Annotated in this window: 52 protein-coding genes and 1 pseudogene (2 of these 53 cut by a window edge); 28 read left to right on the top strand and 25 right to left on the bottom strand. The window is 62.3% G+C overall.

What is annotated here, in order from left to right:
* The 3 genes from pfkB to AHA_RS11850 all read left to right on the top strand — a co-directional run.
* Nucleotides 1-887, top strand: partial view of a 1-phosphofructokinase gene (gene pfkB / locus AHA_RS11860; RefSeq protein ID WP_011706189.1) — the 3' portion only. The gene continues 103 nt to the left of window position 1, outside the view; only the last 887 of its 990 coding nucleotides appear in the window; the start codon falls outside the window, past its left edge; it ends in the stop codon at nt 885-887.
* Nucleotides 884-2,608 carry a PTS fructose transporter subunit IIBC gene (fruA, locus tag AHA_RS11855; protein WP_011706188.1) on the top strand — a complete coding sequence of 575 codons (1,725 nt, stop codon included), beginning with the start codon at nt 884-886 and terminating at the stop codon, nt 2,606-2,608. Before pfkB ends, fruA begins: the two co-directional genes overlap by 4 nt.
* 188 nt (nt 2,609-2,796) lie before the next feature.
* Nucleotides 2,797-3,366 carry a glucose-6-phosphate isomerase gene (locus tag AHA_RS11850; protein WP_011706187.1) on the top strand — a complete coding sequence of 190 codons (570 nt, stop codon included), beginning with the start codon at nt 2,797-2,799 and terminating at the stop codon, nt 3,364-3,366.
* 21 nt (nt 3,367-3,387) lie between these two features.
* Here the strand turns inward: AHA_RS11850 and AHA_RS11845 are convergent, their stop codons facing one another.
* Nucleotides 3,388-4,395: a LacI family DNA-binding transcriptional regulator gene (locus AHA_RS11845; protein ID WP_016350646.1), complete on the bottom strand. Its 1,008-nt coding sequence runs from the start codon at nt 4,393-4,395 to the stop codon at nt 3,388-3,390.
* Between the two features lie 212 nt (nt 4,396-4,607).
* Here AHA_RS11845 and AHA_RS11840 point away from each other — a divergent pair, with 212 nt between their 5' ends.
* From AHA_RS11840 to AHA_RS11815, 6 genes are all read left to right on the top strand, one after another.
* Nucleotides 4,608-6,374 carry a class I mannose-6-phosphate isomerase gene (locus AHA_RS11840; protein ID WP_011706185.1) on the top strand — a complete coding sequence of 589 codons (1,767 nt, stop codon included), beginning with the start codon at nt 4,608-4,610 and terminating at the stop codon, nt 6,372-6,374.
* A 5-nt stretch (nt 6,375-6,379) separates the two neighbouring features.
* The gene (locus AHA_RS11835; protein ID WP_011706184.1) at nt 6,380-6,811 is read left to right on the top strand and encodes a PTS sugar transporter subunit IIA; all 432 of its coding nucleotides are present in this window, start codon (nt 6,380-6,382) and stop codon (nt 6,809-6,811) included.
* Between the two features lie 9 nt (nt 6,812-6,820).
* A complete protein-coding gene (locus AHA_RS11830; RefSeq protein ID WP_011706183.1) occupies nt 6,821-7,315 on the top strand; it encodes a PTS system mannose/fructose/N-acetylgalactosamine-transporter subunit IIB in 495 nt (164 codons plus the stop codon).
* A 12-nt stretch (nt 7,316-7,327) separates the two neighbouring features.
* On the top strand, nt 7,328-8,131 hold the full coding sequence (locus AHA_RS11825) for a PTS mannose/fructose/sorbose/N-acetylgalactosamine transporter subunit IIC (protein WP_011706182.1): 804 nt from the start codon (nt 7,328-7,330) through the stop codon (nt 8,129-8,131).
* The gene (locus AHA_RS11820) at nt 8,131-8,979 is read left to right on the top strand and encodes a PTS system mannose/fructose/sorbose family transporter subunit IID (protein WP_011706181.1); all 849 of its coding nucleotides are present in this window, start codon (nt 8,131-8,133) and stop codon (nt 8,977-8,979) included. Before AHA_RS11825 ends, AHA_RS11820 begins: the two co-directional genes overlap by 1 nt.
* An 85-nt stretch (nt 8,980-9,064) precedes the next feature.
* Nucleotides 9,065-10,222, top strand: coding sequence for an AGE family epimerase/isomerase (locus AHA_RS11815; protein WP_011706180.1), 1,158 nt, complete (start codon nt 9,065-9,067; stop codon nt 10,220-10,222).
* 24 nt (nt 10,223-10,246) lie between these two features.
* Here the strand turns inward: AHA_RS11815 and AHA_RS11810 are convergent, their stop codons facing one another.
* On the bottom strand, nt 10,247-10,498 hold the full coding sequence (locus tag AHA_RS11810; RefSeq protein ID WP_011706179.1) for a DUF1289 domain-containing protein: 252 nt from the start codon (nt 10,496-10,498) through the stop codon (nt 10,247-10,249).
* Between the two features lie 150 nt (nt 10,499-10,648).
* Between AHA_RS11810 and mltA the strand changes: the two genes are divergently transcribed.
* Nucleotides 10,649-11,800 carry a murein transglycosylase A gene (gene mltA, locus AHA_RS11805; protein WP_011706178.1) on the top strand — a complete coding sequence of 384 codons (1,152 nt, stop codon included), beginning with the start codon at nt 10,649-10,651 and terminating at the stop codon, nt 11,798-11,800.
* 118 nt (nt 11,801-11,918) lie between these two features.
* Here the strand turns inward: mltA and yfaE are convergent, their stop codons facing one another.
* From yfaE to ubiG, 5 genes are all read right to left on the bottom strand, one after another.
* Nucleotides 11,919-12,239 (bottom strand): class I ribonucleotide reductase maintenance protein YfaE, encoded by a 321-nt coding sequence (gene yfaE, locus AHA_RS11800; protein ID WP_029300960.1) that lies wholly within the window; start codon nt 12,237-12,239, stop codon nt 11,919-11,921.
* The gene (nrdB, locus tag AHA_RS11795; RefSeq protein WP_011706176.1) at nt 12,236-13,369 is read right to left on the bottom strand and encodes a class Ia ribonucleoside-diphosphate reductase subunit beta; all 1,134 of its coding nucleotides are present in this window, start codon (nt 13,367-13,369) and stop codon (nt 12,236-12,238) included. Before nrdB ends, yfaE begins: the two co-directional genes overlap by 4 nt.
* 66 nt (nt 13,370-13,435) lie before the next feature.
* Nucleotides 13,436-15,703, bottom strand: coding sequence for a class 1a ribonucleoside-diphosphate reductase subunit alpha (gene nrdA, locus AHA_RS11790; protein ID WP_016350655.1), 2,268 nt, complete (start codon nt 15,701-15,703; stop codon nt 13,436-13,438).
* Between the two features lie 578 nt (nt 15,704-16,281).
* Entirely contained in the window at nt 16,282-16,968 is a 687-nt protein-coding gene (locus tag AHA_RS11785) for an HAD family hydrolase (protein ID WP_011706174.1), read from the bottom strand.
* Complete coding sequence (ubiG, locus tag AHA_RS11780) at nt 16,968-17,684, bottom strand: bifunctional 2-polyprenyl-6-hydroxyphenol methylase/3-demethylubiquinol 3-O-methyltransferase UbiG (protein ID WP_164927653.1); 717 nt, start codon at nt 17,682-17,684, stop codon at nt 16,968-16,970. The genes AHA_RS11785 and ubiG overlap by 1 nt, the downstream gene beginning before the upstream one ends.
* Before the next feature lie 201 nt (nt 17,685-17,885).
* Here ubiG and gyrA point away from each other — a divergent pair, with 201 nt between their 5' ends.
* Both gyrA and AHA_RS21710 read left to right on the top strand, forming a co-directional pair.
* The gene (gene gyrA, locus AHA_RS11775; RefSeq protein WP_011706172.1) at nt 17,886-20,633 is read left to right on the top strand and encodes a DNA topoisomerase (ATP-hydrolyzing) subunit A; all 2,748 of its coding nucleotides are present in this window, start codon (nt 17,886-17,888) and stop codon (nt 20,631-20,633) included.
* Nucleotides 20,634-20,939: 306 nt separating this feature from the next.
* Nucleotides 20,940-21,110, top strand: coding sequence for a hypothetical protein (locus AHA_RS21710; RefSeq protein ID WP_162901943.1), 171 nt, complete (start codon nt 20,940-20,942; stop codon nt 21,108-21,110).
* A 30-nt stretch (nt 21,111-21,140) separates the two neighbouring features.
* On the opposite strand, the gene AHA_RS11770 is transcribed toward AHA_RS21710, so the two are convergent.
* A complete protein-coding gene (locus AHA_RS11770; RefSeq protein WP_011706171.1) occupies nt 21,141-22,199 on the bottom strand; it encodes a PA0069 family radical SAM protein in 1,059 nt (352 codons plus the stop codon).
* A gap of 174 nt (nt 22,200-22,373) precedes the next feature.
* Between AHA_RS11770 and AHA_RS11765 the strand changes: the two genes are divergently transcribed.
* The 14 genes and pseudogenes from AHA_RS11765 (at nt 22,374) to AHA_RS11700 (ending at nt 39,282) form a co-directional block, all read left to right on the top strand.
* Entirely contained in the window at nt 22,374-22,961 is a 588-nt protein-coding gene (locus AHA_RS11765) for a tetratricopeptide repeat protein (protein WP_026080375.1), read from the top strand.
* Nucleotides 22,962-23,197: 236 nt separating this feature from the next.
* Nucleotides 23,198-25,126, top strand: a complete 1,929-nt coding sequence (gene thrS / locus AHA_RS11760; protein ID WP_011706169.1) for a threonine--tRNA ligase — start codon at nt 23,198-23,200, stop codon at nt 25,124-25,126.
* A gap of 3 nt (nt 25,127-25,129) precedes the next feature.
* Nucleotides 25,130-25,678 carry a translation initiation factor IF-3 gene (infC, locus tag AHA_RS11755; protein WP_026080374.1) on the top strand — a complete coding sequence of 183 codons (549 nt, stop codon included), beginning with the start codon at nt 25,130-25,132 and terminating at the stop codon, nt 25,676-25,678.
* A gap of 86 nt (nt 25,679-25,764) precedes the next feature.
* Nucleotides 25,765-25,962 carry a 50S ribosomal protein L35 gene (gene rpmI / locus AHA_RS11750; RefSeq protein ID WP_005300673.1) on the top strand — a complete coding sequence of 66 codons (198 nt, stop codon included), beginning with the start codon at nt 25,765-25,767 and terminating at the stop codon, nt 25,960-25,962.
* Nucleotides 25,963-25,977: 15 nt separating this feature from the next.
* Nucleotides 25,978-26,334, top strand: a complete 357-nt coding sequence (rplT, locus tag AHA_RS11745) for a 50S ribosomal protein L20 (RefSeq protein ID WP_005300683.1) — start codon at nt 25,978-25,980, stop codon at nt 26,332-26,334.
* A 316-nt stretch (nt 26,335-26,650) separates the two neighbouring features.
* Nucleotides 26,651-27,634 (top strand): phenylalanine--tRNA ligase subunit alpha, encoded by a 984-nt coding sequence (pheS, locus tag AHA_RS11740; RefSeq protein WP_011706167.1) that lies wholly within the window; start codon nt 26,651-26,653, stop codon nt 27,632-27,634.
* Nucleotides 27,635-27,646: 12 nt separating this feature from the next.
* Nucleotides 27,647-30,043: a phenylalanine--tRNA ligase subunit beta gene (pheT, locus tag AHA_RS11735; protein WP_011706166.1), complete on the top strand. Its 2,397-nt coding sequence runs from the start codon at nt 27,647-27,649 to the stop codon at nt 30,041-30,043.
* Nucleotides 30,044-30,046: 3 nt separating this feature from the next.
* A complete protein-coding gene (gene ihfA / locus AHA_RS11730; protein WP_005300715.1) occupies nt 30,047-30,343 on the top strand; it encodes an integration host factor subunit alpha in 297 nt (98 codons plus the stop codon).
* A gap of 54 nt (nt 30,344-30,397) precedes the next feature.
* Nucleotides 30,398-34,357, top strand: a complete 3,960-nt coding sequence (locus tag AHA_RS11725; RefSeq protein ID WP_164927795.1) for an ATP-binding protein — start codon at nt 30,398-30,400, stop codon at nt 34,355-34,357.
* Nucleotide 34,358: 1 nt separating this feature from the next.
* Nucleotides 34,359-35,606, top strand: coding sequence for a response regulator (locus AHA_RS11720; protein ID WP_011706164.1), 1,248 nt, complete (start codon nt 34,359-34,361; stop codon nt 35,604-35,606).
* Nucleotides 35,607-35,609: 3 nt separating this feature from the next.
* The gene (locus tag AHA_RS11715; protein WP_011706163.1) at nt 35,610-36,209 is read left to right on the top strand and encodes a GNAT family N-acetyltransferase; all 600 of its coding nucleotides are present in this window, start codon (nt 35,610-35,612) and stop codon (nt 36,207-36,209) included.
* 69 nt (nt 36,210-36,278) lie between these two features.
* A pseudogene (gene cobB / locus AHA_RS11710) lies at nt 36,279-37,067 on the top strand (Sir2 family NAD+-dependent deacetylase); the annotation flags it as partial.
* A gap of 89 nt (nt 37,068-37,156) precedes the next feature.
* On the top strand, nt 37,157-37,633 hold the full coding sequence (locus AHA_RS11705; RefSeq protein ID WP_011706161.1) for a hypothetical protein: 477 nt from the start codon (nt 37,157-37,159) through the stop codon (nt 37,631-37,633).
* A complete protein-coding gene (locus AHA_RS11700) occupies nt 37,633-39,282 on the top strand; it encodes a GGDEF domain-containing protein (protein ID WP_164927652.1) in 1,650 nt (549 codons plus the stop codon). The genes AHA_RS11705 and AHA_RS11700 overlap by 1 nt, the downstream gene beginning before the upstream one ends.
* 95 nt (nt 39,283-39,377) lie before the next feature.
* Here AHA_RS11700 and AHA_RS11695 read toward each other — a convergent pair whose 3' ends face one another.
* From AHA_RS11695 to AHA_RS11665, 7 genes are all read right to left on the bottom strand, one after another.
* Nucleotides 39,378-40,382, bottom strand: coding sequence for a substrate-binding domain-containing protein (locus AHA_RS11695; RefSeq protein WP_011706159.1), 1,005 nt, complete (start codon nt 40,380-40,382; stop codon nt 39,378-39,380).
* Complete coding sequence (gene rbsK / locus AHA_RS11690; RefSeq protein WP_011706158.1) at nt 40,382-41,314, bottom strand: ribokinase; 933 nt, start codon at nt 41,312-41,314, stop codon at nt 40,382-40,384. The genes AHA_RS11695 and rbsK overlap by 1 nt, the downstream gene beginning before the upstream one ends.
* Nucleotides 41,315-41,421: 107 nt before the next feature.
* The gene (gene rbsB, locus AHA_RS11685) at nt 41,422-42,297 is read right to left on the bottom strand and encodes a ribose ABC transporter substrate-binding protein RbsB (RefSeq protein WP_010634030.1); all 876 of its coding nucleotides are present in this window, start codon (nt 42,295-42,297) and stop codon (nt 41,422-41,424) included.
* 21 nt (nt 42,298-42,318) lie between these two features.
* Nucleotides 42,319-43,284, bottom strand: a complete 966-nt coding sequence (rbsC, locus tag AHA_RS11680; RefSeq protein ID WP_011706157.1) for a ribose ABC transporter permease — start codon at nt 43,282-43,284, stop codon at nt 42,319-42,321.
* Nucleotides 43,281-44,813, bottom strand: a complete 1,533-nt coding sequence (rbsA, locus tag AHA_RS11675; RefSeq protein WP_164927651.1) for a ribose ABC transporter ATP-binding protein RbsA — start codon at nt 44,811-44,813, stop codon at nt 43,281-43,283. Before rbsA ends, rbsC begins: the two co-directional genes overlap by 4 nt.
* A gap of 18 nt (nt 44,814-44,831) precedes the next feature.
* Nucleotides 44,832-45,251, bottom strand: a complete 420-nt coding sequence (gene rbsD / locus AHA_RS11670; RefSeq protein ID WP_011706155.1) for a D-ribose pyranase — start codon at nt 45,249-45,251, stop codon at nt 44,832-44,834.
* Between the two features lie 205 nt (nt 45,252-45,456).
* Entirely contained in the window at nt 45,457-46,074 is a 618-nt protein-coding gene (locus AHA_RS11665; protein ID WP_011706154.1) for a glutathione S-transferase family protein, read from the bottom strand.
* A 268-nt stretch (nt 46,075-46,342) separates the two neighbouring features.
* On the opposite strand from AHA_RS11665, the gene AHA_RS11660 reads away from it, so the two are divergent.
* Nucleotides 46,343-47,080, top strand: a complete 738-nt coding sequence (locus tag AHA_RS11660; protein ID WP_029303065.1) for a DUF2189 domain-containing protein — start codon at nt 46,343-46,345, stop codon at nt 47,078-47,080.
* Nucleotides 47,081-47,151: 71 nt separating this feature from the next.
* Nucleotides 47,152-47,829, top strand: a complete 678-nt coding sequence (locus AHA_RS11655) for a DUF2987 domain-containing protein (protein ID WP_011706152.1) — start codon at nt 47,152-47,154, stop codon at nt 47,827-47,829.
* A gap of 84 nt (nt 47,830-47,913) precedes the next feature.
* Here the strand turns inward: AHA_RS11655 and ttcA are convergent, their stop codons facing one another.
* The 10 genes from ttcA to ccoO form a co-directional block, all read right to left on the bottom strand.
* Nucleotides 47,914-48,822, bottom strand: a complete 909-nt coding sequence (ttcA, locus tag AHA_RS11650) for a tRNA 2-thiocytidine(32) synthetase TtcA (protein ID WP_011706151.1) — start codon at nt 48,820-48,822, stop codon at nt 47,914-47,916.
* Between the two features lie 67 nt (nt 48,823-48,889).
* The gene (gene uspE / locus AHA_RS11645) at nt 48,890-49,834 is read right to left on the bottom strand and encodes a universal stress protein UspE (protein WP_005300766.1); all 945 of its coding nucleotides are present in this window, start codon (nt 49,832-49,834) and stop codon (nt 48,890-48,892) included.
* A gap of 134 nt (nt 49,835-49,968) precedes the next feature.
* A complete protein-coding gene (locus tag AHA_RS11640) occupies nt 49,969-50,724 on the bottom strand; it encodes an FNR family transcription factor (RefSeq protein WP_005300768.1) in 756 nt (251 codons plus the stop codon).
* A gap of 68 nt (nt 50,725-50,792) precedes the next feature.
* Complete coding sequence (locus AHA_RS11635) at nt 50,793-51,479, bottom strand: sulfite exporter TauE/SafE family protein (RefSeq protein WP_011706150.1); 687 nt, start codon at nt 51,477-51,479, stop codon at nt 50,793-50,795.
* The gene (gene ccoS / locus AHA_RS11630) at nt 51,463-51,654 is read right to left on the bottom strand and encodes a cbb3-type cytochrome oxidase assembly protein CcoS (protein ID WP_005300771.1); all 192 of its coding nucleotides are present in this window, start codon (nt 51,652-51,654) and stop codon (nt 51,463-51,465) included. The genes AHA_RS11635 and ccoS overlap by 17 nt, the downstream gene beginning before the upstream one ends.
* Before the next feature lie 128 nt (nt 51,655-51,782).
* Complete coding sequence (locus AHA_RS11625; protein ID WP_011706149.1) at nt 51,783-54,182, bottom strand: heavy metal translocating P-type ATPase; 2,400 nt, start codon at nt 54,180-54,182, stop codon at nt 51,783-51,785.
* A 92-nt stretch (nt 54,183-54,274) separates the two neighbouring features.
* Nucleotides 54,275-54,763, bottom strand: coding sequence for a FixH family protein (locus tag AHA_RS11620; RefSeq protein WP_011706148.1), 489 nt, complete (start codon nt 54,761-54,763; stop codon nt 54,275-54,277).
* Between the two features lie 118 nt (nt 54,764-54,881).
* The gene (gene ccoP / locus AHA_RS11615; RefSeq protein WP_011706147.1) at nt 54,882-55,871 is read right to left on the bottom strand and encodes a cytochrome-c oxidase, cbb3-type subunit III; all 990 of its coding nucleotides are present in this window, start codon (nt 55,869-55,871) and stop codon (nt 54,882-54,884) included.
* Complete coding sequence (locus AHA_RS11610; protein WP_005300779.1) at nt 55,871-56,050, bottom strand: CcoQ/FixQ family Cbb3-type cytochrome c oxidase assembly chaperone; 180 nt, start codon at nt 56,048-56,050, stop codon at nt 55,871-55,873. The genes ccoP and AHA_RS11610 overlap by 1 nt, the downstream gene beginning before the upstream one ends.
* A gap of 12 nt (nt 56,051-56,062) precedes the next feature.
* Nucleotides 56,063-56,517, bottom strand: the 3' portion of a protein-coding gene (gene ccoO, locus AHA_RS11605) for a cytochrome-c oxidase, cbb3-type subunit II (RefSeq protein ID WP_005300783.1). Its footprint extends 160 nt past the window's final position; only the last 455 of its 615 coding nucleotides appear in the window; its start codon lies off the right edge, out of view; its stop codon occupies nt 56,063-56,065.

The following is a 56,517-nucleotide window of genomic DNA, read 5'->3' as shown; positions in this document are numbered from 1 at the left end:
GTGCGGCGGGCAAGGGGATCAACGTCGCCATGGTGCTCAAGGACTTGGGCCGCGAGGTGGGCGTCACCGGCTGGCTTGGCGCCGATAACCAGCAGAGCTTCGTCTCCCTGTTCGAGGAGCGTGCTCTGGCCGATCACTTCGTGCGCGTGGCGGGCAGCACCCGCATCAACGTCAAGATCTCCGAGCAATCCGGCCGGGTCACCGATCTCAACCTGCCGGGGCTCACCATCCACCAAGGGGAAGTGAGTGCCATCGAGCAGGCCATAGACCAACTGGCAGCGCGCGCCGACTGGTTCGTGCTGGCGGGCAGCCTGCCCAAAGGGGTGGCCCCCGATTACTGCGCCCATCTGATCCGCCTGCTCAAGGCCAGAGGCAAGCAGGTGATCTTCGATTGCAGCGGCGCGGCCTTAAGCGAAGGGATCAAGGCGGCGCCGACCCTGGTCAAACCCAATCTGGAAGAGCTGAGCCAGTGGGCGGGCCGCCCCATCAAGACTTTGAGTGAGCAGGCCGAGTGTGCCCGCGCGCTGCAGGCCAGCGGGATCCCCAACGTGGTGATCTCCAACGGCGCCGATGGCCTCATCTGGTTTGCACCGGATGCCGTCTGGCAGGCGATTCCGCCGCGCATGCAGGTGGTCAGCACGGTGGGTGCCGGCGATTCCCTGGTGGCCGGTCTCGCCCATGGTCTCAGCCTTGGCTGGACGCCGGAGCAGACCCTGCGGCTGGCTACCGCCGTCTCGGCACTGGCGGTCAGCCAGGTGGCGGTCGGCTTTAGCGATATCAGTGTGCTCAACCCCTTGCTTGAACAGGTGCGCGTACAGCGTCTGGATGCGCTGGCACCGGTTCAATGCCATACCCCCTCAATGGAAAACTCAGGAGATGCCCAATGAAAGCAATCTTGGTTACGGCTTGCCCGGCGGGCATTGCCACCAGCTTTCTCGCTGCAAAACGGATAGAACAGCAGGCCAAACTGGCTGGCTGGGAGCTTACCCTCGACGTCGGCTCCAGCGTGCAGCCTCGCCAGGTCCCGAGCAAGGAGCAGATTGCCGCCGCCGACCTGGTGCTGGTTGTTGCCAGCGCTCCGGTGGATCTCGCCGCCTATGACGGCAAGCGGGTCTATCAGGGCAGCATGGATCTCGCCCTGCAGGATCCGGCCGCCTTGCTGGAAGCCGCCGCCAGCGGCGCCAGCGTCTATCGCCATCAAGCCGCTCCCGCCGCAGCTAAACCCGCCGCAGCTGGCAAGCGTATTGTGGCGGTGACAGCGTGCCCGACCGGGGTGGCCCACACCTTCATGTCGGCAGAAGCGCTGGAGACCATGGCCAAACAGCTGGGTCATCAGATCCGCGTCGAGACCCAGGGTTCGGTCGGTGCCCAGAATGCCCTGACTGCCGAGGAGATTGCAGCCGCCGATCTGGTGTTCCTCGCCACCGATATCGAGGTGGACATGGCCCGTTTCGACGGCAAGCCGGTCTATCGCACCAGCACGGGGGCGGCGCTCAAGAAAACCCGTGCCGAGCTCGACAAGGCGTGGAGCGAGGCGAAAACCTATCGCCACAGCGGCGCCAGCCAGCCCAAGAAAGAAGAGAAGGCAGGCCCCTACAAGCATCTGTTGACCGGTGTCTCCTTCATGCTGCCGATGGTGGTGGCGGGTGGCCTTATCATCGCGCTCTCGTTCGTGTTCGGGATCGAGGCATTCAAGGTGGAAGGCACTCTGGCCGCGGCTCTGATGAAGATCGGTGGCGGCTCCGCCTTCGCCCTGATGATCCCGGTGCTGGCCGGCTACATTGCCTACTCCATCGCTGACCGCCCGGGCCTCGCCCCCGGCATGATCGGCGGCATGCTGGCAAGCTCGCTGGGCGCCGGTTTCCTTGGCGGTATCGTGGCCGGTTTCCTGGCCGGTTACAGCGCCAAATACCTGAGTGACAAGGTGCGCCTGCCGGTGACCCTGGAAGCGCTCAAGCCGATCCTGATCATTCCGCTGTTTGCCAGCCTGTTTACCGGCCTGGTGATGATCTACGTCGTGGGTGGCCCGGTGGCCGGCATCATGAATGCCATGACCACCTTCCTCAACAACATGGGCTCCGCCAACGCCGTGCTGCTGGGTGTGATCATCGGCGCCATGATGTGCTTCGACATGGGTGGCCCGGTCAACAAGGCGGCTTACGCTTTCGGGGTCGGCCTGCTGGCCTCCAAAACCTACGCCCCCATGGCTGCCGTGATGGCCGCCGGCATGGTGCCGGCACTGGGGATGGGGATCGCCACCTTCCTGGCCCGCACCAAGTTCATCAAGGCGGAGCAGGAAGCAGGTAAAGCCTCCTTCGTGCTGGGTCTGTGCTTCATCTCCGAGGGGGCCATTCCGTTTGCCGCCAAGGATCCGATGCGGGTCATCCCGGCCTGTATGGTGGGTGGTGCTCTGACCGGTGCGCTCTCCATGCTGTTTGGTTGCGAGCTGATGGCGCCCCACGGCGGTCTGTTCGTGCTGTTCATCCCGCACGCCATCAGCAACGTCATGATGTATATCGTGGCGATTGCGGCAGGCTCGCTGCTGACCGGTGTCTCCTACGCCATGCTCAAGCGCGGTGAAGAGCAGGCCAAACTGGCCACGGCATAATCCGCTAACCAGCGATACGCCATACAAGAGAGCGGCCTTTGGGCCGCTTTTTTATTGCCCACATTTATTGTTCAAGAAAGTGACGAGGGTAGGGCAACCTGGCTTGTGGTTAATGGATTAACCCTCTAGCGTGGGACACCGAAGGGCGCCGACGCGCCTGTCGATAACCCGATCCCCAGGAGCAGATGATGATCCCCATGATCCCCCCCATTCTTGACTTTGCGACCGGTAGACTCGCTGGCGCCGAGCTGGTGGAAAAGAGCACCACCCTGGCCGACCTGCAGGGCCTCTTTGTTGACCCGCATGCCGAGGCGGCGCTCCCGTCAGAGACACGGCTCTATCGGGTTGCCATGTTGCCTGGCCATGGCGGCGAGGGGGATCTCAACATGGGGGTCACCTATCTGGAGGCGGGCCGGGTTGGCCAGGAGTTCTTCATGACCCGCGGTCATCTCCATGCTCGCGCCGAGCAGGCGGAATACTACTTCGGGTTGTGCGGGCAGGGGGTGTTGCTGCTGCAGGATATGGCCGGTGTCTGCCGGCTGGAGCGGGTCTTTGCCGGCAGCGTGCACCATATCCCAGGCCATGTGGCCCATCGACTCATCAATACCGGCGAGACGCAGCTCTCGGCGCTGGCGGTCTGGCCCGCCGTCGCCGGCCACGATTACGGTGCGCTGGGAGCGCGCGGCTTTGACCTGCGGGTGCTGGCCGGGGAGGATGGCACGCCCCGCATTGTCACTTCTGCTGGGCAAGCCACTTGAAACCGCGCGTGCGGCGGCCCGCTAGGGGCTGCCGCAGGATTGGCGCACCACCAGGGTGGGGGGCAGTATGATGCTCTTGGCGGGTTCGTCGTTGCCGGCCATCCGCTCAAGCAGCAGCTCGCCGGCTTTTCGGCCGATCTCCCGCGACGCCACCGAGACGGTGGTGAGGGGCGGGTCCACCAGCGCCGTCTCCGGCAGATCGTCAAAGCCCACCAGTGCAAAGTCCTGACCGATGACCCGCCCCAACTTGCGCAGCGCCAGAATGGCGCCGAGTGCCACCACGTCCTGATAGCAGACCGCCGCCGTCACCTCGGGATGTTGTTCCAGCAGCGCCGTGATGGCGCGGGTGCCTTCCACCCGGCTGGCGCCGCAGCCGATGATCCACTCCGGCCTTGGGGAGATGCCGTGTTCGAGCAACTTGCTCATGTAGCCGCCGAGGCGCTGAGAACGACTGATGGAGGCAGGATTGCCCCCGACAAAGGCGATGTGGCGGTGGCCCAGCTTCAGCAGGTGTTCGGTTGCCAGCTGGCAGCCCAGAAAGTTGTCGGTGCCGACGAAGTCGATCGCCACGTCCGGCACCGGTCGCACGATCAGGATGGTGGGCATGCGGCGGCGTTGCAGGCTCTCGAAGAAGCTGCGGGGAGTGGTCTGGGTGGCGCAGATCACCATGCCGGCGGCGTTGTTGCGCTGCAGCGAGTCGGTGAACTGCTGCTGCCGGGTGGCCGACTCCTCGCTGTTGGCCAGAAACAGCATCAGATCGTGATGCTCCATCTCCCGGCTCAGGCCCGCCGTCATCTCCGCATAGAAGGGGTTGGTGATGTCGTGTAGCAACAGACCAACCTGGTTGCTGCTCTTGTTGCGCAGGTTGGCGGCGGTCTGGTTGTAGACATAGCCGAGCTCGTCGATGGCCCTGAGTACCCGCTGGCGGGTGTGCTCGGAGATGCGCCCCTTGTTGCGCAGGGTCATGGAGACGGTGGCAGTCGACACCCCCAGATGGCGGGCGATGTCGGCAACGGTCACATTGCTCATGGGATGGATCCTGTCAGGGAGTAGGTTTCAAAGGTATATCGATTAACCTTTGCTTGTTAACTTGCCATGATGAAATTGCTGTCATGATCACATATTTCGCCCATGCTGGCGATCAAATACACCATTTTATGAGGTTAATCTTGTTTATCAGGTTGTGGTTAACAGGTTAATCGATTTATCTCTTTCGTAGGTGTCAACGAGAGAGCAAGCCAATGATTCATTCGAGTTACGTCTCCAACTACGACAAATTCCCGGAAGTGGTGGTCACCGGCCATGAGGGCGCCGCCTGCGCCGGCTGGCACGAAATAGCCCGGCGACTGCAGGCCGCGGCAGACGGGCAAGGTGGGGCAAGGGTGGTGCTGGTGATCGACTGCTATCACGGCGTGGATCAGGACGAGCTGCGTAGCCAGCTGCTGGCGAGGCTTGGGCCTCACACGCTCATCGAGGTGGAGCAGGCCCGCCTGCCGGAATCAAAAGTGCTGGCGATGCTGGAACGCTTCATCACCGACGACCGGGTCTTTGGCGTGCTGGCCCCCCACAAGATGGTGGAGTTTTTTGACCCGGCCGCGCTGGCGCGCCTGCAGCGGCAGGTCGCAGAGATAACCCGTGGCCTGGTGGTGGTGATGGGCAGCGGCGCCTCGCTGGTGGCGAGAGGGGATGTGCGGGTCTATGCCGATCTCGCCCGCTGGGAAATCCAGCAGCGACTGCGGCGCAAGGAGCTGGGCAACTGGGGGGCCGGCAATGAGGAGGAGGACATACTGCGCCGCTACAAGCGCGCCTTCTTCATCGAGTGGCGGGTGTTTGACCGCCATAAACTGGCCCAGCTGCCCACCATCGATTTCCTGCTCGACACCAACACCCGAGGCAAGCCGACCCTGGTGACGGGGCAGGCGTTGCTGGCGGGGTTGCATCAGGCGGCGCGCCAGCCGTTTCGGGTGGTGCCCTTCTTCGACCCCGGGGTCTGGGGCGGGCAGTGGATGAAGCAGGTGTGCGATCTGGACCCGGCCCAGCCCAACTATGCCTGGTGCTTTGATTGCGTACCGGAAGAGAACAGCCTCTACCTGCGCATTGGCGAGGTGCGGGTGGAGATCCCGTCGCAAAACCTGGTGCTGTGCCAGCCCAGCGCCCTGCTTGGGGAGCGGGTACACGCCCGCTTTGGCGCCGAGTTCCCGATCCGGTTCGATTTTCTCGACACGGTGGGGGGGCAGCCGCTCAGCCTGCAGGTGCATCCGCTGACCGAATACATCCAGCAGGAGTTCGGCATGCACTACACCCAGGACGAGAGCTACTACCTGCTCGATGCCAAGCCGGGCTCTTGCGTCTATCTCGGTACCCGCACCGGCATCGACCCGCAGGCGATGCTGGCGGATCTGGCCGCCGCCCAGCGCGGCGAGAAGCCCTTCGATGATGAGCGCTTCATCAACCGCTTCCCGGCCCGCCAGCACGATCATTTTTTGATCCCGGCCGGGACCATCCACTGCTCGGGGGAGGGAGCCATGGTGCTCGAGATCAGCGCCACCCCCTACATCTTCACCTTCAAGCTGTGGGACTGGGGCCGGGTCGGGCTCGACGGTATCCCGCGCCCCATCCATCTGGCGCATGGCAGCAAGGTGATCCAGTGGGAGCGCGACACCGACTGGACCCGCGAACATCTGGTCAATCGCATCGAGCCCATTGCCGAGGGGCCGGGCTGGCGCGAGGAGCGCACCGGGCTGCACGAGCGGGAATTCATCGAGACTCGTCGCCACTGGTTCAGCGTGCCGGTGGAGCACGACACCGGTGGTACCGTGCAGGTACTCAATCTGATTGAGGGACGAGAGGCGACGGTGGAGAGTCCCGACCATGCGTTCGCACCGTTTGTGGTGCACTACGCCGAGACCTTCATCGTCCCAGCCTCGGTAGGGCGTTATCGCATCCGCCCGAGCGGCGAGAGTGAAGGGGCGACCATCGCCACCATCAAGGCCTATGTGAGGGGGTAACCAAGATGCTGAGGATCCTTATCGCAACCCATGGTTCACTGGCGCCGGCCCTGCTGGCCAGCGCCAGCATGGTCTACGGCGAGCTGCCCGCGGTGGCGATCGTCTCCCTCACCGAAGAGGGGGGGATCGAGGCCTTTCGCTCCGAGTTTGCACAGACCCTGCGCCGCCATGGCGCGGGGGCTGACGGGGTGCTGGTGCTGTGCGACATGGAGTGCGGCACCCCCTACAACGTGGCGTGCCGCTGCGCGTTTGACCCCGAATGGCCACAGCCGCTGGCGGTGGTGACCGGAGTCAACTTCCCCATGCTGCTGATGAGCGCCGAGCTGCTGGATGCCGTGGATGTGCATGAGGCGGCCCGCCAGTTGCTGGCCCAGGCGCTGGAATCCATGGTGATCGCGGCCCCGGCGGTTGCGCACCAGCAAGATGACAACTTCTAGGAGAGCGAGATGGCGATTTCATTTGTACGCATTGACGATCGGGTGATCCATGGCCAGCTGGTGACGCGCTGGGCCAGAGAGCTGCCCTGCGACGGCATCGTCGCGATTGATGACGAGGTGGCGGCCGATCCGCTGCTCTCCCAGGTGATGATCGGCGCTGTGCCGGACACCAAGGTGTGGTTGTTCGATGTGGCGACGGCCATTGCCAAGCTGCCCAAGGTGATCGCCAGTGACAAGCGCTACTTCGTGATCGGCAAGTCGCCGGTTACCCTGCAGCGGCTCTGCGCCGCCGGCATCTCTCTTGAGAACCACAATGGCAAGATCAACGTCGGGCCCATGAGTGCCCGCGAGCAGACCACCACCATAGGCCCCAACCAGTCGGTGACGGCGCAGGAGATCGCCGCCTTTGACTATCTGGCCGGCCTTGGCCACGAGATTGACTTTCGGCTGGTGCCGGACGCCAGCCACTACAGCTGGGCGGATGCCCAGAAAAAGCTGAAATAGGGAGCAGACATCATGTTTCTGGAAGCAACACTCATCGGGATACTCTGTTATCTCGGTGCCCTCAGCAGCCCCTGGCTGCTGGGATTGACCGGGGGCTGGTACACCATCACCCGCCCGCTGGTCTCGGGCATGCTGGTGGGGGCCATCCTCGGTGATATCCAGACCGGGATCCTCATCGGGGTGGCGGTGCAGGCGGTCTATATCGCCATGGTGACGCCGGGCGGCTCCATGCCGGCGGATCTCAACTTCGTCGCCTTTCCGGCCATTGCGCTGGGCATACTGTCGGGCAAGGAGCCGTCGGTAGCGGTGGCCATTGCCGCCACCATCGGCATCGCCGGCACCATCCTCTTCAACTTCATGATGGTGCTCAACTCCTACTGGAACCACAGGGCCGACGTGGCGCTGGAGCAGGGGGATGAGCAGGGGGTCTATCTCAACAGCGCCATCTTCCCGCAGGCCAGCAACTTCGTGCTGCGCTTCGTGCCCACCTTCATCGCCGTCTATTTTGGCAACCAGTACATCGAAGGCTTCATGAACAGCCTGCCGGAGCTGGTGATCCGCACCATGACGGTGGTGGGCGGCATACTGCCGGCGGTCGGCATCGCCATCCTGCTCAAGCAGATCATCAAGCAGAGCAGCATGCTGATCTACTTCCTGGTGGGCTTTGTCGGCATCGTCTTTCTCAAGCTCAACATGGTGGGGCTGGTGATGATCGGCGCCCTGCTCGCGCTCATCCACTACAACTACAAGCCGGAGCCGCGCCCTGCACCGGCTGCCCGTGCTGCCACCCAGACCGACGATGAGGATGAATTCTGATGGACGCACAGCTGCAAGCGGGCCAGCCGGTGAACAAGGCGCCGGTGGCCCTCACTCTCAAGGATCTGCGTGCCTGCTGGCGCGCCTGGATGATGTACAACCTCTCCTCCATGAGCTTCGAGCGGCTCGAATCCTTCGGCTTCTGCCTTGGCATGATGCCGGCGCTCAAGAAGCTCTATCCCGGCAAGGCGGAGCGGACGGAGGCGATGAAGCGTCATGCCTCCTTCTACAACACCGAGCCTCAGCTTGGCGCCATCATCAACGGATTGGCGGTAGGGCTGGAGGAGAAGCGGGCCAACGGCGAGCGGATCGATGGCGAGACCATCAACACCCTGAAAGTGGGGTTGATGGGGCCCATCGCCGGGATCGGGGATTCCATGATCCCGGGCATGCTGGTGCCCATTCTGCTCAGCATCGGCATGGCGCTGGCTGCCGGTGGCAGCGTGCTGGGGCCGCTCTTTTACATCATCAGCTTCAACGCCATCGTCATCACCGGCTCCTACATGCTGTTCATGAAGGGTTACCGGATGGGAACCGGCTCGGTGGAGGCGCTGGTGAGCTCGGAGTCGGTCAAGCTGCGCGAGGCGCTCTCCCTGCTCGGGATCTTCGTGATGGGCGGGGTGGCGGCCAGTTACGTCAATCTCTCCACCGGGCTCGATTTCGTCACCTCGGACGGGGTCAACATCCAGCTGCAGGCCATGCTGGACGGCATCTTTCCCAAACTGATGCCGCTGCTGGTGGTGCTGGGCACCTGGTATCTGATGGCCAGACGCAACGTCTCGCCGGTCAAGGCCATGCTGGGGCTGCTGGTCGTGGCCTTTGTCGGGGTCGCCGTCGGGCTGTTCTAGGCCGTTCAAGAGTTGAGGTGAGCACAGACAGGGGAGAGCAGGGCTCTCCCTTTTTATGGGCTGGGTTGGCTGAAGAGGTGCTGAGATGCATGACGAGATAAGAGAGGCGGCGCAGCGTTGTCGACGCTGGCTGCTGGAGGAGGCGCTGCCTCACTGGGGGGCAAGCGGCTTTGATTGGGCGCGGGGGCTGTTTGCCGAAGGGCTGGATGGCGCAGGCGCGCCGCTCTGGCAGCCCATTCGTTTTCGGGTGCAGAGTCGCCAGATCTATGTGTTCAGCCACGCCGCCCTGCTCGGCTGGTATGAGGGGGGCGAGCTGGCAGAGCGCTGCGCCAGGTTCGGCATGAGGCACTTTGATGATGGCACCGGCAACCAGCTGTTTTCCCTCAATGCGGATGATTCGCCTGCCGACAGTGCGGTGTGTTGCTACGAATACGCCTTTGCCCTGCTGGCCGAGTGCTGGCTCTACCGTTTGAGCGGCGAGCCGCGCTGGCAGCAGCAGGCCGAGTCGCGCTATCAGGCCATCGAACTGCTCTTTGCCGATCCCCTGTACGGCGGGTTTCACTCTCGCTTTCCGCCAAGCGCGCTGCGCAGTCAAAACCCCCATATGCATCTGTTCGAAGCGCTGCTGGTGGCAGCGGAGAGCTTTGATGAGCCGCGCTGGCAGGGACGCACCCATCGACTTTACCAGCTGTTTCGCCAGCGTTTTCTGGAGCCCGCCTTGCTGCGGGAGTTCTTCGATGAGCGGCTTCTCCCGACCCATCCCGATTCGCACCTGATCGACCCGGGTCATCACTACGAGTGGTGCTGGCTGCTGGCCCGCTATCGGACATTGGCGCAAGGGTGGAAGTGTGGGCCGAGTGAGCGCGAGATAGGTGAGGGGATCGCGATTCTGACCCGCTTTGCCGCCGCTCACGGCCACGGACCGACCGGGCTGGTGCTGGATGAACTCACCGATGACGGGCGGCCTTATCGGGCGACCAGCCGGCTCTGGTGTCAGACCGAGCAGCTCAAGGCGCTGCTGGCAGCCTACGAGCGGCGAGGGGAGGCTGAGATTGCGCACCGGATTGGTGCCGTGGTGGGGCGGATCTTTGACTATTACCTGATGCCGGCGCTGCCGGGTCAGTGGCTAGATCAGGTGGATGTGATGGGGGCGCCGTTGGCCGGCCATGCACCGGCCAGCACCTTCTATCACCTGTTCGTGGCGTTCAGCGAGCTGGTGCGGGTGGCGCAAAGGGAGGGGTAAAAAGGGATAAAAGAAGGGCTGGGTTTAAAAATCCCAGCCAGGTTGCTCTGGCTGCTCGGGTTGGGCTCCCTCCAGCGACTTGCGGCGGGCAGCTTCCACCCGCGCCTTGCGACCCCGGCACAGGCGCATCACCTCTTGCTGCTGGGCATGGCTCATGGTGAGCCAGTTGAAGCGTTCCTCGCGGCTGCGCAGGCACCCCTTGCAGTAGCCCTTGTTGTTCACTTCGCAGACCCCGATGCAGGGGCTCTGCAGCGGGAAGATTTCGAGCTGTTCCATCCATGGCCTCTCACACCCTGTTACCTTGTTATAACCCAGAAGATCCCCTTTGGAGAAATCCGCCGTCCCAGGCCTGAAGGCGTTTGCTTTCCCCCTGCAAATTTGGCATCTTCCCCGCCGAACATAACCCTTGGTGTTATATGAGGACATATGAATAAACACGCTTACTGGCTGACCGCCGCAGTGCTGGGGTTGGCCGGTTGTGCGGGCAACTCTGAACAAGCCCAGGTGCCCAAAAACAAACCCGATGCCAGATGTTTTCTCAACTGCGAGGTGCCGGAAAATCTGGGCAAGCAGTATCTGGACGGTCCCCTGCCTGATGATCTGGTGCGAGTGGAGCGGGTCAACAGCCGACAGCGCGCCGACTACAGCAAGTTCGGCCCCCAGAGCCGGCTGGTGCTGGAGCGCTCCGGCAAGATGACCCGTCGCTACGGCGAGCTTTACCATCAACTCTCCCGCTGGGTGGCCAATGGCGGCGATCCCGCTCAGATCACCCGTTACGGCATCAGCCTGGCCCAGCTGGGCGGCTCGGATCGGATGGGCAACGTGCTGTTCACCGGCTACTACTCGCCGGTGCTGGAGGTGCGTCACCGCCCGGATGCCAAGTACAAGTACCCCATCTATGCCATGCCTAAATGCGGCGGGCGCTGCCCGAGCCGGGCCCAGATCCACCAGGGGGCCCTGGCCAACCGCGGGCTGGAGCTGGGCTACAGCAAATCCCTCATCGACAACTTCCTGATGGACGTGCAGGGCTCGGGCTTCGTTCACTATGGTGACGACGATCGGCTGCAATATCTGGGTTACAGCGGCAAGAACGGTCACGGTTACGTCAGCATTGGCCGGGTACTGATCGATCGTGGCGAAGTGCCCAAGGAGCAGATGTCCATGAAGGCCATCAAGGAGTGGGCCAACCGTCAGCCGGAGGAGAGCGTCAAGGAGCTGGTGGAGCAGAACCCCTCCTATGTCTTCTTCGAGCGTCGCCCCACCAACGACGTGATCGGGGCCGCCGGCATTCCGCTGCTGCCGATGGCGGCGGTGGCCGCCGACAAGACCCTGCTGCCGATGGGCACACCGATCCTGGCGGAAGTGCCGCTGCTGGACAAAGAGGGCAACTGGACCGGCAAGCATCAGCTGCGGCTGTTGATCGCGCTGGATGTGGGTGGTGCGGTGAAGAAGGGCCACCTCGATCTTTACCACGGCATGGGCGAGAAGGCCGGTGTCGCGGCCGGTCACTACAAGCACTTCGGCCGGGTCTGGAAGCTGGGTCTGCACCATGGGCCGACCGCCGCGCCCTGGCTGTAAGGCCCTGTGGGGGCGGGTGGTGCATCAGCCGCCCGCCCACCAGGCATAGAGATGGATGTAAAAAAGCCGCCGGAGCAATCCGGCGGCTTTTTGTTTGCTGACGTGAACCTGAGGGGGCTCAGCGCTTCTTGATGTCCAGCCGGATGGCACCCACCGGTTTGCAGCAGCAGGGCAGGCATTCTCCCTCTGAGACAAAGGCGAGCGGCACGGCGGCATAGTGCACCTTGCCTGCCAGCAGCGGGGTGCGGCAAGCGCCGCAATAGCCGCTGCGGCACTGGAACTCCACGTGATGACCGTGGCGCTCCAGGGTCTCCAGCACGCTCTCGCCGGGATGGGCGTGCAGCACGCCATCCTGGGTATGCACCCGTGGCGAGCCTGCGTCGCTCTGGGCGGGAGCCGCGTGCGGGGCAGGGGTCAGCGTGCCGGTGGCGTCACTCACAGCTCGAAATCACCCAGGTCTTCGGCATTCACTTCGCTGTCGATCTGACCCACCAGGTAGGAGCTCACTTCCACTTCCTGCGGGGCGACCTGTACGTTGTCGGACGACAGCCAGGTGTTGATCCAGGGGATAGGGTTCTGCTTGGCCCCGGCAAAGGCTGGCTGCAGACCCACCGCATTCATGCGCAGGTTGGTGATGTACTCCACGTACTGGCAGAGGATGTCCTTGTTCAGGCCGATCATGGAGCCGTCCTGGAACAGGTACTCGGCCCACTCCTTCTCCTGGATGGCGGCTTCCTTGAACAGCTCGAAGCAGGCCTGCTCGCACTCGGCGGCAATCTCGGCCATCTCGGGGTCGTCCTGGCCGCTGCGCATCAGGTTCAGCATGTGCTGGGTCCCGGTCAGGTGCAGCGCTTCGTCGCGGGCGATCATCTTGATGATCTTGGCATTGCCCTCCATCAGCTCGCGCTCGGCGAAGGCGAAGGAGCAGGCGAAGCTGACGTAGAAGCGGATCGCTTCCAGCGCGTTGACGCTCATCAGGCACAGATAGAGTTTCTTTTTCAGCTCGCGCAAGGTGATGGTCACGTCACGACCGGCCACCCGGTGGGTGCCTTCACCGTGCAGGTTGTAGAGCGCGGTCGCCTCGATCAGATCGTCGTAGAAGTGGCTGATGGAGCCGGCGCGCTTCAGGATCTGCTCGTTGGTGACGATGTCGTCGAACACCTGAGCGGGGGTGTTGACGATGTTGCGGATGATGTGGGTGTAGGAGCGAGAGTGAATGGTCTCCGAGAAGGCCCAGGTCTCGATCCAGGTTTCCAGCTCCGGGATGGAGACCAGCGGCAGCAGCGCCACGTTGGGGCTGCGACCCTGGATGGAATCCAGTAGGGTCTGGTACTTCAGGTTGGAGATGAAGATGTGTTGCTCGTGGGGCGGCAGGGCCTGGAAGTCGATGCGGTCGTGGGAGACGTCCACCTCTTCCGGGCGCCAGAAGAAGGAGAGCTGCTTTTCGATCAGCCGTTCGAACACTTCGTGTTTTTGCTGGTCATAACGGGCCACGTTGACCGATTGGCCGAAAAACATCGGCTCCTTGAGCTGGTCGTTTTGGGTCTGGCAGAACGTTGAATAGGCCATGGTGATTTGAATGTCTTGAATAAGGGGAAACAGGAGGGCGGGAGCTTCATGCTCCCGCCCGGTTCATCAGATCTTGCAGGCGCCGCCGGCACAACCGTCATCTTGCAGATCGGTCTGGGCATCGTCCGCACCATCACGGGTGTTGTGATAGTAGAGGGTCTTGAGGCCGTATTTGTAGGCGGTCAGCAAGTCCTTCAGCAGCTGCTTCATCGGTACCTTGTTGCCTTCGAAACGGGCGGGATCATAGTTGGTGTTGGCGGAGATCGCCTGATCCACAAACTTCTGCATGATACCGACCAGCTGCAGGTAACCATCGACGCTCGGTTGCTTCCAGAGCAGTTCGTATTGATCTTTCAGGCGGTCATATTCGGGCACCACCTGCTTGAGGATGCCGTCCTTGGAGGCCTTGACCGACACCAGGCCGCGCGGCGGCTCGATGCCGTTGGTGGCGTTGGAGATCTGGCTGGAGGTCTCGCTCGGCATCAGGGCGGTCAGGGTGGAGTTGCGCAGACCCACGGTGCGGATCTCTTCGCGCAAGGCTTCCCAGTCCAGGTGCAGCGGCTCGTTGCACAGGTTGTCCAGATCCTTTTTATAGGTATCGATGGGCAGGATCCCCTGGGCATAGGTGGTCTCGTTGAAGGCCGGGCAGGGACCGAACTCGCGGGCCAGCTGCACGGAGGCCTTCAACAGGTAGTACTGGATCGCCTCGAAGGTGCGGTGGGTCAGCGCCAGACCGGAACCGTCGGAGTAGCGGGCACCGTTCTTCGCCAGGTAGTAGGCGTAGTTGATGACGCCGATCCCCAGGGTACGGCGGTTCATGCTGCCCTTCATCGCGGCCTTGAGCGGGTAGTCCTGATAGTCGAGCAGGGCATCCAGAGCGCGCACGGCGAGATCGGCCATCTCTTCCAGATCTTCCAGCTTCTCGATGGCACCCAGGTTGAAGGCAGACAGGGTGCAAAGTGCGATCTCGCCCTCTTCGTCATCCACGTTGTTGAGCGGCTTGGTGGGCAGCGCAATCTCGAGGCAGAGGTTGGACTGGCGTACCGGCGCCACGCTCGGATCGAACGGGCTGTGGGTGTTGCAGTGGTCCACGTTCTGGATGTAGATGCGACCGGTACCGGCGCGCTCCTGCATCATCAGGGAGAAGAGATCGACCGCCTTGAGGGTCTTCTTGCGAATGCTCGGATCCTGCTCGTACTTGACGTAGAGCGCTTCAAACTTGTCCTGATCCGCGAAGAAAGCATCGTACAGGCCAGGTGCATCGGACGGGGAGAACAATGTGATGTCGCCGCCCTTGATGAGGCGCTGATACATCAGCTTGTTGATCTGCACGCCGTAGTCCATGTGACGGACCCGGTTCTCTTCCACGCCGCGGTTGTTCTTCAGTACCAGCAGGCTCTCCACTTCGGTGTGCCACAGCGGGTAGAACAGGGTGGCCGCACCGCCGCGCACGCCGCCCTGGGAGCAGCACTTCACGGCAGTCTGGAAGTATTTGTAGAAGGGGATGCAACCGGTGTGGAAGGCTTCGCCGCCACGGATCGGGCTGCCCAGACCACGGATGCGGCCGGCGTTGATGCCGATGCCGGCGCGCTGGGAGACATAACGCACGATGGCACTGGCGGTAGCATTGATGGAATCCAGGCTGTCGTCGCACTCGATCAGCACGCAGGAGCTGAACTGACGGGTCGGGGTGCGCACGCCGCTCATGATCGGGGTCGGCAGCGAGATCTTGAAGGTCGAGACCGCATCATAGAAGCGCTTGATGTAGTCCAGACGGGTATCTTTCGGATACTTGGAGAAGAGGCAGGCCGCTACCAGGATGTAGAGGAACTGCGGGCTCTCGTAAATTTCGCCGGTGACGCGGTTCTGGACCAGGTACTTGCCTTCCAGCTGCTTGACCGCCGCGTAGGAGAAGTCCATGTCGCGCCAGTGATCCAGGTGCTGGTTCAGCTCCTCGAATTCGGCTTGGCTGTAGTCTTCCAGCAGATGCTTGTCGTACTTGCCCATGTCCACCAGCTTGGCGACGTGCTGATAGAGGTGGGGCGGCTCGAACTGGCCGTAAGCCTTCTTGCGCAGGTGGAAGATGGCCAGGCGGGCGGCCATGTACTGGTAGTCCGGGCTTTGCTCGGAGATCAGGTCAGCAGCGGCCTTGATGACGGTTTCGTGGATATCGGCGGTACGGATGCCGTCATAGAACTGGATGTGGGACTTGAGTTCCACCTGGGAGACCGACACGTTGTCGAGACCCTCGGCAGCCCAGTCGAGCACGCGGTGAATTTTATCCAGATCGATGGGTTCTTTGTGGCCGTTACGCTTCGTCACAAACAAGTTCATTGGCTGATGACCTTTAGTTGATTCCCGAAAAACCATCGCACGGCGTTCGCCTCCAGGCCTGTGAGAGGCGTGGGAAGTGGGGACCTATTGTGCGATGAATCACAAGATATAGTGTTATTTTGATTTCGAGCTACAAGATAGTGAGGTCGGCCCGGCTTTGCAATCTGTGGATAAGGGATTAGCTGTGGATAAATTGTGGGTGTTCCGCTCTGTGTTAGTGGACGCTCACAGCGAGTGGGTTTTCATCCGTCCGATCCGGTAAATGCAAGTCTGATGATCGAACATGGAAAATTTAAATAACTTTTTTTGCTTGCGAAAAGGGGGTGTTTTTACTAGCAAATTCAGCCTGATTATCCCTTGTGCAGCAAGGGTCAAAAGGTGTCCGATCTCGCCGTTTCCCTGCTTGTCAAACCGCCAAAACGGGGGATCGCTGGGGATCCCCCGTGGTCACTGCCAAGGCACTGCTGCGATCAATCAACAGTGCTCATCTGGCCACCCTTTGACGGCAAAGCTGCCTTTGTTATCCATCTCTGTTGTCTGCTTCCTGTACCTGGGGGGCCCGGCACGGGTTGGCAATCTCAGCCCAGCTCGTAGCGCAGCCAGTGGTGCAGGGCCTGCACGGTGTCAAAGTGCAGATCGGCGCCCCACTGGGCCGGATCCTCGTCGTCATTGAGATAACCCCAGCCGGCGACCGCAGTGCGCATGCCGGCGTTGCGGCCGGCCTCGATGTCGCGCACGTGATCTCCCACATATAGGCAGTGGCTCGCCTCGACGCCAAGCTGGTCGCAGGCAAAGTACATGGGGGCTGGGTCGGGCTTGCGCACCGGCAGGGTGTCGGCGCTGACGGTGACGCCGCAACTGGCGAGCGCGGGCAGGGCTGCCAGCAGCGGCTCGGTGAGAAAACCCGGCTTGTTGGTGACGATGCCCCAGGGCAGCTGCTTCTCGTCGAGCCACTCGATGAGATCCACCATCCCTTCATAGGGACGGGTGCCAACGCAGAGGTTGGCGGCGTAGTAGTCGAGCAGGGCGGTGCGAAGGCGGGTGGCGCCCAGCTCTTCCAGCAGTTCGTCGCCAAGGCCGGCCCTGAGCAGCCCGAGCGCCCCGTGGGAGGTGGTCTGACGGATGATGTCGTCAGAGAGGGGGGCAAAGCCTTCGCTTATCAGCACGTGATTGACGGCGGCCCCCAGATCGGGCGCGGTGTCGAGCAGGGTGCCGTCCAGATCGAACAGCACACAGCCAAGGGGCGCAGCAGAGTGAGTCGTCATCAGCCTTGCTCCGGGCGCTCGAACGCCACCATGTAGTTGACGTCGACGTTGCGACCGAGCTTGAAGCTGTTGGAGAGCGGCGCGTAGTGCACCCCGCTCATGTCCCGTACCTGCAGGCCAGCCGCTTCACCCATGCGACACAGTTCGGCGGGGGTGATGAACTTTTTGTGGTCGTGGGTACCCTTGGGCACCATCTTCATCAGGTACTCGGCGCCGAGGATCATCATCAGATAGGCTTTCGGGTTGCGGTTGATGGTGGAGACGAACACCTTGCCGCCCGGGCGCACCAGGGTAGCGATGGCGCGCAGCACGGAGGCGGGATCCGGCACGTGCTCCAGCATCTCCATGCAGGTGACCACGTCGTACTGGCCGGGGGCCTCATCGGCGTGGGCCTCGGCGGTGATCTGGCGATACTCGAGCTCCACGCCCGCCTCGAGGGCATGGAGGCGGGCGACCCCGAGGGGCTCCTTGCCCATGTCGATGCCGGTGACCTTGGCGCCCCGGCGGGCCATGCTCTCGGCGAGAATGCCGCCGCCGCAGCCGATGTCGAGGATGCGCTTGCCGAACAGGCCGCCGCTCTTGTCGGTGATCCAGTCAAGGCGCACCGGGTTTATCTGGTGCAGCGGCTTGAACTCTCCCTCCATGTCCCACCAGCGGGAGGCGATGGCTTCGAATTTGGCAATTTCTGTCAGATCGACATTGGCATCACTGTGCATTTTTTGATGATCCTGTGGCAAGGGCGCGCAGGCTGGGTGGGGCGCGCGCAATCTGTTGTCCTGGCGGGCATTATAACGGACGGACTTTGTCACACCAGCCCGACTTGTTACCGGATTTGTGGCTTAAGGTATTTGGCTCAGTGTGTTACCATGTCGCGCTGTTTAAGCCAAAGAACAACTAATTAGGGATTAAGGCTTTCTATGAGCGATCTGGCCAGAGAGATCACGCCGGTCAACATCGAAGAAGAGCTCAAGAGTTCCTATCTTGATTACGCCATGAGCGTGATCGTAGGACGAGCTCTGCCGGATGTGCGTGATGGCTTGAAACCGGTTCACCGCCGCGTTCTGTATGCAATGAACGAGCTGGGGAACGACTGGAACAAGCCCTATAAAAAATCGGCCCGTGTGGTCGGTGACGTAATCGGTAAATATCACCCGCACGGCGACAGTGCCGTGTATGACACCATCGTTCGCATGGCGCAGGATTTCTCCATGCGTTACATGCTGGTCGATGGTCAGGGCAACTTCGGTTCGGTCGACGGCGACAGCGCCGCCGCCATGCGTTACACCGAAGTGCGGATGGCCCGCATCTCCCACGAGCTGCTGGCCGATCTGGACAAAGAGACCGTGGACTGGGTGCCAAACTATGACGGCACCGAGATGATCCCGGCAGTCATGCCCACCAAGGTTCCCAACCTGCTGGTCAACGGCTCCTCCGGTATTGCGGTGGGCATGGCGACCAACATTCCGCCTCACAACCTCACCGAGATAGTCAACGGCTGTCTGGCGTTGATCGAGAACGGCGACCTCACAATCGACGAGCTGATGACCTACATCACCGGCCCGGATTTCCCCACTGGTGGCATCATCAACGGTCGTTCCGGCATCGTGCAGGCGTACCGTACCGGTCGTGGCTCCGTCTATGTGCGTGCCAAGGCCGAAGTGGAGGTGGACGAGAAGACCAGTCGCGAGACCATCATCGTTCACGAGATCCCCTATCAGGTGAACAAGGCGCGGCTGATCGAGAAGATCGCCGAGCTGGTCAAAGAGAAGAAGATCGAGGGCATCAGTGCCCTGCGCGATGAGTCCGACAAGGACGGCATGCGCATCGTTATCGAGATCAAGCGCGGCGAGTCCGGCGAGATTGTGCTGAACAATCTCTACAAACACACCCAGATGCAGACCACATTCGGCATCAACATGGTGGCGCTCGATAACAACCAGCCCAAGGTGATGAACCTCAAAGAGATCCTGGATGCGTTCCTGCTGCACCGCCGTGAAGTGGTGACCCGCCGGACCGTGTTCGAACTGCGCAAGGCGCGGGATCGGGCTCACATCCTGGAAGGCTTGGCGGTGGCGCTGGCCAACATCGACCCGGTCATCGAGCTCATTCGCCACAGCGCGACCCCGGCCGACGCGAAAGCGGGCCTGGTTGCCCGTGGCTGGGAGCTCGGCAACGTGGCTTCCATGCTGGAGAAAGCCGGTGACGACGCGGCCCGCCCCGAGTGGCTGGAACCCGAGTTCGGCATCCGCGAAGGTCACTACTATCTGACCGAGCAGCAGGCCCAGGCCATCCTTGACCTGCGTCTGCACAAGCTGACCGGCCTCGAGCACGAGAAGATCCTGGAAGAGTACCAATCTCTGCTGGATCTCATCGCCGAGCTGCTGTTCATCCTGGCGAGCCCGGTACGGTTGATGGAAGTGATCCGTGACGAACTGCTGGCCGTGCGCGAGCAGTACGGCGACGAGCGTCGTACCGAGATCAGCATGTCCAGTGCCGAGATCAACATCGAAGATCTGATCACCCCGGAAGACGTGGTCGTGACCTTGTCTCACCAGGGTTACGTGAAGTATCAGCCGCTCTCCGACTACGAGGCCCAGCGCCGCGGTGGTCGTGGCAAGTCGGCCACCCGGATCAAGGAAGAGGACTTTGTGGAGCGTCTGCTGGTGGCCAACACCCACGACACCATTCTGTGCTTCTCCACCCGTGGCAAGGTCTACTGGCTCAAGGTGTATCAGCTGCCGGAGGCGTCCCGTGGCGCCCGCGGTCGTCCGATCATCAACCTGCTGCCGCTGGATGAGGGTGAGCGCATCACCGCCATTCTGCCGGTTAAAGAATATGACGCCGACAAGTATGTGTTCTTCGCCACCGCCAACGGTACCGTGAAGAAGACCAGCCTGTCCGACTTCAGCCGTCCGCTCTCCTCCGGCATCCGCGCCATCAACCTCAAAGAGGGTGATGAGCTGATCGGGGTGGACATCACCGATGGCAGCAACGAGATCATGCTGTTCTCCGATGCGGGCAAGGTTGTTCGCTTCGCGGAAGGCAGCGGTCGCGCTGATGCCGATGCCACTGACGAAGTCGACACCGACGACGACGCCGGCAACGATGATGATGGCAGCGACAACGGCGAAGGCACCGAAAGCAAGGGCACCTTCAAGGGCGTACGTCCCATGGGTCGTACCGCTGCCGGTGTGCGCGGCATCAAGCTGGGCGCCGGTGACAAGGTGGTGTCCCTCATCGTGCCGCGTGGCGACGGGGCCATCCTCACCGCCACCGAGAACGGTTACGGCAAGCGTACCGCGCTGGACGAGTACCCGACCAAGAGCCGTGGTACCCAGGGCGTCATCTCCATCAAGGTGGATGAGCGCAACGGCAAGGTGATCGATGCGATCCAGGTCGAAGATACCGACCAGATCATGCTGATCACCAACGGTGGTACCCTGGTTCGTACCCGGGTGTCCGAGGTGAGCGTCATCGGCCGCAACACCGGCGGTGTGCGTCTGATCCGTACCGGTGAAGACGAGACCGTGGTCGGTCTGCAGCGGGTTGCCGAAAGCGACGAAGACGAAAACGAAGTGCTGGCCGTTGAAGGGGAGGTGTCTGAAGGCACCGATACCGCAGCGGACACCGGTGCTGTCGATGCAGGTGAAGCAGGCGACGAATAATCGCTCCCCTTTACCCGATACCAAAGAGCGGCCTCATGGCCGCTCTTTTCATTGGCTCGCTTGGCGCTGGCGCCCCCCGTTATCCTCTCTCCTTTTCTTCCTTTTCTTCCTTTTTCCTCTGTCCGAGCTTGCCTGCCATGGCAGGAAGAACGGGCACTACCCGCTTGCCAGTCTGCCCTGATGGGAGCATGGCCTCGACACGGCTCCTTCATGTGAACGTCATCGCTCTGTCATGGCGGCCAGCCATGCTGCTCCCGTTGGAGAGAAACCACCATAGACGCAGGCAACGCCTGTCAGGAGCATGTCATGACCAGCTGGGTAATGTGGGAGATCTGGTGGAGCCGGGTATGGGGCGAGGCAGAGATGGATGCCCGCGCAGGCGAACATGAACCTGAGGTGGCACATGAGCCAGCCCGATTGCCCGCCGAGTTGATTGCCCACAGCAGCAAGGCCAGTGCGTCGCGACCAAGGGGCTAAGGCCTTGTCCGTGGCGGGCTTGACGGGCGCCTAGAACAGCCGCAACTGCTCGCCAGGGCGGATGAAGGCATCCTGGAGCAGTTGAAAATGGCGCTTGCCGAGCCCGAGCCGCTTGGCGATCAACCGAAAGCGCTGGGCCAGCAGATCATCGGCAAACTGGCCTTCTCCCCGCATCCGGCTGCCGAAGGCGGGACTGTTGAGGGCGCCGTCCCGGCTGGCCCGCAGCTGGTTGAGGATCGCTTTCTTTTGGCCGGGATAGTGCTCATCCAGCCAGTCACTGAACAGCGGCGCCAGCTCGTGGGGCAGTCGCAGCAGGATATAGTCGGCGCAATGGGCTCCGGCCTCGGCAGCGCCTTTGATGATCTGCTCGAGCTCGGGCTCGTTGAGGCGCGGGATCATGGGCGCCGCCAGCACACCGACCGGCACGCCGGCGCCGGCCAGTTTCTCCACCACCTTGAGCCGGCCGGCCCCGGTGCTGGCTCTTGGCTCCAGCTGTCGCCGCAGGGTTTCATTCAAGGTGGTGACCGACACCATCACCTGGCAGAGCCCCTCCCGGGCCAGCTCCGTCAGCAGATCGAGGTCGCGCAATATCATGGCGCTCTTGGTGATGATCCCGACCGGATGGCGGTGGGCCAGCATCACCTCGAGCAGCTGGCGGGTGAGGCGATAGCGATGCTCGATGGGCTGATAGGGGTCGGTATTGGCTCCCAGCACTATGGTCTGCGGCTGATAGGCGGGTCTGGCAAACTCCCGGCGCAGCAGCTCGGCGGCATTGAGTTTGGCGAACAAGCGGGTCTCGAAGTCGAGGCCGGGGGAGAGCTCGAGATAGGCGTGGCTCGGTCTGGCGTAGCAATAGATGCAGCCGTGTTCACAGCCCTGATAGGGGTTGATGGAGCGGCTGAAAGGGACGTCGGGAGAGCTGTTGTAACTGATGATGCTGCGGGCGCTGATCTCCGTCACCTCGGTGCGGGGATCGCTGGCGGCAAATGCCGCTTCCCACTCGGGTTGGGACCAGCCGTCGTCGACCGCATCGACCCGCTGGCCGCTGAAACGGTGATCAACATTGTGGGAACTGCCTCGACCTGCCATCGCACCCTACCAATACTGTTTATATATACAGGTATCATGCTGACCCTCATTGCCGAATGCAAGTTCTGCCGACCCAGCCGGCCATAAAAAGCATGTCAAAGGGATCTCTTGCTTGATCGCGGCGCTACATTTCGTTTACATAGACGAAATGCGAACTGGATCACGGAAATCATCATGGCACCCATCACCTCCCGCTGGCTCTTCATCGCTGTCATTGCACTGGTTATCTGGCGTCTGATCCCGCTCTCCACCGAGCAGGAGCTGGCCTCGGCCAATCGCGCCTGGCGCACCGGTCACTTCGATGAGGCGACCCGGATCTGGTCGCCGCTGGCCGAGCAGGGCCAGCCGCGGGCCCAGGCCCTGATGGGCTGGAGCCATGAAGTGGGGCAGGGGAGCGAGCAGGATATCAGCCGGGCCATCACGCTCTATCGTCAGGCGGCGCAGGCGGGGGATGCCTTCGGCCAATACCGGCTGGGGGAGGTCTACCTGCGGGGGGCCGGGGTGAAGCGGGATCTGCGCGAAGCGTTTCACTGGATGGAGCTGGCGGCCAAGAACGGCGATGTGCCCGCCATGTTGAAGGTGGGCGTGCTGCATTTGATGGGGGTCAGCGGGCGGGTCGATCTGCCCCGTGCCAAGGAGTGGCTCTATCAGGCCGCCAAGCAGGGCAATCAGCTGGCGCTCAAGGTGCTGCAGGAGCTGGAACTGGCGCAGGAGGGGAGCTCCACGTTTGATTTCAACTGGCAGCCCCTGCTGGGGGAATAGCTGCCAAGCACTTCATCTGACTGTAGAAAATCTCAGCAAACCCGATACAGTCCCGCCTACTTCTGGTAGCATGGTCCGGTTTTTGGTTTGTCTTGCGACGTTGAACGGGTTGTTTGCGTCGCGGGGCGCCTTCGCAAAGTGCTGTGGAGAGCCAGAACATCACCCATTTTTGAATGAATCTTTCCATCCCGCATGTGCCCTTTGGTAGGGGGCACCACTGTATAAGGAAACACACAATGCCAATCATTACTCTGCCTGATGGCAGCCAACGTCAATTTGCCCACGCCGTTTCCGTCATGGATGTGGCCGCGGACATCGGTCCCGGTCTCGCCAAGGCGTGCATTGCCGGTCGGGTAAACGGTGAACTGGTGGATGCCTGCGAGCTGATCGAAGCCGATGCCTCCCTGGCCATCATCACCGCCAAAGACGAAGAAGGTCTGGACATCCTGCGCCACTCCTGTGCTCACCTGCTGGGTCATGCCATCAAGCAACTCTGGCCCCAGACCAAGATGGCCATCGGTCCCGTCATCGACAACGGTTTCTACTACGACATCGATCTCGATCGCACCCTGACCGACGAAGATCTGGCGGCGCTGGAAGAGCGCATGCTGGCGCTGGCCGCCAAGGATTACGACGTCATCAAGAAGAAGGTCTCCTGGCAGGAAGCACGCGACGTGTTCGAAGCCCGTGGCGAGACCTACAAGGTCGAGATCCTGGATCAGAACATTGCCCGTGATGACCAGCCAGGTCTGTATCATCACGAAGAGTACATCGACATGTGTCGCGGCCCGCATGTGCCCAACATGCGTCACTGCCACCACTTCAAGTTGCAGAAGATGTCCGGTGCCTACTGGCGCGGCGACTCCAACAACAAGATGCTGCAGCGCATCTACGGCACCGCCTGGGCCGACAAGAAGCAACTCAAGTCTTACCTGCAGCGCCTCGAAGAGGCCGCCAAACGCGACCACCGCAAGATCGGCAAGCAGCTCGACCTGTATCACATGCAGGAAGAAGCGCCCGGCATGGTGTTCTGGCACAACGATGGCTGGACCATCTTCCGCGAGCTGGAAACCTTCATCCGCGGCAAGCTCAAAGAGTACGACTATCAGGAGGTGAAAGGCCCCTTCATGATGGATCGCGTGCTGTGGGAGCGTTCAGGTCACTGGGAGAAATACGCCCAGGCCATGTTCACCACCCAGTCCGAGAACCGCGAGTACGCCATCAAGCCGATGAACTGCCCGGGTCACGTGCAGATCTTCAACCAGGGTCTCAAATCCTACCGCGATCTGCCGCTGCGCATGGCCGAGTTTGGCTCCTGCCACCGCAACGAGCCGTCAGGCTCCCTGCACGGCCTGATGCGGGTACGTGGTTTCACCCAGGATGACGCGCACATCTTCTGTACCGAAGAGCAGATCATGGAAGAGGTGTCGGCCTGTATCCGCATGGTCTACGACGTCTATGGCACCTTCGGCTTCGAGAACATCGTGGTCAAGCTCTCCACTCGTCCGGAACAGCGTATCGGCTCCGATGAAGCCTGGGATCGCGCCGAGGCCGCGCTGGCCGAGGCCCTGGTGCTGAACGGCCTGAAGTACGATCTGCAGCCGGGTGAGGGGGCCTTCTACGGTCCCAAGATCGAATTTACCCTGCACGATTGCCTTGATCGTGCGTGGCAATGTGGTACCGTGCAGCTCGATTTTGCCCTGCCGGGCCGTCTGGGCGCCACCTACGTGGGTGAAGACAACGAACGTCATGTTCCCGTGATGATCCACCGTGCCATTCTGGGCTCGCTGGAGCGTTTCATCGGGATCCTGACCGAAGAGTACGCCGGACTGTTCCCGACCTGGCTGGCACCGACCCAAGCCGTGGTCATGAATATCACCGACAATCAGGCCGATTATGCAGTGAAAGTAGCCAAAGCATTGAATGATGCGGGCCTTCGCGCAAAAGCGGACTTGAGAAATGAGAAGATTGGCTTTAAAATCCGCGAGCATACTTTGAAGCGAGTACCCTTCATGCTGGTCTGCGGCGACAAAGAAGTAGAAGCCGGCAAGATTGCAGTGCGTACTCGTAAAGGGGCTGACCTGGGCACTTATCCTGTTGAAGAGCTGATTGCTCTGTTGACCCAGGAAGTTCAGACCCGCGGACAAAAGAAAGTGGAGGAATAAGCTATAAAAGGCGGAAAAAAACTGGGCAAGCAACCGCAAGCCCGCGCTCACCGGATCAACGAAGAGATCCGTCTGAAAGAAGTTCGTCTGACTGGTCTGGATGGTGAAGCCATTGGCATCACCTCCATCCAGGATGCCCTGAACTTGGCCCTTGAGGCCGGAGTGGATCTGGTCGAGATCAGTCCGAACGCTGAGCCGCCCGTTTGCCGGATCATGGATTACGGCAAATTCCTCTACGAAAAGAGCAAGACCACCAAAGAACAGAAGAAAAAGCAGAAAGTCGTCCAGGTCAAGGAAATCAAATTCCGTCCTGGCACCGACGAAGGCGACTATCAGGTAAAACTACGCAACCTGGTTCGCTTTCTGGAAGACGGGGACAAGGCAAAGGTCACCCTGCGCTTCCGTGGTCGTGAAATGGCCCACCAGGAACTTGGTATCAAGGTTCTGGAGCGCGTCAAGAACGATCTGGAAGAGCTGGCCGTAGTCGAATCGTTCCCGAAAGTCGAAGGCCGTCAAGCTGTGATGGTCCTCGCACCTAAGAAGAAATCTTAAGGCCCACAAGAAATTGACTCATGGGGCTGGTCCCATGAGTCGGTTCGCCTTGCGATTTTGTTGTCACTCACAATGCGGAGTATGAAATGCCGAAGATGAAAACCAACCGGGGCGCCGCAAAGCGCTTCAAGAAAACTGGCTCAGGTCGCTTCAAGTGCAAGCACAACCACCTGCGTCACATCCTGACCAAGAAGAGCAGTAAGCGTAAGCGTCAGCTGGGACCGAAGTTCTTTGTTTCCGCTGCCGACCACAAACGTGTTGTCGCTTGTCTGCCGTACGCATAAGGGGGGATGTGAAAAATGCCAAGAGTTAAACGTGGTGTGACCGCTCGCGCTCGTCACAAGAAAGTAATGAAAGCCGCCAAGGGTTACTACGGCGCCCGTTCCCGTGTCTACCGCGTAGCGGTACAAGCGGTAACCAAAGCTGGTCAGTATGCCTACCGTGACCGTCGCCAGAAAAAGCGTCAGTTCCGTCAACTGTGGATTGCGCGTATCAACGCAGCAGCCCGTCAGAACGGTCTGTCCTACAGCCGTCTGATCAACGGTCTGAAGAAGGCTTCCATCGAGATCGATCGCAAGATCCTGTCCGATATCGCCGTTCACGACAAGCTGGCTTTCACCGCCCTGGTTGAAAAGGCCAAAGCAGCTCTGGTCTAATCCGGTTCTGTTATAAATGCTAAAAGGAGGCCTAGGCCTCCTTTTTTGTTGTCTGTCATTTGCCGCTTGCAGACGGTGATGACTCTACCATCATGATAGCCATACATATGGCTTCATATGCCATCAAACTAAAATTGTGTAGCCAATCACGAAGAAGAAGCCGGTCCGGCTCGAAGCCCTACTTGATAACAAAATGATTTCTAGGGAGAAAAGGGCACCTTAACTATGGTCAGTGAAGGGGCTTTTTTTGTATTATTCCCCTCTTGACCTTATTTAGCCTAAAGGCTCCTGTACCGGGAGTGGTGACGAGGAAGACATGCAACAGCTTGAAGAAGTAGTCGGCCAAGCCAGGGCCGAAATTGAGGGCGTAAGCGACATCGCCGCCCTTGACGAAATCCGGGTCAAATATCTGGGTAAAAAGGGTTTTTTTACCGAGCAGATGAAGGGCCTGGGCGCCCTGTCCGCTGAAGAGCGTCCCGCTGCGGGCGCCGTGATCAACCAGGCCAAACAGCAGGTTCAGGATGCCCTGAACGAGCGTCGTGAAGCCCTCGAAATCGCCGTGCTGAACCAGAAGCTGGCCGCCGAGACCATCGACGTCAGCCTGCCGGGCCGCCGCATCGAGAATGGCGGTCTGCACCCGGTGACCCGCACCATCGAGCGCATCGAGCGCCTGTTTGGCGAGATGGGCTTCAAGGTTGCCCGTGGTCCCGAGATTGAAGATGGCTTCCACAACTTCGATGCGCTGAACATCCCGGCTCACCACCCGGCGCGTACCGATCACGATACCTTCTACTTCAATCCTGATTTGATGCTGCGTACCCACACCTCCGGTGTGCAGATCCGTACCATGGAACATCAGCAGCCGCCGATCCGCATCATCGCGCCGGGCCGCGTCTATCGTAACGACTACGACATGACCCACACCCCGATGTTCCACCAGGTCGAAGGCCTGCTGGTCGACGAGCATGCCAGCTTCACCGAGCTGAAAGGGATCCTGCACGACTTCCTGCGCAACTACTTCGAGGAAGACCTGACCATTCGCTTCCGTCCTTCCTACTTCCCGTTCACCGAGCCGAGCGCCGAAGTGGACGTGATGGGCAAGAACGGCAAGTGGCTGGAAGTGCTGGGCTGCGGCATGGTGCACCCGAACGTGTTGCGTTCGGTCGGCATCGATCCGGAAAAATACTCCGGCTTTGCCTTCGGCATGGGCGTTGAGCGCCTGACCATGCTGCGTTACGGGGTCAACGACCTGCGTGCCTTCTTCGAAAACGACCTGCGCTTCCTCAAGCAGTTCAAGTAAGGGCGAGAGAACATGAAATTCAGTAAATCCTGGGTGATGGAGTGGGTCCGCACCGAGTTGAGTGACAACGCACTGGCCGAGCAGATCACCATGGCCGGTCTGGAAGTGGATGCCGTAGAAGCGGTGGCCGGCCAGTTCAACAACGTGGTGGTGGGCGAAGTGGTCGAGTGCGCCCAGCATCTTGACGCCGACAAGCTGCGGGTAACCAAGGTCAACGTGGGCGACGAACTGCTGGACATCGTCTGCGGTGCGCCGAACTGCCGCGCCGGCCTGAAAGTCTGCGTGGCCAAAGTAGGGGCGACCCTGCCGGGTGATTTCACCATCAAGAAAGCCAAGCTGCGCGGTCAGCCGTCTCACGGCATGCTCTGCTCCTTCAGCGAGCTGGGGATCGACGTCGACGCCGATGGCATCATCGAGCTGCCGCTGGATGCGCCCATCGGCACCGATATCCGCGAATACCTCGCGCTCAACGACGTCAGCATCGACGTGGATCTGACCCCGAACCGTGCCGACTGCCTCGGCATCGCAGGGCTCGCCCGTGAAATCGGCGTGCTCAACAGCGTCGACGTGGTCGAGCCGACCTGGGCGCCGGCTGTTGCCACCATCGATGCGACTTTCCCGATCCGGGTGGAAGCGCCGGCGGATTGCCCCCGTTATCTCGGCCGTGTCATCAAGGGGCTGAACCTGCACGCCCAGAGCCCGCTCTGGATGCAGGAGAAGCTGCGCCGTGGCGGCATCCGCTCCATCGACGCCATCGTCGACATCACCAACTACTTGCTGCTGGAATATGGCCAGCCGATGCACGCCTTCGATCTGGCGACGCTTGAAGGGGAACTGGTGGTGCGCCGCGCCAAGGCCGACGAGCCGATGACCCTGCTCGATGGCAACGAAGTGAAGCTCAAAGAGACGACTTTGGTGATTGCCGATGCCAAAGGCCCTGCCTGCATGGCCGGTATTTTCGGCGGTGATCGCACCGGTGTCTCCGAGACCACTACCGACATCCTGCTGGAGTGCGCCTTCTTCGCACCGCTCTCTATCACCGGCCGTGCCCGTGCCTACGGTCTGCACACTGACTCTTCCCACCGCTTCGAGCGCGGGGTGGATCCCGAGCTGCAGGCCAAGGTGATGGATCGTGCCACCCGTCTGCTGCTGGACATTTGTGGCGGAGAGTGCGGCGGTGAAGCGGGTCCGGTCATCGAGGTCAAATCCGATGCCCACTTGCCGAAAGCGGCCCCCATCAAGCTGCGCCGCGCCAAGCTCGACAAGGTGATCGGTATCAGCGTGGCAGATGCGCAGGTGGTCGAGATCCTGACTCGCCTCGGCATGCAGGTGACCGTTGAAGCCGACGGCTGGACCGCGCTGGCCCCCTCCTGGCGTTTCGATATCGCCATCGAGGAAGACCTCATCGAGGAAGTGGCCCGCATCTACGGCTACAACAACATCCCGAACCTCAAACCCGCCGCCTCTCTGGCGATGGTGGAGCAGGCAGAAGGGCAGGTGACCTTGAAGCGCGTGCGCGACCTGCTGGTTGATCGCGGCTTCCAGGAAGCGATCACCTACAGCTTCGTCGATCCCAAGGCTCAGCAGACCCTGTTCCCGCAGAGCGATGCCATCGTGCTGCCGAACCCGATTTCGGTCGAGATGTCCGCCATGCGCGTCTCTCTGTTCCCGGGTCTGGTGCAGGCCGTGGTTTACAACCAGAACCGTCAGCAGCCGCGGGTGCGCCTGTTCGAGCAGGGCCTGCGCTTCATCAAGGACGAGAATGCCGAGAACGGCATCCGTCAGGAGCCCATGCTGGCCGGCATCATCACCGGCAACCAGAGCGACGAGCACTGGGACATCAAGAGCCGCGCTGCCGACTTCTTTGATTTGAAAGGGGATCTGGAAGCGGTGCTGGATCTGACCGCCGAAGGGGCTACCTTCACCTTCGAGCGTGCCGAGCACAGCGCCCTGCATCCGGGCCAGAGCGCGGCCATCCTGCGCAATGGCGTGGTGATCGGCCACATCGGCGTGATCCATCCGAGCCTCGAGAAGAAGCTGGGTCTGAAGAGTCGCGCCGTCATGTTCGAACTGGAGCTGGACAATCTGACCCCGGCCAAGGTGCCGGTTGCTGCCGAGGTTTCCAAGTTCCCTGCCAACCGTCGTGACATCGCCGTGGTGGTTGATCGTCAGGTTCTGGCAGGGGATGTTCTGGCAGTAATTAAAAAAGTTGGCGGAAATCAGGTAGTTGGAATAAACTTGTTTGACGTATACCAGGGTGCTGGCATGGCAGAGGACAAGAAGAGCCTGGCCATCAGTCTTGTTCTGCAAGACACCCAGCGCACTCTGGAGGAGAAAGAGATTGCCGAGACCGTAGACAATGTCGTGCGGGCCCTTGGTGAAGAGTTGAATGCATCCTTGAGGGATTGATCTATGGCGCTTACCAAAGCCGACATTGCAGAGCACCTGTTCACCCAGCTCGGGATGAGCAAGCGTGAAGCCAAAGATATGGTGGAAGCCTTCTTTGAAGAGATCAGACAAGCGCTTGAGCGTGGTGAACAAGTCAAGATTTCAGGCTTCGGTAACTTTGATCTTCGTGAGAAGAACCAGCGTCCTGGACGTAACCCGAAAACCGGCGAAGATATTCCTATCAGCGCCCGGCGGGTGGTCACCTTCCGCCCTGGTCAGAAGCTCAAGGCCAGGGTCGAAAATGTTGAGCCCAACGAGTGACAAAAAGCCAGGCAACCGCCTGGCTTTTATTTTTTCATGAGAAAAACCAGCCTATTGTTAGGCCTGTTGCTGGCTGCGCCACTGCAGGCGATGGATCTCCCCCTCTCTCCGGCGGCCAAGGCGTATGCCGATGCCACCAAGTCGCTGACCATCTGTTATCCGGCGCTGATCCGGCCGCCTTATCTCGAGGAGTCGGGAGGTTTGCTAATCGATCAGATGGAGCGGTTGGCAGAGCAGCTCCCTTTTCCGCTCCTGCATGAGAAGCTGCCCAACTGGTCGGCGGTGCAGCGCGGCTTGCAGGAGGGGCGCTGCGATCTCATTCCCAATGTCGGTCCTTCGTTGCAGGCCCTGCCGGGCATGGCACTCAGTCGTGCCATGCTGGAGGCCGAATCCGCCATCCTCTATCGCGACGATCTGGAGCAGGCGACCTTCCTGGTCTCCCCCATCTGGCAGGCGAACGAAGTGCTCAAGGCGCTTTATCCCCGCTCAACCCAGTTGCCCCTGACCGAGGCGGACAACTGGTATGCGGCGCTGGCGGCGGGCAAGGGGACCGCCTACCTCGGTGACTATCTGCAACTGCGCTACCTGATGCGCGAATATCCGGATCAGGGGCTGCGGCTGCGCCGGCTGCGCAGCGATGAACTGGTGGTGAGCTACCGGCTGATGATGCGCGACCAGCCGGCACTGCGCGAGCTCATCGATACCGCTATCCGTTATCTGCCGCCCGGAGCCCTCTACAAAGACCTGGATCGCTATCTGGCGCAAGGGGAGCAGGACATCAACCCGCTTCACTTCACCGACAAGGAGCAGGCCTGGTTGGTCGGCACCTCCCGCGCCATCAAGCTGGTCGTCAACCCGGATTTCATGCCCTACAGCGGTCTCGACGAGCAGGGGGAGCTCAAGGGGTGGAGCGCCGACGTACTGCGGCAGGTGAGTCAGCAGACCGGCCTCAACTTCCACGTGATCCCCACCGCCAGCAAGGAAGAGGCACTGGCCAAGCTGCGCAGCGGCGAGGCAGACATGATGGCCGGTCTGCTGGAGACGCCGGCGCTGACCGATGCCTTCGACTTCACCCGCATCATGGCGCTCAATCGCTATGCCCTGGTCAGTCGCAAGGCGAAGTCGTTCGACACGCTGGCGGCGGTGAAGGGTGACATCGTGGTGCCCGCCACCCTCTATGACGAAGGGATGTTGGCCCGGCTGGATGGTGAACATCATTGGCGCAAAAGCGACACCCTGGCGCAGGGGCTTGCGGCGGTGCAAAGCGGCGAGGCCGACGCCATGCTGGCCGAGCTCTACCAGCTGCAATACCCGCTTCGCAACAACCAGCTGGACGGACTGGATATCAGGGAGCTGCCTCAACGCTTCGGGCTGGGCTTCGCCATCAGTCATCACAGCCCGCGACTCGCCGGGGTGATGGAGCAGAGCCTGATGGCCTTCACCAGCAGGCAGAATGACGATCTCAATCAGCGTTGGCGCCGGCTGGTGCTTACCCAGCAAGCCGGCGTCAGCTACGGGATCTGGCTGGGGTCGGTGTCGCTGGCGCTGTTGATCAGTGCCGGCGTCATCTGGCTGATCTGGCGCTCACGCCAGCAGCTGGCCAGGGAAGTGAGCCAGCGCCAGGAGATGGAGCAGACCCTGGCGCTGGAGAGCCAGTTCAGGGAGTCCCTGTTCCAGGCGCTGCCGGTGCCGGTGTTTCTGCGGGACAACCAGGGCGAGATCATCAAGCGCAACAAGCAGGCCAAACGGCTGGAGGCGCGCTACCTGGCAGAGCTGCACCTGCCAGAGGCCCAGTTGCAGGGGGGCGAGGGGGAGATGGCCCTGGGCGATCAGGTCTACTCCTATGCCCAGATCCCGCTTCAGCTTGGCAAGCAGTCGCCGGCCGGGGATCTCATCGCGCTCTCCAACATCAGCGCCCTGCGCGAGCGCACCCGCTTGCTGCGTCAGGCCGAGCGCCGCCTGCGTGCATTGACCAATACGGTGCCCGGGGTGGTGATCCAGTTCCTGCTGCAGCGAGAAGGCATCGCCCAGGTAGAGTTCATCAGCCGTGGCAGCTACGAGCTGCTGGGGCTGGCCAGCCAGCAGATCCGCCGCAATCCCGGTCAGGCGCTGGGCCGGCTGGATCAACATGACAGGCGCAAGATGAAGGCCCCCATGCTGGAGATGCTGCAGGCCGGTCAGCCTTTTTCCTACGCGCTGCGCTATGAGCACCCGGGCAAGGGCACCCGCTGGCTGCAATTCTACGGCCGGGGGCGCAGCCAGTCCGAGCAGGGTTGGCGGGTGTACGGGGTGGTGCAGGATGTGACGACCCGGGTCGAGCAGGAGCAGGCGCTGCAGGCCTCTCACGAGCGGGCCGAGCAGGCGGTGCTGGCCAAGGGGCGTTTCCTCGCGGCGGTGAGCCACGAAATTCGCACCCCCATGAACGCCATTCTGGGGTTGCTGGAGTGGCTCAGCCACACCTCCCTCAATGCCGAGCAGCGCTCGGCACTGGCCCACGTCCGCCAGGCGGGGGACGAGCTGCTGGGCCTGCTCAATGACGTGCTGGACTTCAGTCGCAACGAGAACCGGCAGCTGGCGCTCTCGCTGCAACCCACCGATCTGGTGGATTTGTGCGAGCATGTGGCGGCGGTGCACTGGTCCAAAGCCCGCTCCAAGCGCCTGCAACTGCGGCTGGATCTCGATCATCGACTGCCCGCCCAGGTGGAGCTGGATCCCCACCGGGTGCAGCAGGTGCTGCACAACCTGCTGGCCAATGCCATCAAGTTCAGCTCCCGTGGCGAGGTGGTGCTGTGGGCCCGCCGCGCTGGCTCCCAGCTGTTGTGCGGAGTGGACGACGAGGGGCCCGGCATCAGTGCCGAGCTGCTGCCGCGGCTGTTCCTGCCCTTTGAGCAGGGTGGGGAGGCGGGTCAGCCGCGGGCCCAGGGCACCGGGCTCGGACTTGCCATCTGTCGCCAGCTGATGGAGCAGATGGGGGGCGAGATCCGGGTCGAGCCGCGGCCGACCGGTGGCAGCCGCTTCCTCTGTGCGCTGCCACTGGTGTTGCTGCAGGAGATGCCGCGCTGGCGGCCAAGGGTGGCCAGTGTGCATGTACAACTTGGCGAGGCGGAGCGGGACTATCTGTTGCCCTGGCTGGGTGAACTGGATTTGCAGGACGATCCGGCCGGCCCGGTATTGAGCGTCCAGCTGGATGAGCAGGGGCTGCGTTACTGGGACTGGCAGGGGGAACCCTGGGTACCGGGCTCGGTGGTCAGCCTGATGCAGCCAAGGCTGGTGCCCTCTAGCCAGGGCATGATCACGCTGCCGGGGCAGGGGATGCGGGTGCTGCTGGTCGAAGATCACGAGGTGAACCGGGTGTTGATCAGCATGCAGCTGACCCAGCTGGGGGCCCGGGTGATCAGCGCCGCCAACGGCCAGCTGGCGCTCGACATCCTGCAGCATGAGACGGTCGATCTGGTGTTGACCGACCTGCAGATGCCGGTGATGGACGGGGCCGAGCTCTGCCGCCAGTTGCGGGACTCGCCGCGCTGGCAGCATCTGCCCACCTATGTCATCACCGCCGATCTCAGCGAGCAGGCGGCGGCGCAGCTGGCCAGCTGTGGTTGTCGCGGCCATCTGGACAAGCCGCTGCTGCTCAAAGACCTGGCCAATCTGCTGCGCGGTCTGGGTGAGCCAGACTTGGCGCCCGCACCCGAGTCACCCCCTCAAAGCGACCTGCCGGCTGAAGGGGAGGTCTGGGCAGCGCAGGAGGTGTCGCTGCTGGCGCCGGAGCTTATCCCCCTCTATCTGGATGCGACCGGGCAGGATCTGGCCGACATTGAGCGCTGCGTCACACAAGGGGACGAGATGGCGCTTGAAGCCGCTTTACACAAGATGAAGGGGGCCGCCAAAATGGTGGGAGCTACCCCGCTTGTTCAGGTGATCGAGCAGTGGAAACGGGATCCACGGCAACCCCTGCTACCCCCGCTGCGGCAAGCTCTGGATGAGGTGTGCCGGCGACTACGTGAGAGGCTCTGACATGATCATCACAGATGAAGAGTTACTGGCGTTGCTGAACTCGGAAGAGACGGACGAGCGCCTGTTCCACCCCGTGACCATCTACGCCCTGGATGGGGTCGCCTATCGGACGGCAAAGGCCGTCGAGCTGCCCGAGTTCGCCACCTTGCGCCGTACCCGCCCCGATGCCTGCTGGCAGTGGGAAGGGCTGTTTGCCGCCGGTGCCATCGCCCTGTTCGATCCCGACTCCCATGTGGGGGCTGATTATTTGCCGCAGCTGACGGCGCAGGCCGAGGGTGTCTATCGCCTCACCGACGACTGGCTGGCGGGGGTCAATGGCCGCTACCTGGCGTGGCAGGAGTGGCTGGCCCAGACCCAGGTGCTGCTGCTGGAGGATCACCCGTTTCAGGGGGCCCATATCCAGCAGGAGATCAAGGGACTGGGAGTGCCCTGTCAGTGGGTACAGGATGGCAACGCCTGCATCAAGGCACTGGCCGGCGGCGAGGTCAAGCTGCTGGTGAGCGATCTCAGTCTGGTGGAGCAGGATGCCATCAGCCTGCTGATGAGCCAGCCCCAATACCAGCACAGTGGCTTGCCCATCGTGCTGCTCTCCGCCCACGATCAGACCCTGATCGACGGCGCCCGCCGCCTGCTGCACGACGCCGGTTTCAACGTGCTGGCCGCCCTGGCCAAGCCGCTGCTGGCCGACGATCTGCTGCGGCTGCTCAAGACGCTCTATCTGGGGCCGCAGCGTCAGCGCCGCTTGAGCGGCCTGCGCCGCACCATCCGCACCTGGCAGGGGGAAGAGAAAGGACTGCTCGGACTCTTGTCCGATCCCCCGTCGCCCTTGCCCATCTGGCTGGCGGTGACCGGCTTGCCGCCGCGCTGGGAGCGGGTACGCGAGTGGCTGGTCCAGCAGGGCCGGGAGCCTGGCGAGCTTACCCTGCTCATCCACCGGCGCGACCACCTGCTGAGCCAGGCGGAGCGTTTTGCCCTGGTGCTGCAGGCCAGTCTGGCGGGGGCCAAGCTGGCACTGCTGCTGGACAACGATCAGCACATTCCGTTCGACTTGCTGGAGCGGATGCCGCTGCAGCACCTGCTGCTGGGACAGAGTCTGCTGCCCGGGCTGGAAGCCATGACCCCGGACTCCCTGCTGGGGCGCTTCATCAACCGGGCCAGGGAGCTCGGGATCGCCCTCTATCTGGACGATCCCTTCAACCTGCTTGACAGCAATCTGTGGCGCGATCAGGGCGTGGCGGGGCGCTGGTAGACGGTGGCCCGCTACCTCTGCTGGCCACCGGACGAGGCCCGCTTACGGCGCGCCCTGGCCGGCTGGCTGCATCCTCATTCGCGGGCAGCCCTGCCGCTGATGATGGAGGTGGGGGGCATTCCCTGTCGCTTGCAGGAGCTGGCGGGGGCCGATCCCGAGCGGATCAGGGCCGCCTATGGCGAGCTCAGCGAGCAGAGCGTCTACCTGCGTTTCATGCGCGCCAAGCAGATCCCGAATGACGAGCAGCTCGCCTTCTTCCTCGATTACCCCAAGGAGCAGCAGATCGGGCTGCTGCTGACCGACGGTCAGGGGCGACCACTGGCCCAGGCCCAGTCCATCCGGCGGCGGCTGCACCCGGATCGGGCCGAGTTCTCCTGCATCGTCGCCGATCACTTCCAGCACCGGGGCGCAGGGCGACGCATCCTGCTGGCGCTGGCCTTGCTGGCGCGCGCCGAAGGCATTCGCGAGTGGACGGCGGAGGTGCTGCCCCAGAATCGCCCCATGCTGGCGCTGCTGCGCGGGCTGGGCTTGCCGCTCACCCTGGTGACGGGGCGGGAGCTGGTGTTCGTGCGACTCGATCTGAGCGTGCTCGACACCCTGTAACCGCGTCATAAGACCAAGGGCGAATAGGCCGGTTTTTCACCCTGTGCTAAGGTCAGCCAGAGAAGTAGCCAGAGGGAATCAGTCATGGTGCAGTCAGCGAAACACATCGTCATTCTTACCGGTGCCGGGATCTCGGCCGAGTCGGGCATCAAGACCTTTCGCGCCTGTGACGGTCTGTGGGAAGAGCACAGGGTCGAAGACGTGGCAACGCCGGAGGGCTACGCACGGGATCCCGCCCTGGTGCAGGGCTTTTACAACTCCCGCCGCCACCAGCTGCAGCAACCCCACATCCACCCCAATCCGGCCCACTATGCGCTGGCCAGGCTCGAGCGCCTGCTGCCGGGCTGCGTCACCCTGGTGACCCAGAACATCGACAACCTGCACGAGAGCGCCGGCAGCAAGAACCTCATTCACATGCACGGGGAGCTGCTCAAGGCGCGCTGCCCGGGTTCGGGCCAGGTGATCGAGTGGCGCGGCGATCTGCAGCAAGAGGAGCTGTGCACCTGCTGCCAGTTTCCCCAGCCGCTGCGCCCGCACGTGGTCTGGTTCGGCGAGATGCCGCTCGGGCTGGATCGCATCTACAGCGCACTGGCCCAGTGCGATCTGTTCATCTCCATCGGCACCTCGGGCGCCGTCTATCCGGCGGCCGGTTTCGTGCACGAGGCGGGATTGAACGGGGCCCACACCATCGAGCTCAATCTCGAGCCGAGCGAAGTGGGCAGCCAGTTTGACGAGAAGCGCTATGGTCCGGCCTCGTTGCTGGTGCCGGCCTACGTGGATGAGCTGCTGCAAAGCTGCGGCGTGCACCAGCCGGCGCAGATCGAGGGCCACAACTGGATGGAGATGCGCGGTCCCTGAGCTATTGTGCGACTGGACAGTTGCAATGAACCGGTGAAATCGCCACACTGGCAGCCACAAAAAATGGGACGCAGTTGGCGTAAATTACCATGACCGCAGTAAAGCAATGGATCGCTTTTTTCCTCCTGATGCTGGCCAGTGCCGGCGCATCGGCCTCGATCCCCCTGATGACCCTGGTGCTGCCAGGCGGCCAGCCAGTGACCCTCGATGAGGCGGCCCTGTCCGCCCTGCCACAGACCGAATTCACCACTACCACCCCCTGGACCCAGGGCGCCCACCACTATCGCGGGCCGACCCTGGCGGCCGTGCTGGCGGCGCAAGGGATCCTGGATGCCCGCAAGATCGCCGTCTCGGCCCTCAACGGCTATCAGCAGGTGGTGGATCTGGCCCTGTTCGACGGGGTGCCGCTGACCCTGGTGCGCCAGGAGGACGGCAAGCCGCTGACCCGGCGCAACAAGGGGCCGCTCTGGCTGCTCATCCCGTTCACCACCTATCCCAAGCTGGACGTGCCCGCCATTCACAACTGCATGGTGTGGCAGGTGACCCGCATCGAGATCGTCGATTGATGGGGCTATCCCGCCACAAACTGCTGTTGGTTGCGGTGTCGCTGCTGTTTCTGCTCTCCTCGGGCAGCAGCCTCTATCTGCAGCATCGCCAGGAGCAGCTGGTCGATACCTTCTACCGCAATATCCACTGGAACATCAGCCAGGTGATGCTCGAATCCCAGCGTTTCCTCTACGATCTGCAGCTCTACCGGGCCGGCAGACTGGGGATGGAGACCCTGAGCCTGGATTACGATCTGCTGTGGAACCGGCTCGATATCTTTCTCATCAGCAGCGAAACCGCCGAGGCGCGCCAGCGGCACGGGCTCGGCAAAGCGCTGGCCGGACTGTTCGAGCAGATCAAGCAGCTCGAACCCCAGATGGAGGCCGGTGCGCTGCGCGAGGGGGCCGAGCTTGCCCGCTTGCAAGAGGCGATCGCCAGCCAGACCCACCTCATCGAGCAGATAGGGGATCAGATCCTCTCCGGCCAGGAGCGGGAGCGTTCGGTCAGCCAGATCCGCAGCAGCCTGTTCTGGCTGCAGATCTGGCAACTGATCCTGCTGCTGACCGGCGGCGCCCTGGTGACCGCCCTCATTCGCGCCAACCTGGCGAATCGCCGGCTCGCCCTGCTCGATCCCCTGACCCGGCTTGGCAACCGCCGCGCCCTGCAGGAGCAGCTCTCTCGCGCCCTGTATGCCGGCGAGGCGAGCGCCCTGGTGGTGCTCGATCTCAAGCGCTTCAAGCAGGTCAATGATCTGCTCGGTTATCAGGTCGGTGATCGGCTGTTGCAGACGGTGGCCGACAAGCTGCAGCAGGCCCACGATGGCCACGCCTACCGGCTCGGCGGCGACGAGTTCGCGGTGGTGTTGACCCGCGCGGATGGCGCGCTGGAGACTCGCATTCATGAGCTGGTGAGCCTGCTCCATTTCGAGTTTGTGACCCGGGAGTGCAGCTTCGATCTGGCCTGTCGGCTCGGGGTCGCCAAGGCGCAGCAGCAAGATGCCGGCCGGCTGCTGGATCAGGCCATCCTGGCCCTCAATCAGGCCAAACGCAGCCAGGAGGGGGACATCTGCTGGTTTGAACCGGCCATGCTGCAGCAGCTGCAGTTGAGCCAGCATCAGCTTCATCAACTGCGGGGCTGGCTGGCCGGGCGCGAGCCTGCGCCGCTGCGAGTGGCGTTGCAGGGATTGACGGACGGGCAGGGCAACGATCTGTGGCAAATGACGCTCTACTGGCGTGAGCAGGGGGCGCCCTGCCAGATGCGCTGGCTGCAGGAGTGCGGCGTGCTGGGGCTCGTGCTGGCTCGGCTGTTGCAAGCGCACGAGGCGCAGCATGCCGATGGGCGGGCGTTGTTGTTCCCGCTCGACAACCAGGCTCAGCTGGCCCATGTCGTGGCCTATCTGCCGGATGCCTCCCGCACGCCGCGGGTGCTGCTGGTGCCGACGCTGTTGCCGGATGCAGCCTTACTGGCGGGATTGCGGCAGCAAGGCTGCACCCTGGCGCTCAGAGACATTGGCAGCGCCACCCCGGTCCAGCTGGCGGCCGGCTGGCCTGTCCGCTACTGGCTGCCAGATGATGCTGAGCACAGCGAGTTGTTGCAGCCGCTGGCCCGGCGACTGGGGCTGGTGCAACTGCAGGTGCTGGCGGGCGGTGAGGCAAGACAGCTGGCTTGAGCACAAATGGCGCTATTGAACCGGCCAGAGACAAAATGCAGCAAGGCGACCCCAGGGTCGCCTTGCGCTTTTATTGCAGGTATTGCAGGTGAATGTCAGGGGCGGGGGGCGCAGGAGTCCCTGATCACCAGATCAGGGTCGACGGTGATCAGATGATCCGCCACCGCCTCGCCATTGATGCGCGCCAGCAGCCGGGTGACGGCGAGGCGGCCCAGCTCCTCTTTCGGCTGATTGACGGTGGTGAGCGGCGGCGACATGAATTCGGCCAGTGCCACGTTGTCATAGCCGACGATGGAGAGATCGCGCGGGATCACCAGCCCCGCCTGATGAGCGGCGCTGATGGCTCCCATTGCCATCATGTCGTTGCAGACAAACAGTGCGCTGGGGCGCTCGGGCAGCGCCAGCAGGCGGGTCATCGCCTGATGACCGCTGGCGCAGTCGAAGTCACCCTCCTGAACCCACTGTGGGTTGACGGTGAGCCCGGCTTCCTGCATCGCCTGCTCAAAGCCTGCCTGACGCTGGTTGGCTGGGGCGCGGCTGTGGGGGCCTGTGATGCAGCCGATGGCGGTGTGACCCAGCCCCAGCAGGTGGCGGGTCGCCAGGTAGCCGCCGCGATGGGAGTTGTCGGCGATGAGGTCCACGTCGGCGCTCTCCATCCCCCAGTCCATCACCACCACCGGCAGGCTCTTGAGCCAGTCGAGCTGGTTGAACACCTCCTGCTGCCCCTCGCTGCACATGATGAGCAGGCCGTCGACCCGCTTGCGCAGCATCATCTTGAGGTAGGAGAGTGCCGTCTCGGCTTGGCCCTCGGTGTTGCCCAGCATCAGGTTGTAGCCCTGCTCGAAGCAGTAACGCTCCACCCCGCGCACCACCTCGGCAAAGAAGGGGTTGCTGGAGGTGGTGACCAGCATGCCGATACTGTTGGTCTCCTTCACCTTGAGGCTACGGGCCACCAGACTCGGGGCATAGTTGAGATCGCGCATCGCGGCGAAGACCCGCTCGCGGGTCTCCTCGGCGACGAAACGGGTCTCGTTGATGACGTGGGAGACGGTGGTGGTCGACACCCCCGCCAGCGCCGCCACCTCCTTGATATTGGCCATCAGTGCCCCTGCGCAGTCTGCTCAAGCAGGAAGGCGTCGACCTCCTGCTTGCTCGGGATGGAGCTCTGGGCACCAAACCGGGTGACGGAGAGCGCCGCGGCGCCGTGGGCAAAGCGCACGGCCGCGTCAAAGTCGGCGCCGGCGAGCTCGGCCGCCAGCAGGGCGCCGTTGAAGGTATCGCCCGCGGCAGTGGTGTCCACTGCTTTCACCCGAAAACCCGGGATGAGCGCTTGTTGCTGCCCCTTGCTGCAATAGACTCCTTGCGAGCCCAGGGTGATCATCACCTCCCCGATACCCATCTGGTGGAAGCGGGCAGCCGCCTCGGCTGCGCTCGCCTCGTCGGTGACCTTGACGCCGGTCAACAGCTCGGCTTCAGTCTGGTTGGGGGTGATGAGGTCGACCAGTGCCAGCAGTTCGCTTGAGAGCGGGCGAGCGGGGGCGGGGTTGAGCACCACCCGGGTGCCGTGGGCTCGGGCCAGCCGGGCGGCTTCCTGCACGCTCTCCAGCGGCACTTCCAGCTGCAGCAGCAGGGTGTGGGCGGCGGCGATCATCGTCTGGTGGCTTTTCACTACGGCCGGGGTGAGGGCGCCGTTGGCTTCGGCGGAGATGCCGATGCTGTTCTCCCCCTCATCGCTCACATAAATGATGGCAATGCCGGTCGGGAGTTTGGGGTCGAGCTCGACGGCGCTCACGTCGATACCGTCTTTGGCAAAACCGGTCTTCATCTGGTGGCCGATGGCGTCATCGCCGATGCGGGCGATAAAGGAGACTTCAGCACCTAACCGAGCGGCGGCCACCGCCTGGTTGGCGCCCTTGCCACCGGGTACAACTTGATAGCTGTGGCCGGTCAGGGTTTCACCCGGGCGAGGAAAGTGGGGAACGCGCAGCACGTGGTCTGCATTGACACTGCCCAGAACGACGAGACGATTCATGTTGAGTACTCCTGATGCATCTTGGCATGGACACGAAAGCCGGATCCAGGCCGGGAGGCACCGTCAACCTTGAGTGAAAAGGGGGAGGCGAACCTCCCCCCGTCAACTTACTTGCTGACCACTTGCAGCGGAACCGGGATGGATTTTTCCACCGGCTGGCCCTTGAGCACTTTGTCGGCGGTTTCCACGCCGATGGCGCCGATCAGCGCGGGCTGTTGGGCCACGGTGGCGGCCAGTTTACCCTTGGCCACGGCGGCCTTGCCATCGTCGGTGCCGTCGAAGCCGACGATCATCACCTCTTTGCCGGCGGCCTGCACGGCGCGGATGGCTCCCAGCGCCATCTCGTCGTTCTGGGCGAACACCGCCTGCACGCTCGGGTGAGCGGCCAGCAGGTTCTCCATGACGTTCAGACCCTTGGTGCGGTCAAAGTCGGCGGGCTGGGAGGCCAGCACTTCCAGCTTGTTGGCGGCCACGGCCAGGGCAAAGCCTTCGCCGCGGTCACGGGCGGCGGAGGTACCGGCGATCCCTTCCAGCTGGATCACCTTGGCACCGGCACCCAGCTTCTGGGTGATGAAATCGCCGGCCAGTTTGCCACCTGCCACGTTGTCGGAGGCGATGTGGGCCTTGACGTCACCCTGCGCCGCGCCGCGGTCCAGGGTCAGCACCGGAATGTTGGCCTTGTTGGCCAGCCGGATGGCATTGCCCACCGCTTCGGAATCGGTCGGGTTGATCAGGATGGCGTTGACCTTGCGCACGGTGAGATCTTCCATGTTGGAGAGCTCCTTGGCCGGGTCATTCTGGGAGTCCAGCACCACCAGCTCGTAGCCAAGCTCCTTGGCCTTGGCTTCGGCCCCTTCCTTCATGGTGACGAAGAAGGGGTTGTTGAGGGTGGAGACCACCATGGCCAGGGTGTGATCGGCGGCCTGGGCGGTGCCCAGCACGGACATGATGGCGGCAGCGAGCAGGGTATTGAGCTTTTTCATCATTTCATTCCTTGTGTGTGCTTACTTGCTTTTGTTATCGATCATCACGGCGAGCAAAATCACGCTGGCCTTGGCGATCATCTGGTAATAGGACGATACGTCGAGCAGGTTGAGGGCATTGTTGAGGAAGCCGATGATGAGCGCCCCGATCAGGGTACCCATGATGCGGCCCTTACCTCCCATCAGGCTGGTGCCACCCAGCACCACGGCGGCGATGGCATCCAGCTCGTAACCCATGCCGGCGGTCGGCTGGGCGGAGGAGAGGCGGGAAGTGACGATGAGCCCGGCCAGTGCCGACAGCATGCCGCACAGACCATACACCGCGAGCTTCACCCGGTCCACATTGATGCCGGAGAGGCGGGTGGCCGATTCGTTGCCGCCGAGGGCATAGATGTAGCGACCCAGGCGGGTGTGGTTGAGCATGAACCAGGCCAGCAGGAAGACGATGGCCATCAGCCAGATGGGTACCGGCAGACCGAACAGGTAACCGGTACCCAGCCAGGCGAAGTGATCGGCGCCGTCACTGAAACCGGTGGAGATGGGGCGCCCCTCGGTATAGACCATGGTAACGCCGCGCAGGGCGGTCATGGTGACCAGGGTGGCGATGAAGGCCTGTACCTTGCCCTTGGCAATGATGAGGCCGCTGATGCCGCCAAGCAGGGCGCCGGCCCCCAGGGTGAGGGGGATCACCAGGGCGATGGGCAGCTCCATGGCGACCATGGTGGCGGCCAGGGCGCCGCACAGGGCCAGCACCGAGCCGACCGACAGATCGATGCCGGCGGTGAGGATGACCAGCGTCATGCCGACCGCCATGATGGCGTTGACCGAGGTCTGGCGCAGGATGTTGAGCAGGTTGTCGGCGGTGAAGAAGTTGGGGCTCAGGAAGGAGACCACACCGATCAGCACCAGCAGCGCGACCAGGGATTTGTTCTCGATCCACCAGGCCTTGCTCATGACGCCGCGGCGGGAAAGGGTTTGGGTTGTCATTGTGCTGCCTCTTGCTCTGCTTGCCACTGTTTGCCGACTGCCGCTGCCATCAGCTTCTCCTGATTGGCATCGCGGGTGTTGAATTCTGCGCTGATGCGCCCTTCGTGCATCACCATGATGCGATCACTCATGCCGAGCACTTCCGGCATTTCGGAGGAGACCAGGATGATGCTCATCCCCTCCTTCTTGAACTGGTTGATGAGCTGATAGATCTCCTTCTTGGCGCCGACATCGACGCCGCGGGTCGGCTCGTCCAGGATCAGCACCTTGGGCCTTGTCAGCAGTCCCTTGGCGATGGCCACCTTCTGCTGGTTGCCGCCGGAGAGCAGCTTGATCAGCTGATCCTGACTCGGGGTCTTGATGTTGAACAGGCGCACATAGTCGCCCACCGCCTGGCGCTCGGCCTGGCCGTCAATCTTGCCGTGGCTGATGAACTCGCCAAGGGCGCACAGGCTCATGTTTTCGCGCACCGACAGCTCCAGCACCAGGCCGTCGCCCTTGCGATCCTCGGAGATGTAGGCGATGCCGGCGGCCAGGCCATCGGCCGGGCTCTTGGGGACCAGAGCATGGCCATCCACGGTAATGTCACCGGCGCTGATGGGGCTGGCACCGTAGATGAGCTTCATCAGCTCGGTACGGCCGGAGCCCATCAGGCCGCTGAAGCCCAGAATTTCACCCTGACGCAGGGAGAAGCTCACCCCGCGCACGCCGGGGCCGGCCAGATCCTTGACCTGCAGGCTGACCGGGCCGAGCTCGCGGGCGAGGCGCGGGTACTGCTCTTCCAGCCGGCGACCCACCATCATCTCGATGATCCTGTCTTCGTCGAGCTCGCTCACCGCCTGTTCGCCTATCCACTTGCCATCGCGCAGCACGGTGACCCGATCACAGATTTCGAAGATCTCCTTCAAGCGATGGGAGATGTAGACGATGCCGCAGCCCTGCTCACGCAACTCGCGGATGACCACGAACAGCTGCTCGGTTTCGGTGTCGGTGAGGGCATCGGTGGGTTCGTCCATGATGATGACGCTGGCATCGAACGACAGCGCCTTGGCGATCTCCACCATCTGCTGTTCACCGATGGATAGATCCCCGAGCCGGGTATCCGGGCCGTGTTTGACGCCAAGCCGTGCCAGCAGACCGCTGGCCCGTTCGCGCAGTTGTTTGTGGTCGATGCTGCCAAAACGGGTACGAGGTTCGCGGCCGAGGAAGATGTTGGCGGCGATCGACAACTCCGGCAGCAGGTTCAGCTCCTGGTGGATGATGCTGATCCCCTGATCCTGGGAGTCGCGGGGGCCCTTGAAGTGAACCGGCTGGCCGCGATAGCTGATGTTGCCCGCATCGGCCTGGTAGATGCCGGTCAGCACCTTCATCAGGGTCGATTTGCCGGCGCCGTTTTCGCCGAGCAGGGCCATCACCTGACCCGGATAGACCTTGAGGCCCGCCTCATCGAGGGCGCGTACCCCGGGGAAGGTCTTGACGATCCCGGAAAGCGCTAGAATGGGCGAGGGGAGCATATTGGCGTTGCTCATAGCTGCTTCCTTGGGAATTTAAAACGCCACGCCGGCGCAGAGAATGAGGTTGGCGTAGGGGGTCACCTCGCCGCTGCGCACGATGGCCTTGCTCTGGTGGGAGCGAGCCTTGAATGCTTCGTGCAGGCAGTACTCGATGGTGATGGGCTTGCCCTGAGCGGCGGCGTGCGCCTCCAACTGATCCACCAGCGCCTGATGGGCGGCGGGGCTAATCTGCTTGATCTCGCTTGCCATGATCACCTTCTCCACCACCAGGTCGGTGAGCAGGGCGGTCAGCACGGTTTCAAGGCTCGGCGTCCCTGCCATCAGCGCCAGATCGATGCGCTCAGGGCCGGCCGGAATGGGCAGGCCCGCATCGCAGACGGTGATCTCGTCGGTGTGCCCCATCCGTGCCACCAGGGCACTCAGGGGAGCATTGAGCAGTACGCCTCGTTTCATACAGCACCTCGGCAGGCTATGCCCGCATATCTGATGTTAGCTAGGCAACCGGTTACGCAACCGGTTGCGTCATGAGGTGGAAGATAGGCGCTCAGGCGGTTTTGATCCACCAAGAGATGGCAGAAATGTGAAAACGATCTCAATGGCGAGGGGGAAGCGGGGAAAAACAGGTGCCAGAAGAGCACTGGCACCCGCAACGAGCGGACTAGAGGGCGAGCCCTTGCTGCACGCCTGGGCGTGCCAGCATGCGCCGATAGTGATCCGCTACCTTGGGAAATTCGCTGATGGCCACCCCGTCGCCCTCGAGCCAGCTCGCCACCACGAACAGGTAGATGTCGGTCAGGCTGAAGCGCTCCCCCAGCACCCAGGGGCCGGCCAGATAATGGCGTTCAATCTCGGCGAAGCCCTCGCGCATGTTGTGCGGCACCTTGGCCTGCATGGCGGCAATGGCCTGCGGGTCATCAGCCCAGCGGCTGCCGCGCCGGCCGTGGGCATGGGCGACGTGCACGGTGGCGGCGAGAAAGCCGTGCACCTCCTGCATACGGGCCAGCAGAAAGGGGTCGTCCAGCGGCGCCAGCCCGGCATCGGGAAAACGCTGTGCCACATAGAGCAGCAAGGCCGGCGTCTCGGTGAGCACGCCGCGTTCGGTCACCAGCGCCGGCACTCGGCCTTTGGGGTTGATGGCGAGATAGGCAGGGGAGCGCTGCTCGCCGGCCGCCAGATCCATCTGCTTGATCCGGTGAGGGGCACCGGCTTCGGTGAGGGCGATACGCACGGCCATGGCGCAGGTACCGGGCGCAAGATAGAGGGTCAAATCAGACATGAACATCTCCTTGTGAAGCGCGTGCTCCCTGTGATCCCGGGTAGGGCGGGGCGCGCAGAAAAATCCGTACTGTCGCCTGGCATCCTACGCCCCTGATTGCCGTCGGCCAAGGAGGGGATCCTGGCCTGGACTATGGGGGCTGATGAAATCAAAGGCTTTTTGAGCGCAGACGCGCGGGAAAAACGGCTACGCATGCCGGGTCAAATCGCTATAATGTGCTCCCTGAATAGCAGTTTTTCGGATGTTGGATAGTCAATTGAGTAACAAAATGCGGATAGGTGGTTCCCTCGAACAGTCCCTGAGCCAGGGATATCGTCTCGACCTCAAGGGGGTATTGCAGGAGAGCTGGCAACAGACGCGGCGCACCGGATTCGGCCTGCTGCTGGCCATCGTCGGGGTGACGGCCATCTGGATGCTGCTGAGCAACACCCTGCTCGCCCCCTATGTCAATCAGGAAGGGGGGATGGACGTGGCCCTGGTGCTGAGCCTGCTCATCACCATCATCATGTCGCCGATGACCTCCTCCCTCGACATGCTGGGGTTGCAGCAGTCGGTGGGGGTCCGTGCCCGGCCAAGCCAGGTATTCGACTTCTTTCGCCACTTCCTGCGCCTTGGCAGCCTGAGCCTGCTCGGCAGCCTCATCACCAGCCTGTTCGGTCCACTGTTCGAACTGCTGGGTCTGCCGGTGATGCTGGCCTTCATTCCGTCGGCCCTGATCGGCATGGGGCTGGTGTTTACCGTGCCGCTGGTGCTGGAGCGCGGCCTGTCGCCGGTGCAGGCGATCCTGGTCTCCCTGCGTCTGTTTGCCCGCGGCTGGCCCAGCATAGTGCTGCTGCACGGGGTCATGATGGCGCTGTTCTTCCTGGCGCTGATCCCCATGGGGCTGGGACTTATCTGGGTGGCACCGCTCTATTTCAACTGCAAGGGGATCCTCTATCGGGATCTGTGCGGGGTGGCGGTCGAAGTGACCGAGGTGAGCCAGGGCCCCGATCATTTCAACGCCTGACGGTATCCAGGGCGTCAGACAACAGCAACAGATAGCGGCGCGTGCAGATGCGTGATGCAAAAGGATGGCATATGAACAATCGATACGGGATGGCGGCCGCGCTGCTGATGGCGCCCATGCTGGCAGTGGCGCAGCCCTCCCTTGAGCTGCAGTACGGCACCTTTTACAGCCAGATGAAGACCTTCGCCAAAGGGGAGTTTGGTCACGCCAGGCTGGGTTTTTATCTGACCGATCAACAAAATGGCCGGCGCTGCCTGCTCACCTCGGCCCGGGTCTCGACCCTGGATCGGGACGTGGCGGCCGAGGTGACCGTTGACAGCGAATTGCGGCTGCCCTATGACGATGACTTGAATCTCGACAAGGCGACCGTAGTGGTAGGGCTCACCGAGCCCCATGAGGCCTGCGATCTGTCGGTACAGGTGATGGCGGATGTGCCGCCGCCGGCAGACAGTCGGTGGGAGCTCAAGGTGAGTGAGCTGACGGGGCGCCAGCACGACATGCAGAGCCTGCTGGAGAAGCTGGCCGGCATGGTCGGCAAATATTTCCTGCCCGAGATGACGGGGGTGAGGGTCAGTCTGGTGCAGCCAAGCGGTACCGCCTACCTCATCGACGGTGCTCGCCAGCTGCCGCTGCCCTGGCAGGAGGGACAACTGCTGCTGAGCAACGCCCAGCTGGCGGAGTTTGCCGAGGGCAAGCTGCAGCTGCAGGGGGAGATCCTGCGGCTGACGCCCTGGCTGCACAAGGGCTAGCCCATCTTGAGCCGCCACTGAGGGTGGTCGGCATAAAAATAAAAAAGGAGCGCCAGGCGCTCCTTTTTCATGGTTGAGGTGGGCTTAGCGCACCTCAATCACGTCCAGCATGTCCATTTCGTCGATGTCCAGCAGCGGCGCCTTGGGCAGCTCGGGCGGATCAAACGCCTTGTCGCCGCCGTCGATGATGCCGGAGTCGCGGTTGATGCTCTTGAAGTCAAACAGCTTGTGATCGAGCAGGTGGCTCGGGATCACGTCCTGAATGGCGGTGAACATGGTCTCGAGACGACCCGGGAAGCGGCGATCCCACTCCTGCATCATCTGCTTGATCGCCTGGCGCTGCAGGTTCTCCTGGGAGCCGCACAGGTTGCACGGGATGATGGGGAATGCCTTGACCTCGGCATAGCGCACCAGGTCCTTCTCCTTGCAGTAGGCGAGCGGGCGGATCACCACATTCTTGCCATCGTCGCTCACCAGCTTGGGCGGCATGGACTTGAGCTTGCCGCCGTAGAACATGTTGAGGAACAGGGTCTCGAGGATGTCATCGCGGTGGTGGCCAAGGGCAATCTTGGTGCAGCCCAGCTCCTGGGCGGTGCGGTAGAGAATGCCGCGGCGCAGGCGGGAGCAGAGTGCGCAGGTGGTCTTGCCCTCCGGCACCTTCTCCTTGACGATGGCGTAGGTATCCTCTTCGACGATCTTGAAATCGATGCCGAGGGTGGTCAGGTATTCGGGCAGCACGTGCTCGGGGAAGCCGGGCTGCTTCTGATCCAGGTTGACCGCCACCAGATCGAAGTGGATGGGGGCGCTGGCCTTCAGGCTCATCAGAATGTCGAGCATGGCGAAGCTGTCCTTGCCGCCGGACAGGCACACCATGACCTTGTCACCCTCTTCAATCATATTGAAGTCGGCGATGGCCTGACCTACGTTGCGCCGCAGGCGCTTCTGCAGTTTGTTGAAACTGTATTTTTCTTTGGCGTTAAGCTCTTCTAGCATGACCTGAAACCCGGGACAAAAATAAGCGGCTTATTATAGCCATGTCCCGGGGGAGGGCAAGAAAGGCTTATGCGGGACGGCGGCTATCGACCGGGCAGCTGTAATCGGCGGGCTTTAGGATCAGCATGTCGCAGGCGAGGCGATCCACCACGTGCTCGGCGGTGTTGCCGAGCAGGGCGGCGGAGAGCCCGGTGCGACCGACGCACCCCATGATCATCAGGGTGGCCTGCAGCTCGCCGGCGAGATCGGGCAGCACCTCTTCGGGCAGGCCTTCTGCCACCCGGGTCCAGAGATGGCCGATGCCGTATTTGTCGGCGTGGCTCAGCAGCAGGCTCTCATGGTGTTTGCGAATGGCGTCGTTGTAGGCGTTGGGGTCAAACTCCGGCAGCTCGATGGCCACATTGACCGGGGTGCCCGGGTAGGTGTTGACCAGATACAGGTTGGAGCCGAGCAGCTCGGCGATGGCGATCCCCTCTTCGGTGATCCGCTCGTTGAGCAGCTTCTGATCCTGATCGTCGCTGGAGCAATTGATGGCGGCGATGATGTTGCCGCCCCGCTGCCAATGTCCCTCTTTCACCAGTAGCACGGGGCAGGGGCACTTGCGCAGCAGATGCCAGTCGGTGGGGGTGAAGATGAAGGTTTGCAGGAAGGAGTGGTGGTGGGTGGCCTTGACCACCAGATCGTGGCGCTGCTCCAGCACTTCCTGAATGATGCATTCGAAGGGACGGTTGTGCCAGACCACCTTGATCTCGCAATCCAGCCCTCGGGCGCGGTAGGGTTTGAGAATGTCGTCGAGCCATTCGCGGCGCTGGGCAATCACCCCGTGGCGCATCTCTTCCCGCTCATCCACCGACAGCATGGCGGTCATTTCATACGAGAAGTCGTAAATGGTGAGCAACAGGGTCAGTTGGGCGCCTTCATCCAGCTCGGCTACCTTGACCGCTCGTTCGAGGGCGATTTGCCGCTCTTCTTCCGGGTTGATGACCACCAGAATTTTTCGGTACTTGACCATGTTCTCCTCCTCCTTGGCAAAAATACCAATGATGGCAGACCTTTAGCCATTACAGCTTAGCTCAGGAGGAGAAGGGGGGACGTGTGCCGGATCAAATTTCGGGGTAAACCGATCCGGCACCATAGAGAAGAAGCTTAACCGCAGGGGGGGCGGGTTGCACCGGCCATGACGCCGAGGGCGACGTGATCCAGTACGGTAATGTACTTGCCCTTGACGCTGATGAGACCGGACTTCTGGAAGCGGCCCAGCAGGCGGCTGATGGTTTCGACGGTGAGGCCGAGGTAGTTGCCTATGTCGCCGCGGGTCATGGAGAGGCGGAACTCCTTGGCGGAGAAACCACGCTCGGAGAAGCGCACCGACAGGTTGTGCAGGAAGGCGGCGAGGCGCTCTTCGGCATTCTTCTTGGAGAGCAGCAGGATCATCTCCTGGTCGCCCATGATCTCGTTGCTCATCAGCCGCATGATCTGCTGGCGGAGCTTCGGCATCTTGCCGGAGAGATCGTCGAGCACGTCGAACGGGATCTCGCACACCATGGCGGTTTCCAGCGCCTGGGCGAAGGAGGGGTGCGCCTGCTTGTGGATGGCGTCAAAGCCAACCAGATCGCCAGCCAGGTGGAAGGCAGTGATCTGCTCGTCACCCTGCTCGGTGATGGTGTATGACTTGATGGTCCCGGAACGGATGGCGTAGAGCGATTTGAGCTCATCGCCGGCCTTGAACAACTCTTCACCCTTCTGGATCGGCTTCTTGCGCTCGATGATGCTGTCCAGCTGATCGAGCTCGTTGTCGTTCAGAGTGAAGGGAATGCAGAGCTGGCTGATGCTGCAATCCTGGCAATGAATTGCACAGCCACCGCTCTGAATACGTCTGCCAGGTTTCTTTTCCGGGATCATAGGCTCATACGAATAATTGATTTATATCAAACAAGTTTACCATCAACTCATCCGTTTTGGATAGGGTTTCAAAAGGACGCAATCCCGATCAAGAGGGTATGCAGCCCGTATGCGATGAGCAGCAGGGCCCCACCAAGGCGCAAACTGCGCAGGGTCAGCCAGTAACGCAGCCGATCCGCCAGCCCCCCCAGCGCAAACAGGGTCGGCAGGGTGCCGAGGCCGAAAAAGAGCATGATCAGAGCTCCACCGCCAGCGGATCCCGCCGCTGCGCTCCAGGTCAGCATGGAGTAGACCAGCCCGCAGGGGAGCCAGCCCCAGACCATGCCAAACGGCAGTGCCTGCCAGGCCGAGGTGAAGGGGATGAACTTGCCCGCCAGCGGCTTGAGGTGGGGCCACAACCTGGCGCCAATGCGCTCGAGCAGCAACACCCCCTGCCACCAGCCGGCGAGATAGAGCCCGAGGGCAATCATCAGGAAGGCCGCCACCAGCCGCAGGCCGGCGATGGCATGCTTGCCCGCGCCGAGTTCATTGGTGGTGGCCAGCAGCCCTCCGACCAAGGCACCGGCAATCACATAGCTCAAGATTCGGCCGAGGTTGTAGTTGAGCAGGTAACCGAGCCGACCCCAGAAGTGCTGCTTCTCGGCAGGAATGGCCATGGAGAGGGCGGCGGAGACACCGCCGCACATGCCGATGCAGTGGCCGGCACCGGCCAGCCCAACCAGCAAGGCGCCCAGCAGATCAAGGGTGGCCGTCATCTTTGTGCTCGTGCTCGGCGTGTTTGGGGGCGGGTTGCTCTTCGTCGAACAGGATATTGGAACCCTGGCGGTCGAGATCTTCAAACTGCTCGGAGCGAATGGCCCAGAAGAAGACGGCGCCGGCGATGATGACGAAGAGGATGGCGATGGGGATGAGGACGAAGATGATGTTCATGCAGCAAACCTTGCAATGAAAGGGGTCATGGTACACCACGTTGGTGGCCGCAGACCCGTCGATTCGATGGTGAAGGGAGCCTGAGCGGAGCCAGCTCCCTTCACCCTGTCTGTCCCTGTGGCCACGGTTCAGCGGTTGAGCCGCATGGAGTTGGTGACCACGATGAGGGAGCTCAGCGACATGCCCGCCGCCGCCACGTAGGGAGGCAGCCAGCCGCTCGCCGCCAGCGGCAGCACCAGCAGGTTGTAGCCGATGGACCAGGCGAAGTTCTCCTTGATGATCTTGCGGGTGCGCAGCGCCAGGGCGCGGGCATCCAGCAGGCGGGAGAGATCGTCGGCCAGCAAGATGGCGTCGGCGCTGTTCTTGGCCAGATCGGTGCCGCCGGCCATGGCGAAGGAGGCGTGGGCACCGGCCAGCACAGGGGCGTCGTTGATGCCATCTCCCACCATGATGCTGATGTCGCCGCGGGCCTCGTGCTCCTTGAGGTAGGCCAGCTTGCCATCCGGCGTGACGCCCTTGACCAGCTCATCAACCCCCAGCTCGCGGGCAACCTCGTCGGCTTGGGCCGAGCTGTCGCCGGTGAGAATGGTGGTCTTGAGGCCGGCCGCCTTGAAGGCCTGGATCAGCGCCTTCGCATCGGGGCGCAGGGTGTCGCTCAGCAGGAAACGGGCGAGCGCCCGATCCTCGTCGGCCAGATAGATGACCAGCCCGTCCGCTTGTGCTGCGTGGGTATCGCTGATGCCGAGCCAGCGGGCACTGCCGAGGCGATAGTGGCGACCGTCGATCACCCCCTCGATACCGTGTCCGATGACGGGGGTCACCTTGCTGGCCGCCAGCAGCACTGCGTCCTCTGCGGTATTGCTGCGAAAGGCGCGGGCGATGGGGTGCTCGGAATAGGCCTCCAGGGCGCGGGCAATGGCAAGGCAGCGCGTCTCGTCAAGGCTACCCAGGGCCTCCGTGCTGGTCAGGCTGATGTTGCCCGTGGTCAGGGTGCCGGTCTTGTCCATCACGATGCGGTTGGCCCGAGTCAGCACGTCCAGCACGTGGCCTCGGCGCAGCAGGATGCCGGCACGGGTCAGGCGGGCGGTGGCCGAGGTGAGCGCGGTGGGGGTGGCCAGCGACAGGGCGCAGGGGCAGGTGGCCACCAGCACCGCCAGGGTGACCCAGAAGGCCTGCTCTGGCTGATGAAAGTGCCAGAAGGTCCAGACGCCAGCGGCGATGAACAGCAGCACCAGAATGAAGTGGCGGGAGAGCACATCTGCCATCTGGGCGATGGCCGGCTTGTCGTCCAGCGCGTGATCCTGCAGCCGCATGATCTGGGCCAGGCGCGACTCTTCAATGCGATGGCTGACCCGGATTTCGAGGGGGGCGTCGGTGTTGATGGTGCCGGCATAGACGGCATCCCCCGCCTGTTTGAGCAGCGGCAGCTGTTCACCGGTCAGCATGGATTCGTTGAGGCTGGCCTGCCCAAGCAGGATGATGCCATCCGCCGGCAGGGTGGCACCCGCCAGCACCCGTACCCGGTCGCCGACCTGCAGCGTCTTGGCGGCCACCTCGTGTTCGCCATCCTCATCGAGCCGGGTGGCCATGATGGGCACCAGCCGCGCCAGGTTGGAGCTCGACTCGGAGGCCTTGCGTCTGGCCCGCAGCTCGAGGAAGCGTCCCAGCAGCAGGAAGAAGACGAACATGGTGATGGAGTCGTAATAGACCTCTCCGGTGTTGAACACGGTGGCCCACATGGAGGCGATGAAGGCGCCGATCAGCGCCAGCGATACCGACACGTCCATGGAGAGGTGTCCCTGCCTGAGGCTGCGCCAGGCGCCCACGTAGAAGGGCTGGGCCGAGTAGATCATGATGGGGGTGGAGAGCAGCAGACTTATCCACTTGAAGTAGACCATGAACTCCTCTTCGACGCTGATGAAGAGGTCCATGTAGAGCGCCACCGCGCACATCATCACCTGCATGGAGCCGAGCCCCGCCAGTGCCAGCCGGAACATGTAGCTGCGCACCTCGCGGGCGTACAGCGCTTCCTGCTGGTGAGTCTGGAAGGGGTAGGCGCGATAGCCGATCTTGGCAAAACCCTTGAGGATGTCGCTCAAAGAGAGCCGGTCCGGATCCCACTTGATGCGGGCCCGGTGGGTGGTGGTGTTGACGTTGATGTAGTGCAGCCCGGCCAGATTGCCCAGATGGCGTTCGATGAGCCAGGCACAGGCGGCGCAGGTCAAGCCTTCCACCGTCAGCTGGATCTCGCGCACCTTGTGGCTGCCGGTGGCGCTGTCGGTGACAAAATCCTGCTGCACTTCGGCCAGATCGTAGTGGGTGAGGGCGGCGAGCTCTGCGGGCACCAGCTCGCCCTTGGTGCCGGGAGCGGTGCGGTGCTCGTAGTAGCTGGCCAGGCCGCACTCCAGAATGGTTTCCGCCACCGCCTGACAACCGGGGCAGCACATGGGCTGGACTATGCCTTTTATCTCGAGGGCATAGCGGCTGCCGGCGGGCACCGGCTCACCACAGTGAAAGCAGCCGCTCATGACAGCTGGCCGCAGGCTACCCGGCCTGTCGGCAGAAACAGTGAAGCGCCGGTTGCTGCCGGCGTGTCATGGTGAACAGGACGGCTCATGACTCAGCGTCCTTTGGGATCGAGTTCGACGGGGGCCTTGGTGGGGAGCTGGACAGTCTCTTGCAGCCGCCATTCGTGGTTGAAGGCATCCACCCGCACGTGCCACTTGCCGGTGAGCGGCTTGTCGAGCAGCAGGCGATAGACGCCGTTGCCGTCGGCGGTCACCATGTGCTCGCTGTCCATGCCGGCGAGGGTGGGGTGAAACAGGGAGAGGTAGAGCGCCTGGCCAGCCGGGATATCGCCCGACAGCGGCTTGAGGGTCAGCTCGTTGCCGTTGACCTCCAGCGCGATGTGGATGTTGAGGGCTTCGGAGCGATCAAACTTGCTGAGATCCTGATTAATCTCCTTGCCTTGCTTGTAATAGTCTTCGGCCACCAGATTGACGCCATCCTTGCTGGCGATGATCGCCGTGCTGATGCTGCCGATCACGGCTGCGGTCGGGAGGGCGATGATGAACCAGGGCCAGAATTGGCGATACCAGGGTTGGGACATAGTGCTACTACCGTGAAACCAGTGATTAACGAAACAGAGGAATTTCAGTCAACACAAGATAACAAAAAGCCTCGAAGAGTCGAGGCTTTTTGCTGAGTAATCACGTGTTTATCACATGTTACTGCTTATTTTGCTGGTCGTTGTGGGACAAGCTGTAAACGTAGGAGGCGAGCAGGTGCACCTTGTCTTCACCCAGAATATCCTTCCAGGCCGGCATCACGCCGTGACGACCGTGGGTGATGGTCTGCTCGACCACCTGACGGGAACCGCCATAGAGCCAGGTGTTGTTGGTGAGATCCGGCGCTCCGAAGGCGATGCCGCCCTTGGCGTCCGGACCGTGACAGGCGGCGCAGATGGTGAAGCGCGCTTCACCCTTCTTGGCTTCCACCATGTCCACCTTGCGACCGGAGAGGCTCAGCACGTAGGAGGCCACTTCCTTGACCCCGTCCTTACCGAGGATCTCGCCCCAGGCTGCCATCACGCCCTGACGACCACCCATGATGGTGGTCTTGATCTGGTCGGGCGCGCCGCCCCATTGCCATTCGCTGTCGGTCAGGTTCGGGAAACCGCGACCACCGCGGGCATCGGAGCCATGGCACTGGGAGCAGTTCTGCAGGAACAGACGCTGACCCACCTTGCGGGCTTCCGGATCGGCGGCGATCTCTTCGATGGCGCGATAGGTCTTGCCATCGGCCTGATAGGCCAGCTCACGGAACTTGGCACCGTAGATCTCGTCGGCCTTGATGAGCTCGCGATCGTATTCCACCGCGCGCCCTTCAGCCTTGGCGGAGGCCGCCGCAGCCTTGGACTCGGCCAGCGAGCGTACGTCCTGGTTGGAGCTCTGCCAGCCCAGTACGCCCTTGAAGTTGCCAAGGCCCGGGAAGGCAATCAGATAGACCAGACCGGTGACGATGAAGAAGAGGAACATGTAGGTCCACCACTTCGGCAGCGGGTTGTTGATCTCTTCGATGCCGTCGAAGGCGTGTCCCATGGACTTGCCCTCTTCCACCCCCATCTTGTCGCGCAGGCACCAGACCAGCAGCAAGAAGCAGCCGAGGATGGTCCCCAGACTGATGACGGTGACAAAAATGCTAAACAAAGTGCTCATTATTGTTTCGCTCCTGCGTTCTTGTTATCAGCACTGGGTTGCTCGTCGTCGGCAAAAACCAGATTGGCAGCCTCGTCGAAGGAGGTCTTGCGGCGCTTGCTGTAGGCCCAGACGATGATGCCGATCATGATGGCCATCAACAGCAGGGTATACAGGCCGCGAAATGTGCCGTAATCCATATCCTGACTCCTTTATTTCAGGGCATGACCCAGTGATTGCAGATAGGCTACCAGCGCATCCAGCTCGGTCTTGCCCTTCACGGCCTCGCCGGCACCCTGAATGTCGGCATCCGTGTAGGGTACGCCGAAGTGATCGCGGAACAGGGCCAGCTTCTTGCCAGTCAGTTCACCGGTCAGCACGTTGGTGTCGAGCCAGGGGAAGGCGGGCATGTTGGACTCGGGCACCACGTCGCGCGGGTTGATCAGGTGAGCACGGTGCCAGTCGTCGGAATAACGACCGCCGACCCGGGCCAGATCCGGACCGGTACGCTTGGAGCCCCACAAGAAGGGGTGCTCCCACACGCTCTCACCGGCGACCGAGTAGTGGCCGTAGCGCTCGGTTTCGGCGCGGAACGGACGGATCATCTGGCTGTGGCAGACGGTGCAGCCTTCGCGGATGAAGATGTCGCGCCCTTCCATCTGCAGAG

Source organism: Aeromonas hydrophila subsp. hydrophila ATCC 7966 (assembly GCF_000014805.1).
Classification (GTDB): domain Bacteria; phylum Pseudomonadota; class Gammaproteobacteria; order Enterobacterales; family Aeromonadaceae; genus Aeromonas; species Aeromonas hydrophila.
Note: the sequence above shows the minus strand (reverse complement) of the source record. Positions and strands in the feature narration are given on the sequence as shown.

Excerpts from the sequence above, each read along its gene's own strand:
- fruA (WP_011706188.1), top strand. The coding sequence starts at position 884 with ATGAAAGCAATCTTGGTTACGGCTTGCCCGGCGGGCATTGCCACCAGC.
- AHA_RS11850 (WP_011706187.1), top strand. The coding sequence starts at position 2,797 with ATGATCCCCATGATCCCCCCCATTCTTGACTTTGCGACCGGTAGACTC.
- AHA_RS11845 (WP_016350646.1), bottom strand. The coding sequence starts at position 4,395 with ATGAGCAATGTGACCGTTGCCGACATCGCCCGCCATCTGGGGGTGTCG.
- AHA_RS11840 (WP_011706185.1), top strand. The coding sequence starts at position 4,608 with ATGATTCATTCGAGTTACGTCTCCAACTACGACAAATTCCCGGAAGTG.
- AHA_RS11835 (WP_011706184.1), top strand. The coding sequence starts at position 6,380 with ATGCTGAGGATCCTTATCGCAACCCATGGTTCACTGGCGCCGGCCCTG.
- AHA_RS11830 (WP_011706183.1), top strand. The coding sequence starts at position 6,821 with ATGGCGATTTCATTTGTACGCATTGACGATCGGGTGATCCATGGCCAG.
- AHA_RS11825 (WP_011706182.1), top strand. The coding sequence starts at position 7,328 with ATGTTTCTGGAAGCAACACTCATCGGGATACTCTGTTATCTCGGTGCC.
- AHA_RS11820 (WP_011706181.1), top strand. The coding sequence starts at position 8,131 with ATGGACGCACAGCTGCAAGCGGGCCAGCCGGTGAACAAGGCGCCGGTG.
- AHA_RS11815 (WP_011706180.1), top strand. The coding sequence starts at position 9,065 with ATGCATGACGAGATAAGAGAGGCGGCGCAGCGTTGTCGACGCTGGCTG.
- AHA_RS11810 (WP_011706179.1), bottom strand. The coding sequence starts at position 10,498 with ATGGAACAGCTCGAAATCTTCCCGCTGCAGAGCCCCTGCATCGGGGTC.
- mltA (WP_011706178.1), top strand. The coding sequence starts at position 10,649 with ATGAATAAACACGCTTACTGGCTGACCGCCGCAGTGCTGGGGTTGGCC.
- nrdB (WP_011706176.1), bottom strand. The coding sequence starts at position 13,369 with ATGGCCTATTCAACGTTCTGCCAGACCCAAAACGACCAGCTCAAGGAG.
- nrdA (WP_016350655.1), bottom strand. The coding sequence starts at position 15,703 with ATGAACTTGTTTGTGACGAAGCGTAACGGCCACAAAGAACCCATCGAT.
- AHA_RS11785 (WP_011706174.1), bottom strand. The coding sequence starts at position 16,968 with ATGACGACTCACTCTGCTGCGCCCCTTGGCTGTGTGCTGTTCGATCTG.
- ubiG (WP_164927653.1), bottom strand. The coding sequence starts at position 17,684 with ATGCACAGTGATGCCAATGTCGATCTGACAGAAATTGCCAAATTCGAA.
- gyrA (WP_011706172.1), top strand. The coding sequence starts at position 17,886 with ATGAGCGATCTGGCCAGAGAGATCACGCCGGTCAACATCGAAGAAGAG.
- AHA_RS21710 (WP_162901943.1), top strand. The coding sequence starts at position 20,940 with ATGACCAGCTGGGTAATGTGGGAGATCTGGTGGAGCCGGGTATGGGGC.
- AHA_RS11770 (WP_011706171.1), bottom strand. The coding sequence starts at position 22,199 with ATGGCAGGTCGAGGCAGTTCCCACAATGTTGATCACCGTTTCAGCGGC.
- AHA_RS11765 (WP_026080375.1), top strand. The coding sequence starts at position 22,374 with ATGGCACCCATCACCTCCCGCTGGCTCTTCATCGCTGTCATTGCACTG.
- thrS (WP_011706169.1), top strand. The coding sequence starts at position 23,198 with ATGCCAATCATTACTCTGCCTGATGGCAGCCAACGTCAATTTGCCCAC.
- rpmI (WP_005300673.1), top strand. The coding sequence starts at position 25,765 with ATGCCGAAGATGAAAACCAACCGGGGCGCCGCAAAGCGCTTCAAGAAA.
- rplT (WP_005300683.1), top strand. The coding sequence starts at position 25,978 with ATGCCAAGAGTTAAACGTGGTGTGACCGCTCGCGCTCGTCACAAGAAA.
- pheS (WP_011706167.1), top strand. The coding sequence starts at position 26,651 with ATGCAACAGCTTGAAGAAGTAGTCGGCCAAGCCAGGGCCGAAATTGAG.
- pheT (WP_011706166.1), top strand. The coding sequence starts at position 27,647 with ATGAAATTCAGTAAATCCTGGGTGATGGAGTGGGTCCGCACCGAGTTG.
- ihfA (WP_005300715.1), top strand. The coding sequence starts at position 30,047 with ATGGCGCTTACCAAAGCCGACATTGCAGAGCACCTGTTCACCCAGCTC.
- AHA_RS11720 (WP_011706164.1), top strand. The coding sequence starts at position 34,359 with ATGATCATCACAGATGAAGAGTTACTGGCGTTGCTGAACTCGGAAGAG.
- AHA_RS11705 (WP_011706161.1), top strand. The coding sequence starts at position 37,157 with ATGACCGCAGTAAAGCAATGGATCGCTTTTTTCCTCCTGATGCTGGCC.
- AHA_RS11700 (WP_164927652.1), top strand. The coding sequence starts at position 37,633 with ATGGGGCTATCCCGCCACAAACTGCTGTTGGTTGCGGTGTCGCTGCTG.
- AHA_RS11695 (WP_011706159.1), bottom strand. The coding sequence starts at position 40,382 with ATGGCCAATATCAAGGAGGTGGCGGCGCTGGCGGGGGTGTCGACCACC.
- rbsK (WP_011706158.1), bottom strand. The coding sequence starts at position 41,314 with ATGAATCGTCTCGTCGTTCTGGGCAGTGTCAATGCAGACCACGTGCTG.
- rbsB (WP_010634030.1), bottom strand. The coding sequence starts at position 42,297 with ATGAAAAAGCTCAATACCCTGCTCGCTGCCGCCATCATGTCCGTGCTG.
- rbsC (WP_011706157.1), bottom strand. The coding sequence starts at position 43,284 with ATGACAACCCAAACCCTTTCCCGCCGCGGCGTCATGAGCAAGGCCTGG.
- rbsA (WP_164927651.1), bottom strand. The coding sequence starts at position 44,813 with ATGAGCAACGCCAATATGCTCCCCTCGCCCATTCTAGCGCTTTCCGGG.
- rbsD (WP_011706155.1), bottom strand. The coding sequence starts at position 45,251 with ATGAAACGAGGCGTACTGCTCAATGCTCCCCTGAGTGCCCTGGTGGCA.
- AHA_RS11665 (WP_011706154.1), bottom strand. The coding sequence starts at position 46,074 with ATGTCTGATTTGACCCTCTATCTTGCGCCCGGTACCTGCGCCATGGCC.
- AHA_RS11660 (WP_029303065.1), top strand. The coding sequence starts at position 46,343 with ATGCGGATAGGTGGTTCCCTCGAACAGTCCCTGAGCCAGGGATATCGT.
- AHA_RS11655 (WP_011706152.1), top strand. The coding sequence starts at position 47,152 with ATGAACAATCGATACGGGATGGCGGCCGCGCTGCTGATGGCGCCCATG.
- ttcA (WP_011706151.1), bottom strand. The coding sequence starts at position 48,822 with ATGCTAGAAGAGCTTAACGCCAAAGAAAAATACAGTTTCAACAAACTG.
- uspE (WP_005300766.1), bottom strand. The coding sequence starts at position 49,834 with ATGGTCAAGTACCGAAAAATTCTGGTGGTCATCAACCCGGAAGAAGAG.
- AHA_RS11640 (WP_005300768.1), bottom strand. The coding sequence starts at position 50,724 with ATGATCCCGGAAAAGAAACCTGGCAGACGTATTCAGAGCGGTGGCTGT.
- AHA_RS11635 (WP_011706150.1), bottom strand. The coding sequence starts at position 51,479 with ATGACGGCCACCCTTGATCTGCTGGGCGCCTTGCTGGTTGGGCTGGCC.
- ccoS (WP_005300771.1), bottom strand. The coding sequence starts at position 51,654 with ATGAACATCATCTTCGTCCTCATCCCCATCGCCATCCTCTTCGTCATC.
- AHA_RS11625 (WP_011706149.1), bottom strand. The coding sequence starts at position 54,182 with ATGAGCGGCTGCTTTCACTGTGGTGAGCCGGTGCCCGCCGGCAGCCGC.
- AHA_RS11620 (WP_011706148.1), bottom strand. The coding sequence starts at position 54,763 with ATGTCCCAACCCTGGTATCGCCAATTCTGGCCCTGGTTCATCATCGCC.
- ccoP (WP_011706147.1), bottom strand. The coding sequence starts at position 55,871 with ATGAGCACTTTGTTTAGCATTTTTGTCACCGTCATCAGTCTGGGGACC.
- AHA_RS11610 (WP_005300779.1), bottom strand. The coding sequence starts at position 56,050 with ATGGATTACGGCACATTTCGCGGCCTGTATACCCTGCTGTTGATGGCC.